We start from the raw sequence: 57,671 nt of genomic DNA on the forward strand, positions 1-57,671 counted from the left end.
GAGGGCTACGCCCGTATTGAGAAAAACCCCCGGCTACGCCGGGGGATGTTTATTACCCAAAACTTCAGCAGTTTATTTTTTCGTCCACCACGTAAAGCGGCCGCTGTTTTACTTCCATAAACACGCGGCCCAGATACTCGCCGATAACGCCCAGCGAAATAAGCTGTACGCCGCTGAAAAATAAAATCGCCACCATTAAAGACGCATACCCGCTGACCGGGTTTCCGTAAACGATTTTCTGCACCGCCACCCACAGCGCGTATACAAACGCAAAGGCGGAGACGGCAAAACCGAAGTACGTCCACAGCCTAAGGGGCAGCGTGCTGGAGGCCGTCAGCCCTTCCAGCGCAAAGTTCCACAGCCGCCAGTAATTCCACTTGGTTTCTCCGGCGCGGCGCGCTTCGCGCGCAAACGGTACGGCGGCGGTTTTAAAACCCACCCAGTTAAAAAGACCTTTCATAAACCGCTCGCGCTCCGGCAGCTGCAACACGGCCTGGGCCGCGCGGCGGCTGAGCAGGCGGCAGTCTCCCGCGTCTTCGGGCAGGGGGCGGTCGGCGATGGCGTTGTGGAATTTATAAAACCCGCGTGCGGTAAAGCGTTTTAAAAACGAGTCTTTGCGGCGGCTTTCGCGCCGGCCGTAGACGACGTCAAAGCCCTGTTTAAATTTTTCCACAAACGCTGGGATGAGGGACGGCGGGTCCTGCAAGTCCGCATCCAGCACGATGACTGCGTCCGCCTTGGCGGCTTCTAACAGGCCGGCGGTAAGAGCCGCTTCTTTGCCGAAATTGCGCGCCAGCGAGATTACTTTTACGTTCGGGTTTTTTTGCGCCAGTTCTTTTAACTGCGCAAGCGTTCCGTCCGTACTGCCGTCGTTGACGAATACGTATTCAAACTGAGCGTCCGGCAGGGTTTGCAAAACGGTTTGGGTCTCTTCCCAAAACAGGGGGAGGGAGTCTTCTTCGTTATACATAGGGACGAGCAAAGCGATTTTCATGGGCGCGCTCCTGGATTAAAATCGTACGGGCCGTCTATGTGAAATTATAGTATTTTTGCGTAAAAAAAGCCCCGCGCCGTCAAACGCGGGGCCGTAAGAACCTCTGTGCGGGCGGAATTAAATGTCGTCCCACCCTTCCACGGCGGAACTTTGGTTGTACGATGACACGTTAGCCTCAAAAAAATTGCTTTTAACGCTGCCGTCCCCGTTGGTATCCGCGATTTTTTCCAAATGCGGATACGGGTTTTGCTCAAACCCCGCAAAAATGGGATTTAAACCGATTTCTTTTAAACGCTGGTTCGTGATAAACTTGGTGTATTTTTCGGTAGATTCGCGGTTGATGCCTACGATATGGTCGCCGATGATGTGGTTGCTCCACGCCATTTCCTGTGCGGCGGCCGCGGCGAACATTTCATACACTTCGTCTTTATTAAAGAAATCCGGGCGGTCGTTCCAAATTTCTTTAATCATCCGCGCAAACAGCACGCAGTGCACCAGTTCGTCGCGGTTGATGTATTTAATTTCGTCGGCGGTGCCGATCATCAGCCCGCGCGAAGCCAGGTTGTAGAAAAAGTTGAACCCGTTGTAAAAATAAATGCCTTCCAGCAGGAAGTTGGCCACCAGCACGCGCGCGAAATTGTGTTCGGTGCGCTCGTCCAGAAATTTCTGGTAAATGCCGGCAATATATTGGTTGCGTTCCAGCAGGACGGAATCCTGCCGCCATTTTTCGTAAATATCGTTGCGTTTTTCGGCGGGCACGATGCTTTCAATGATATAGGCGTAGCTCTGCGAGTGTACGGCCTCCTGATAGGTTTGGATGGAAAGCACCAGGTTGAGTTCCGGCGCGGTAATGTATTGGCTGATGTTGGGCAGGTTGTTGGTTTGGATGCTGTCCAAAAACACGAGGAAGGAGAGAATGCCGTCGTATGTATTGCGCTCTTCCGGCGAGAGTTCGGCGTAGCAGCGTTTGTCGTCAAACAGGGACACTTTTTCCGGAATCCAAAAGTTTTCCATCATGACGCGGTAGAGTTTGTTGGCCCACTGGTATTTGACGTTGTTTAAGTTAAACAGATTGGTTACGTTGCCGCCGATGATTTGGCGGTGCTGGAGGCTGTCGTCCCCAAAAATGTTAAAGATTTTTTTGTTTTGCATAGGTTCTCCGTTAGCCGGCGCAGCTGACGCACTCGGTTTTTTCCAGCGCGCTGCCGTCCTTTTGGATGGTGCGCGTGTAGTATAAGGTTTTGATGTCTTTCTGCCAGGCGGAAAGGATGGTGTCAAAGATGTCTTTGGCCTTTACGTCCATATTCAAATTATAGATAAGCTCAATGGAAATCCCGGTGTCAATCCATTTGTTAATCCGGCTCATGACGTCAATAACGATGCGCTGGTCCACCGTGCGGTTTTCCTGGTAGTACCAGAATTTTTCCTTGATAAACGGCGGGCAGTTGGGAATGCTCCCCTTGCCGTGCGTCTCCACGAAAAACTTGCTGTATACCGGCAGCACCGAGGCCGAACAGCCCTGGATTAAGGACGAGCTGGTGTTGGGCGCAACGGCGGTAATCTGCGAATTGCGGATGCCGTATTTTTTTAGGTCGTCAAACAGGCGGTTCCACGCGTCTTTATGCGCGGAGGATTGGAACGCGTCCTGCGTGCGGCCCAGGATAATCCCCTTGCTCCACTGGGAGCCGGGGTAAGCCTCAAACGTGCCCTTTTCCTTGGCTAAATCCACGCTGGCGCGCGTGCAGTACAGCGCAAATTTTTCAAACAGCGCGTCCACCTCGTCCGCCGATTTGGTGTAGAGCACGTTGCGTTTGGCCAGAAAATCCGCCAGGCCCATCGCGCCTACGCCGATGGTGCGGTAGCGGCGGTTGTGCAGGGCGCCTTCCAGGACGGGTACGTCGGTAAAGTCTATGGCGCTGTCCAGAAACCGCACGGAAGTGCGGCAGGCGGATTCCAGGTCCGCATCGTCTTGGATGTTGGCGAGGTTGACGGAAATCAGGTTGCATACGTGAATTAGTCCTCCGCTCATCCGGCTGACGATTTGGCCGTCTTCCAGTTGGCGGGAATCAAACCGCGTGGGGCGCACGTTGCTGTGCGATTCCGTGCACAGGTTGGTGCCCACAATCACGCCGTCGTGCTGGTTGGGGTTGTAGCGGTTTAACGTGTCTTTAAACGCCAGGTAGGGCATACCCGTTTCAATCTGCGAGCGCATAATTTTTTTCATCATTTCGCGCGCCGGCGCAAAGCGGAAAAGCTCCAGTTTGCCGGCTTTGGCGTCTTCGTAGAGTTTGGCGTAGAAGGCTTCAAACGCGTCGCCCCACAGGTCGCCCAGTTCCACGTTGTATTTTACACGGATTTCGTTGGGGTCCGCCATCAGCCAGTCCTGGTTGTCGCGCACTTTTTTCATAAACAAATCCGGGATGACTACCTGCGGAAAAATATCATAGGCTTTCATGCGCTGGTCGCCGTTTTCGGTGCGTAGCTCCAGAAAATCGTCTATGTCCATATGCCATACGTCCAGCGATACCGTTACCGCGCCTTTGCGCTTGCCCTGCTGGTTGACGGCCACGGCCGTATCATTAATAATGCGTATCCACGGAATCACGCCGCCGGAAGCGTTTTTAATGCCTTTGATGCGCGCGCCTTTACAGCGCACGCGGGAGAGATTGCACCCCACGCCGCCGCCGAATTTGGAGATGGCGGAAATCTGGTCAATCACGTAGAAAATAGAGTCGCGGCTGTCGTCCATCTGCGTGATAAAGCACGAGCTTAAATTGCCGTTCGGGCGCCGGAAGTTCATTAAAAGCGGCGTTCCCAGGGAAATTTTGCGGTCCGCCAATTTTTCATACGTGTCTTTAACCTGCGCCATCCGCACGCTCCTGGGGGCGTTCTGTTCAATTAATAAAGCGATGGTCAGGAACATATCCTGCGGGAATTCGGCCGCGTCGTCCTGGTATTCGGCCAGGTAGCGCTTAATCAGCAGGTTGGCGCCGGCGTAATCGTATACAAAATCGTACGCCGGGTTAATAAAGGAGGCGGCTTCGTTGATTTCTTCTTCGGAGTATTTCTGCAGGATAAAAGGCGTATACACGCCGCACGCGGTGTTGCGTTTAAGCGTGGCGGGGTAGTCGTACGCCGGGCGGCCGGCGCGGCGGCAGTAGAGTTCGGCCATTTTAAGCCGTCCGGCGGCGTATTTCCAGTCCGGCTGTTCCACGGACGTCAGCGACGCGGCCAGCGTCTGCAGATGGTTTAACAATTCTTTTACCGTGGTGTCTTTGGTTAAAAGCGGCAGGATTTTCTCCCGCAAGGCGGCGGGATTTACGTCCAGCCCGCGGGTGGCGCGCTCCAACAGCGCTTCGGTTAAAGAGCCCGTGGCTTTTTCGGCCAGCGGGCGGATGAAAGCGGAAAAATCGGTTTTTGTCATATGGAATAGGTCCTGTGCGGCCGGAACCGCTTAATAAGATTTATTCTTAATTATAGCTAAATTCAACCCGTTTATGAAGCGTATTTTTATGCGCGGCGGGCGGCGCGCGGCGGCGGCCTTCGGCGGGGATGCAGAACATAAAAAAAGGGGCTGTTTTTTGCCGGTTCCCCGCCTGATAAATGATATAATAAATACACGGCCGTCCGGGCCGTACGGTCGCCGTCCGGGAGGTATGGTTTTGCCGCGCATTTCGTTCCGTTCGTTTATCTTTTTCTTTATGGCTGCTGCGGCCATTATCGCGGCGGGCGTGGCGTTTTATTGGCAGCAGGTCAGCGGGATTTTGGAGCAGGACGTAAAAACCCATGTGGCCGCCGCCAGCGAAGAAGCCGCCGCCGATTTTAACCGCCTGATTCAAACCGACCGCCAGGTTTTGGAATCCATTTCCATTACCGTAGAAGACACCTATCCGTGGGCGGACCCCGCCAAACTGACCGAATTTCTGCGCCGCCAAACCCGGCACAATTATTTTAAACTCCTGGGCGTAGTAACCGAAGACGGAAAGGTCTTCCTTTCCGAACCGCGCCGTTTCAGCCCCACTTTTATCGCTGACGTTACCGCCCGCACGCTGGAAGCCGGGCATTACCTTTCGGTTCTCCAGGCGGACCCGTCCGACGGGGAAGACGTGCTGGTCCAGTCCGTTTCCCTGCGCCGCCACGGCAGGCCCGTAGGAGCGCTTTTTGCGCTGCAGCCGCCGGAACGGTATCGGCCGCTGTTAGCGCTGTCCGCCATGGGAAACAAAGGCTATTCGCTGGTGGTGGAGCGCAGCGGCGTGCCCGTGCTGGGCTACCATAAGCCGGATTTCGGCAATATGTTTGATTTGCTTGAAGGCGTTTCTTTTGACGGAAAAATGACCCTGCCGGATTTGCGTTCCGCCGTCCTTAACGGAGCGCATTTCATGGTGGGCTACCGCGACGGCGGCGAACGCCGCTTTCTGCATTTTATTCCGCTGGAAATCAACGATTGGTATATGATTTCCGCCCTGCCCACCCTGTATGTGGAGCACCAGGCCCAGCATTTAACGTGGCTGTCGCTGATTTTGTTTGTGTCTATTTTCATCATTTTCTGCGCGCTTATTTTTTACATCCTGCATATGCGCGCCTACAGCAACCGCCAGCTTTTTGACACCGCCTTTGTGGACCAGCTGACCGGGGCGGACAACTTTAACCGTATGTGTGAGCAGTTTGAAGAAAAACTGGCCGGGCTGAACCGCCGGGCGGCGCTGATTATTTTTGACATCAACAAATTTAAAGTCATCAATGACCTGCACGGCTACGAACGCGGCAACCAGGTGCTCCAGCGGGTGGCGCGCGTACTGCGCGAAAACATCGCGCCCGAAGAATGCTTTTGCCGCTCCACCGCAGACAACTTTGTCCTGCTCCTTAAATATACGGACCGCAAATCCTTCCGCGCCCGTTTAAGCGCGCTGACCACGCAGCTGCGCCGGGACTGCACGGTGGAGGATTCCTGCCTGATGATTGACGTGGCCTTTGGCGTGTATGAAGTGGCGGAAGATATTCCCTTCTATATTATGCTGGACCGCGCGCACCTGGCGCTGGAAAACGCGAAGAAAATGTCTTTTGACAAATGCCAGTTTTACGACGAATCCGACCGCAAGCGCATTGTGAACGAGAAACGGATTGAAAACACCATGGAGCAGGCGCTGGACCACGGGGATTTTGCCGTATACCTTCAGCCCAAGTGCGACTTTGCCACCGGCGAAATGCGCGGCGCGGAAGCGCTGGTGCGCTGGAACCGGCTGGAGGAAGGGCTCGTCAAGCCGGATGATTTTATTCCGATTTTTGAGAAAAACGGCTTTATTCTGCGTTTGGATATGTTTATTTTAGAGGAAGTCGCGCGGCTTTTGGCGGCGTGGAACATCAAGGGGCTTGAGCAGGTGCCCGTGGCGGTTAATTTTTCGCGCCTGCACCTGAATGATTCGCGCTATATCCCGCAGATGCTTCGCCTGGTAGACAAGTATGGCGTGGCGCATAATTTGATTGAAGTGGAGCTGACCGAAAGCGTGATTTTTAATAACCTGGAGCGCGCCCAGAACGTGATGCGCGGCCTGCACCGCCAGGGGTTTTCCGTGGCGATGGACGACTTCGGCTCGGGCTACTCCTCTTTAAACGTGCTGAAAAGCCTGCAGTTTGACAGTATTAAACTGGACAAAGAATTCCTGAGCGGATTTGAAGACAATCCGCACGCGCACAAAGTGATTGAAGGCGCGGTGGCGATGATTAAATCCCTGGACGTTCAGGTGGTGGCCGAAGGTGTGGAAACGCGCGAACAGGCCGATTTCCTGCGCCATACGGGGTGCGATTTGGCGCAGGGGTATTATTTCTCCCGCCCGCTGCCGGCGGCGGAGTTTGAACGGCTGCTCAAGAAAAATACGCCCCAGACGCAGCCCCCGGACGGGACGAAGCGGGTTGACTGACGGTTGGCCTGGCTCGGGACAGCATAAATAATAAGGAGTCCGGTTTTGCTTTTGTGTAATTGGTGATAGGGAACGCCCGGCGGCGTTCCTATTTTTGTCCTTCCGCGCGGCGTGCGCGGCGGCGGGTTGAAGCCGGCGCATAAAATAAGATATTATCCAAGAAGGGGCTCTCCCCTTCTTGCAGCAGGCAATTTTTCGTATAGGAGCGTTTATGGCATCGTCCAAAAACAATAAAATACTTACCGTTATTCAAACGATTGGCCGTTCGTTTTTCCTGCCGATATCCATTCTGCCCGTAGCCGGGCTTTTACTGGGTATCGGCGCTTCTTTTTCCAATATGTCCACCGTACAGCAATACGGGCTGGAATCCATTATGGGCACGGGCACTTTGCTCAACCATATGTTCCTGTTGATGAGCGCCGTGGGCAACGCCGTGTTTGCCAACCTGCCTCTGCTTTTTGCGCTGGCGGTGGCGATGGGGATGGCGAAAGAAGAAAAAGCCGTGGCCGTGCTGTCCGCCGCGCTGTCGTTTATCATTATGCATATGACGATTCACGAACTGCTGGTTTTTTCCGGCCAGGTCCTGCCGGACGGCCAGCTGGCTTCCTCCGTCATTGCCGGCACCGTGGGCACGACGCTGGGCATACAAACGCTGGAAATGGGTATTTTCGGCGGCATTTTGGTGGGGTTGGCCGTGGCGTACCTGCACAACCGTTTTTACCGCATAGAACTGCCGGTGGTGTTTTCCTTTTTTGGCGGCGTGCGTTTTGTACCGATTATCTGCACGCTGGCGTCTATCGTGCTGGGCGTGATTTGCTTCTTCGTCTGGCCGCCTATTCAGCGGCTGATTTTGGAAAGCGGCGCGCTGGTGGTCAAGACGGGTTATTACGGTACGTTTATTTTTGGTTTTATGGAACGCGCGCTGATTCCGTTTGGTTTGCACCATGTATTTTATATGCCGTTTTGGCAGTCGGGCCTGGGCGGTGCGATGAATATAGACGGGACGATGTACTATGGCGCGCAAAACATTTTCTTCGCGCAGCTGGCCTCGCACAACACCCAGCATTTCGCCATTGAAGCCGCCCGCTTTATGACGGGCAAATACGCCATTATGATGGGCGGGCTGATGGGGGCTTCGCTGGCGATGTACAACACCGCCGCGTCCGGCAAACGCAAACTGGTGGGCGGCCTGCTGTTTTCGGCGGCGCTGACCTCGTTCTTAACCGGCATTACCGAGCCGATTGAATTTACGTTTCTGTTTGTGGCGCCTTTGTTGTATGTGGTGCACTGCGTGTTTGCGGGGCTGTCGTTCGTGCTGATGCACGCGCTGGATATTACCATCGGCACCACGTTCTCCTGCGGGCTGATTGATTATGTGCTCTACGGCGTGATGCAGGGCAACGACAAGACGAATTGGATTCGCCTGATACCCATTTTCATTTTGTACTTTGTGGTGTATTATTACCTGTTCAGATGGGTGATTTTGAAGTGGAACCTGCCGACTCCGGGCCGCGAAGGCGAAGAGCAGGAAACCAAACTGTACACCAAAGCCGATTACCAGGCCAAAAAAGAACGGGAAGCCGCTTCCTCGTCCGCGGCCGATGCAAAACCGGCTGAAGTTCCGGCACGGCCTTCCGCCGGGGACGCCGCTTTTGAGCGCGACGAGCAGATGGAGAACATTATTGCGGGCTTAGGCGGGCTGGACAATATGGAAAACCCGGAATGCTGCGCCACGCGCCTGCGCCTTAATGTGCAGGACAGCTCCAAAATTGATAAGGCGACCCTTAAAAAAGCCGGTGCGCTGGGCGTGGTGATTAACGGCAACGCCGTTCAGGTGGTGTACGGCCCGGTGGTGAGCGTGATTAAACCGAAATTGCAGGAATATATAGATAAAAAACGCGCCGCGCAGAAATAAGTTTGAAGGTCTGCTAAAAAGCCCCCGCCCGCCGCGGGGGCTTTTGTAATGTCTCAAAAAGTCTCCCACCCTTTCGTATTATCGTTAAAATATTAACCTTGGGGATAAATTGCTACAATACAATAAAGTCTGTTTTATAAGAGAGATAATTTAAAATGATTACAGGTGAACTGAAAAATAAAATTGACCATTTATGGGAAATCTTTTGGACGGGGGGTATTACGAACCCCTTGGATGTAATCGAGCAAATTACCTATTTAATGTTTATCTGTGATTTGGATATTGCTGATGACAATAAACGCCGGGAAAGCCAAATGCTTAAAATCCCGTTCCAAAGTGTTTTTGGCGATAAAAAACAAGACTACAAATGGTCTGTTTTTAAACATTTTGCCCCGGAAAAGATGTACAAAACGATGCAGGAAGGGGTTTTCCCGTTTATTAAAAATTTACATGCGGACAAAAATAGCACTTATTCTAAATATATGTCCGACGCTATTTTTAAAATTCCCACACCCCAGCAGTTGGAAAAAATCGTTAGCGCGTTAGATGATATTATGTCCAACCCTGCTTATAAAGATAAGGATATGCGGGGGGATGTGTATGAGTATTTACTTTCCAAGTTGGCTACTTCCGGCACAAATGGGCAGTTCCGCACGCCGCGGCATATTATTCGTATGATGGTAGAACTTTTGGATATCCGGCCGGGTGACACCATTTGCGACCCTGCCTGTGGTACGGCGGGTTTTTTGGTGTCGGCAGGCGAATACCTGAAAGAGAAATACTTAAAAGAGATTTTTTATAACAAAGCCCGCCTGGAACACTACAACAATGGTATGTTTCACGGGTATGATATGGACCGGACAATGTTGCGTATCGGCGCTATGAATATGATGACGCACGGTATAGCCAACCCTAATATCTCCTATAAGGATAGTTTGTCCGACCAAAATACAAAATCAAATTGTTTCTCTAAAATTTTGGCAAATCCGCCATTTAAGGGCAGTTTAGATGCTGATATTGTGTCCGCGGATTTATTAAAAGTAACCAAAACGAAAAAGACGGAACTGCTATTTTTGGCTTTGTTTTTGCGTATGCTGCAGATGGGTGGCCGTTGCGCGGCCATTGTGCCGGACGGCGTGCTGTTCGGTGCATCTAAGGCACATAAATCCATCCGCAAGGAAATTATCAGCGGGAATAGGCTGGAAGCCGTTATCAGTATGCCAAGCGGTGTGTTTAAGCCGTATGCCGGAGTGTCTACGGCCGTGCTGATTTTTACGAAAACGGGCCATGGTGGAACGGATAAAGTATGGTTTTATGATATGCAGGCAGACGGTTTTAGTTTGGACGATAAACGCACGCCTGTAGAGGAGAATGACATCCCGGATATTATTGCCCGGTTTAAAAATGTGGCGCAGGAAGAAACCCGCAAACGCACGGACAAGAGCTTTTTAGTTCCTGTACAGGAAATTATTGATAACGATTACGATTTGTCTATCAATAAGTACAAACAAATAGAATATGTGCCGGAAGAATATCCCGCCCCTACAGCCATTTTAGCGGATATTAAAGCTATGGAAAAGGATATCGCCCAAGGCATAAAAGAACTGGAAGGACTGTTGAAATGAAAGTTTGGGAACTATTTATAAATTGCTTGCAAAATACGCATATCAACTGGGAGAATGCGATTGTTACTTTATTGGCGGCATTTTTTGGCGCTTGGTTTGCATATCGGTTTAATTTGAGACAACAAAGAAAATGGGACAAAGAACGAAAAATAGAAGAAGAAAAAATAAAACAAGAGGAACAGCTTTTGCAATTAAATTATTTGCAGACATATTTGCACTCTTATTTAGAAGAATTTTACGATATTTATCAAAAATTAAATTACAAACAACAACTCTATAAATCTCTTATTAAAAAGAATTATCAAGCCACTAAAGAAGACCTTGATAATATATATATTGCCTTTATAGATTTTTCATCCCAATTTAGGGATAATTGGGAAAAATTATCTTTTATTTATAATAATTCTGAATTTATTTCTTCGTTGGCTCGCGTAGAAACTGCTATTCATAGATTTGTGTTTTCGCATGATAAGGAAATAGAGCAGTTTGGGGCGGATGTGAAAAATTTGAGACAACAATTAGAAAAAATCCCAACAAAAAAATTCATATTATTGCGTGATTTTATAGATAAGCAAAAGTATAATAATGGCGAAGAAATATATAGGCTACAGCAGGCGGTGGTTTGCCTTGATACAATGCTAAATGTTTTTGAAAAATATGTTATTTCTCATAATCTCAAACTAGATAAACTATCATATTCTTCCAAAATTAGAAAATTTGTGAACCAAGCACAACGCGAGGTAAATCAATATGAAGCATAAAATAAAACTCGCAGCTGTTTGCCAACAGGTTCGGGGTGTATCTTATACTCCAAAGGATGAAAAAGAAGTCCCTACAGAAGGATATATCCCAATTTTGAGGGCAAATAACATTCAAGAAAAACTGGAATTTAATGACTTGATTTATGTAAGGTCTAGCAAAATTAATAATAAACAATTGCTAGGAGTAGGGGATATTTTGGTTTGTGCCTCTAGTGGAAGTAAACATCTTGTCGGGAAAGCTGCCATTTTCTTTTCTTCTCCTTTTTCTAAAATTAGTTTTGGGGCTTTTTGTAAAGTAGTTAGACCCCAAAATATTTATGCACCGTATTTGTTTCATTTTTTTAATAGTGCGTATTATAGACATACGATTTCTGAAATCGCGCAAGGCGCGAATATTAATAATATTCGGAATGAGCATCTAAATAATTTGGATATATATGTACCATCTGAATTGGAACAAAAGCGGATAGCGGGGATTTTGGATAAAGTGCAAAGTTTAATTGCTTTGCAAAAACAACAGTTAGAAAAATTAGATTTACTTATTAAAAGTAAATTTATAGATATGTTTGGAGATCCAAGTTGTTTAGAGAGTGTTACAGTCCCATTAAAAACATATGCTCAAATTTCGGGGGGATATGCTTTTCCGAGTGATAAATTTTTAAGTGCTGGGATACCGATTATTCGTATTAGTAATTTGCAAAATGGTTCAGTTGTATCTAGCTCTAAATGTTGCTTTTCACCACAGTTTTTGTCTTCACATTCAGAATATGCTGTACAGTATGAGGATATTTTGTTGGCGATGTCAGGAGCGACTGTTGGAAAAACCGCTATATATAAACAAAAAAACCCGGCTTTATTAAATCAGCGTATAGCGTGCCTAAGAAATATTGACAAGGTGAGTTGCACTGCTTTTTTATATATAATCACGAAAATGAAATGGTTTTATGATAGCATACTAAACTTATCTGCAGGATGTGCTCAACCAAATATTAGTATTTCTCAAATTCAGGGATTATTAGTCCCCAAAGCATCTTTTGTTCGACAGAGACAATTCTCTTGTTTTTATTATAACATTGAGAAACAAAAAGTTTTATTGAAGAACCGTTTAGCTAGTTTAGAAACGCTTTATAAATCTCTTATGCAGGAGTATTTTGGATAAAATATAATAACTTATGACCAATTTTGATTTTTTAGCTCAAGATGAGCGGTTTTCGGCTTTTTCCGGCGCGGCGGCCGCGGCGGAAAGAGTGTTTGCCGTGGATATTGCTTCCAGCGTGGTGATGTGCCGCCGCGCGCTTGAGCTGGCTGTCAAATGGGTCTATTCTGTGGATTCCTCGTTAGAACCCCCTTATCAGGACACGCTTTCCACCCTGATTCATGCTGATTCATTTAAAAAATTAATCAAAGACGATCTTTTTAACCGCATTAACTATATCCGCAAAGTGGGCAATAACGCGGCCCATAACGACCGAAATATCACGGCCGGGCAAGCCGCGTTCGCTCTGGAAAACCTCTTTTATTTCATGGATTTTGTGGCGTTTTGCTATGGCGAAAATTACCAAAAACATATTTTTAATAAACAATTGCTAGAGCAACAGCCGCACCTCACTATGCCCGTGGCAGAAGTGAAAAACATCCCCTTGGCGGAACTTCAACAGGAAAACAAAACCGTTGCCCCGCGTTTAACTGCCCAACGTGAGGAAAAAGCGTCCGCTTATGTACCTGTTCCCCTGGATCCTACCGAAGCGCAGACCCGTAAGGCCTATATTGATGTAATGCTTACTGCGGGCGGCTGGGAACACGGCAAAAACTGGGTAGACGAGTACGAAATTGAGCATATGCCTAATCACGCGGGCAAGGGCTTCGCTGATTACGTATTGTTTGGAGACGACGGCAGACCCCTGGCTGTAATTGAGGCTAAAAAAACTAGTGTGGATGTAGCAAAAGGGCGTCAACAGGCTAAGTTATATGCTGATGATTTGGAGCGCCGTTTCGGCCGTCGGCCCATTATCTTCTTAACCAATGGTTATGATACCCGTATTTGGGTAGATCAACCGGGGGGCTACCCGGAACGGAAAGTTTCGGGCATTTACAGTAAGCGGGATTTGGAAAAAGAATTCCACAAACTAACTCATCGCGAGCCGTTAGAGCATATTTTGGTGGATAATAATATATCGGGGCGTTATTATCAAAAAGAGGCTATCAAAGCTGTATGCGAAACCTTTGGCCGGGCCAATAAACGCAAAGCCTTGCTCGTGATGGCTACGGGAAGCGGTAAAACCAGGACTGTTATTTCACTAGTCAAAACGTTGATGGATAAAGGTTGGGTAAAGAACTTTTTATTTTTAGCGGACAGAAACTCTCTAGTAACGCAAGCGAAGCGCAATTTTGTTAATCTGTTGCCGAGTGTGTCTGTTACAAATTTAGTGGAAGATAAAGATAATTTGTTGGCGCGTGGGGTATTTTCCACCTATCAAACCATGATGAATTGTATTGATACCGCCCAGGATGAAGATGGAAAACAACTGTTTACCTGCGGACATTTTGACTTGATTATTGTGGATGAAGCGCACCGGAGCATTTATAAAAAATACCAAGATATTTTTACCTATTTTGACGCTTTATTAGTAGGTCTTACCGCAACCCCTAAGAGCGATATTGATAGAAACACTTATGAAATTTTTGAGTTGGAAGATGGTGTCCCTACTTATGGCTACGAGCTGGCGCAAGCCGTAAAAAATAAATTTTTAGTAGATTATAAAACTTTTGAAACCACTTTTAAATTTATAGATCAAGGTATTGTCTATAATGAACTGTCAGATGCTGAAAAACAGGAATATGAAGAGAAATTTATAGACGAAGAAGGCAATTTGCCTGACAGTATTGCCAGCAGCGCCTTAAACGATTGGGTGTTTAATAAAAATACGATTCGCCATGTGCTTTGTGACCTGATGACGAAAGGTTTAAAAGTAGATTATGGCACTAAAATCGGCAAAAGTATTATTTTCGCCAAGAACCATTTACATGCCGAGAAAATTTTAGAAATTTTTAATGCCGAGTATCCGCATTTGCCCGCGGGCTTTTGCCGGGTAATTGATAACTATACCAACTATGCGCAAAGCCTTATTGATGAATTTTCAGATTCTAAAAAAATGCCGCAGATCGCTATTTCTGTAGATATGTTGGATACGGGTATTGATGTCCCTGAAATCCTAAACTTGGTATTTTTCAAAAAAGTATTAAGTAAAGCCAAGTTTTGGCAAATGATTGGCCGCGGTACGCGTTTATCTCCCGGGCTTATAGATGGAGAAGATAAAAAGGGATTTTATATTTTTGACTATTGTTCTAATTTTGAGTTTTTTCAAACGGAACACAAAGATAGTTCTAGTGCCGGGGTGTCGCTGCAGGAGCAACTGTTTAAAATTAAAACTGAATTGGTTTATAAGTTGCAAGAGTTGCCTTTCCAAAATGATTTCTTTATTTCTCTGCGCAAGCGGCTTGTTGGGGAACTGTTGGGCAGTATCCAGGCCTTAAACAGAGATAGCTTTGCGGTGAAACAGCATTTGCGGGCAATAGACCGTTTTCAGTCTGTACAATCTTTTGAAAATTTAACTTATGAAAATTTGTTAGATTTGCAAAAAGAGATTGCTCCATTAGTTCTGCCGGAACAGGAAGATGCCGAAGCATTGCGCTTTGATGCCTTGCTGTATGGCATGGAGTTTTCACTTTGTAAGGGGTATAGTTGCAAAAGGGGGTGCACGGACTTAATCAAACGTGTTCAAGCCTTGATCCCTTGCGGAACTATCCCTGCCGTAAATGCGCAAAAAGAACTGATTCAACAGATTTTACATACGGATTATTTGACCCGAGTGCAAGTGCCGGATTTAGAAAAAATTCGGCAACAACTTCGCGGCCTAATGAAATTTATTCCGCCATCCTCAACGACGCGTTATGATACTAATTTCACTGATTATGTAACAAACTATCAGGAAAACGATGCCCAGTTGCAAACAAACGAACTGGAAAATTATCGTAAAAAAGTCAGTTTTTTCTTGAGGGAGCATCTTAATTTCCCGGCGGTTGCTAAACTTAAATCTAACGAACCTTTAGCATCAGAAGATATAAAACAACTGGAACAGCTCTTGTGGAAAGAATTGGGGTCTAAAGAAGCATACCGGCAAGAAATAGGGGATATGCCATTAGGGGCGTTTGTCCGTTCTATTGTTGGATTAGATATGGTTGCTGCTAAACAAGCTTTTTCTAAATTTATTGATGAAAAAGAATTGGATTCCCGCCAGATTTATTTTGTTGACCAAATTATCAACTATATCGTTGAAAATGGGGTTTTGACAGATATGAGTATCCTGCAGTATTCGCCGTTTTCTGACCGCGGAAGCGTAGCTGATATTTTTCCTAATACGGCGGTTTGGAATAACGTGTGCGCTGCTATACAATCTGTGAACCAAAATGCTTTTTGGTAATATTCATTTCAACGAATGTCACTTCTTCGGTTTATGAGCGAATCCGTCCGCCCCTTATTTTGCGCCGTCTATACACGCAAGTCCACCAGCGAGGGGTTAGAACAAGATTTTAACTCCTTAGGCACCCAGCGGGAGGCTTGCTTGGCGTACATATCCAGCCAGCGCGGAGAAGGCTGGACCGCCGTCAGTGAGCATTATGACGACGGCGGTTTCACCCGGGCCAATACGGAGCGTCCGGGTTTACAGCGTTTGCTTGAAGATATCCGCGCGGGCAAGGTAAATTGCGTGGTGGTGTATAAGGTGGACCGCTTGTCGCGTTCTCTACTGGATTTTTCCCAGTTGCTGGAGTTTTTTGATAAACATTCTGTATCGTTTATATCCGTTACGCAAAACTTTAATACCAAAACCTCTATGGGCCGATTGACGCTTAACATATTGCTGTCTTTCGCGCAGTTTGAGCGGGAAATCATCAGCGAGCGTACGCGCGATAAAATGGGAGCCTCCCGCATGAAAGGCAAGTTTTTGGGCGGGCTGGTGCCGTAGGCTATCAGCTGGATAAGGAGCGTCATGTATTGGTGCCGCATCCCGAGCAGGCGGAACAAATCCGCTTCATTTTTGACAGCGTTTTGCGGGAGCGAAATGTTTCTAATGTACTTAGTTTAGTGCAAGCCAAGGGGATTGGCCTGCCTGAGCGAAAGTGTAAAAACGGCGTCGTTTGGCCGGCGAATCCGATATCCCGCGCGCATTTATACCGGATTATCCGCAACCCGGTGTATGTCGGCAAAGTTCGATATAAAAATAAATTGTACCCCGGGGAGCAGGAGGGGATTGTATCCGCGGAAGTCTTCCAAGAAGTGCAGGATCTGTTAGACGCCAAACGCATTAAGCGCGGCTATACGCGCAAACTGATAGACGGGCTTTTGCGGGGGCTGTTATATTGCAAGGAGTGCGGCAGTAAAATGGTGCCGACCTACGGCAAAAAGAACGGACGAAAGCATTTTTATTATATCTGCCATAAGTGCCAACGGGAGGGATATGCCTCCTGTCCCACCAAGACGGTTCGTCAGGCGGAATTTAATGAAGCGGTTATCCGGCGGTTAAGCGAGCGGGGTTTATTAAATAGAGCGGAATTTGAACGGTTATCTATAGACAAACAAACGTCGGCACTTATGGAGACAGCGGAAAAAATCACTTATGCGTATCAAGATGAGTATATAGAAGTATTCCTTAAGAATGGCGTAAGTTTTGGTTTTCGGGCCAAAGTGAAGCCGCATATCGGCGGCGTGCCCAAGCGGGAACGGCAGGCCTATAAGAACCGCCAAAAACTCAAAGCCGATAAGGCCACTTATTACAAAGCCCTTGCCTTACAGATACGGGAGTATATGCGCGTGAACAATTTGAGTCAAAAACAATGCGCCCAAGCATTAGGGCTAAGCAGTGCAAGGGGGAGCCAGATTTTAGCCTTGATTTGAACTTGTGTAAGTTGCATAAAAAAGTATAATATGAAAGAATTATATTCATCACTTGGCAAGATTTAGAGGGGTTAAATTGTTTATGGTAAAAAAGAAGGGTCTATTATTTTTTAATGCTTATCGCTACTTGCTTATTCCCCAAGATTATATTCAAACAGATTTTTATAAGGGTATTGAGGATAAAGAATCATTGAATAAAAAAAAGAATGAGTTGTTCGCAGAATATGTTCGCTCATTACCGACACACTCTTTTCCCTCGATTAAGTTTCAACTCATCGAAGGAAAAGGTAATTTGTTTTTAATAAAAATGGGCCTTCGAAAACATGCGTTGATTGGAACTCCAGAGTTAGTTGAAAAAGAGATAGAAGATTGGCATAGTGTGTATGTAGCGTTTGACTTTTCAAAACAGATGTTTTTAGTACAACATAAAACCAAGGTTAGCGCAGAGACATCTTCTCTTTCTAATAAATTATTAGACATATTTCGACCATATGTAAAACAACTTAGTCTTAATATACAGGTTAATCCCATCTTAAAAAAGAATTTATTTTGGGATATTGTAAAAAAATATGATAAGAAAATTAGGGAAGTTGACTTTGTTTTAACAGCTCCTAATTTTGCAGATATTACTAAGTATTTAGGAGAAGAACTTGAAGCGGCTATGCGCAGTACTGCAGCTGCTCAGGCAAAAGTTGTTTTATCGAGCGATGACCAGTCTGTTTTGACATTATCTGAAAATGATCCAAATGTGGCTAGTATGGCTAGATATACCCAAGAAGGTGGGGGATATTTTAGTGTTCGTTTACTTGGGTTAAAAAGAAAAACATCAAAAGAAGGGGCAAAAGAAATATCTATTGATTCGGCTTGTATAGAAGGACAAGGTAGTGTTATTCCTTTTTTAGAGGAATTATTCAATGATGCAGAAAATTAAAACAGCAGTATTTTATTTGTGTATAGGGGCTATATTAATTTTTGGAAGCCATGCTTTAGAGAGCACCTTTCTGCCTGAGTTTCTTATGAAAGATCTATTAACTATATTGATTGCTCTCTTGGCTATTAATATTGCTACATTAGGGATTGTTTTTTCTAAATTGGAAGAAATTGCTATTAGTGTTGAGGAAAAAACAGGCGCGCGCCCCACCTTTGAAAAAACTCAACAAGAGGCCTTTTCTTCTGTCAAAGAACAAATGTGGATGATCGGTATAACCGTTGTGGTTTCTATGGGGTGTTCTTCTTCTTTTTGTGAACAATATGTAGTTCTAAAATATATTACTCAAACAATTTTAGCAACAGTTTTAGTTTGGGATTTGTTTGTTCTTTACGATACATCTAGTGCTGTATTTAAAGTTCTAAATTTGTCTTATAGCTTTTTAGGTAAGAATAAAAAATAATCCTGATTAGAAAATACCTCGCATTATCGGGGAAATATTTCATTCTAGCCGGAATGTTTAATTAATGTAAACTATGTAAATTGTGCGCGGTTTATTTTTTTATATATTTTAAGAGAGTCTTTATAATTTTTAAAAGTTAAATTTTTAGAATTAAATTTAGGGCCAAAAAGATAGAAAAGCGGCAAAAATGCTCTTTTTTCTATCTTTTAGGGGATAGACTAAAAAGTATATTTTTCGTATTAGGGACCGACAGAAGAAAAACGCCCGACGAGGCGGGGGGATAAACCAGCCAAACAGGCATTAAAAAATCCCGCCGAGGGTTCGACGGGAAAAATATATGGGGTACTGTCGTCAATACTTTTTATAACTTTTTAATACAGTAAAGCTGGCAAGGCTTTAATAAACACCATTACTAACTTTCTTTTTTAATAATATCCAGAAAAACTTTATTTCGGGCGTTTGCGTCTTTGACAATAGCATCGGTTGAAAGAGCGTAACAGTGAATATTCAATTCTCCATTAAAAGAATAAAATAAGTTATTTTCCCCATGAGAAAATAGGGGCTTAAAATTGTTTCGTTTTAGTGCTTTTACAAGGTTTTCATCAATAGAAGTTATAATGTATCCCCATATATTCCTAATATTGGAAAAATTATCTCTAACAGCACCTAGATTGTCCCATATTTCTGAAATAGCTTTTCGTTTTTCATTGTTAGATGCTCCACAAGCTTTAAATTCAATGATAGTACAATCTACTTCATTTTCGGTTTCAGGCTTAGAAAATGTTACAAATAAATCAGGTCTTTTAAGTTTATCTTCTTGCTCAATATCTTTGGACCAAAATTCTCCTATTTTTTTCATAGTAATATCGCTTGCCATATAGTGGTATGTCATAAACTTATCATCTAAAAGCCATATATTACTATCTAAGTGGGAGGCATTGGTTATTTCTTGATGCTTTTTAGCAAAGAGGTGATGTAAAATATCTTCTTGTGCTGAGTTTTCATTATGCGTTTGTTTAAGAGCATTAATTATATTCTGCCTAAAATGGATATATTGAGCTAAGTCTAATGCGGCAATATGTTCAACTTTCTCTACCGCCTCTTTAAAAGCAGGAGAATTTACTTTCGCATTTTTAAGGGCTTTCGTGAATTGAGTTTGGGCTTTAATTTTATCATTTTCAAATTCTTTTTTTGCTTTTTTTAGTAAAGAATCGGGAGAGGTTGCTCCTATGATATTATTGTTTTTTCTTAAATATCCGGCTAAATGAGGGTTATTCTCTACTAGGTTTTCAATAATATTTTTATTTTTATCCGCGAGTTCGGGATATTTTTTTTGAGAAACCGTAGAAATTATCTTACGTAATTGAGAGTTGATATCATTCCAAGATAGCACAGCACATAAAGAAGTTTCCTTGGGACAAATATATTTAAAGGCGTTACGTTCATTGTTGCACAAATTATCAAAATAAGTGGATTGCAATAGAAAGATAGAGGAATCAGTCCCGGGAGCAATAAAAGAAACCTTTTCTTCTTGAATATTACCAAAACTCATTACAGTTCTATTGTTGGCACAATAAAAATGCATATTTTGAGATTTAGTGTCATTTAAGAACAAGTAAGAAAGTTTGAAATCTGTTTTTATAGTATTGCCAGAAATTTCTTTTTCTATAGAGAAAGATGTTGTTTCGGGGATGGGAATATTATCCGAACTAATAGTTTCTCCCATTGTTTCATCATCAATCAAGATATTAATTGCGAATTTCCGCCCGCTCTGTTTCATCAATACTAAATTAGGTAATAGATGTATTTTTATTTTTCTAGCGAAATCTTCTAATGAGATAATTCGGTCCGTGTCTCTGCTATAATTTTCTCTTATTCCTACAAAATTAATAGTTGTTTCATTTTGGTACAACGGTGCGGGGGTAAATACACGACTTTCTTCTAACTGTTGCGGAGTTGTATTGTCAAAAGATTCATCAAATACAAAGGAAATTGTATTATATCCTTGGCTATCTTGTATTTTGCTTTGTATTTCAATTTTTTGAAAAGTTTTCAACCAGGTAAAACGTCCTACGCCTTTGCATCCAATTTTTGCTTTATAATCGGATAAATATTCGCAAAAGGACAATATATTTTCAGAATTAAAGCCGTTACCATTATCGGTAATAGCAATAGAATCTATGGCTTTATAATTCTTTGTGTCTTCGGGAGCATTAAATAGCCAAGGAACCGTTTTTATATGAATCTTGATATCTGTTGCTTTTGCTTCCAGGGAATTATTTATAGCTTCAAAAATAGGTTGTAAGAAAGAAATTCCATGCAATTCGGATAGGATATTCTTAATTTTCGTTAACATAAACCCTCTGATAGAATCTTTTTTATAAATATAGCAAATTTGTTTATTAAATGTTTCTAATAATATTAAGGGGAAAGTGGTGAATATCAAGGGCATTTTGGAGAGGAATTAAAAGTATATTTGATAATTTAGAATCTGTTTTACCCTATACAACGATAGAAGTCTATAAATTAAGATATAAGAGGATATTTTTACCTATTTTGGGGCTAAAATGGTATATTATTTGTATAAAATATATACTTTTCGGTATATTATTTCATTTATATTCAAGTTGTCTAAAAAAGGAGTATTTTTTGCAGTTCCCTAAGCCCTAACAGGGCTTAATTACAATTTGAGTCTGTTTTTGGAACCGTATGTGGAATGCGGTGCGCTTTTGGGATACCAAAGGCACAATTAGCCTCCAAAAACAGCCGAGTTTTAAACACAGAGTGAGCGGCCTAATTACCCGCTTGCCCTGTGTTGAATGTTTCCTGCCCTTCGGGGCGGGAAACTGCGGCTGTTTATATTTGGGTTAGGCTAATTGGCTCGGATATAACAGCCGCCATTTTTATATCCTACCTGCGCTTCTCGGTTCCGTTGTACAGATTATTTCATACAAGGAGTAGAACAATGGACCTCGGAGTACGGGTTGATACCCGCATTAAAGAAAACCTCAAGAAATACCAAAATCAATTGTTGCGTTTGCAGGAATTAAACGCCAAAGAACCGCCGACTGAAAAAGTGGCTATGGATATGCTTTGCGATGTGTTTGGGTACGATTTGGAACACGTTTTCGGTCAATATGGCAATAATAACGGCCGTTCCTGCGACGCGGTAATTAAAGACGATAAAAAAGTCTTTTATGTGTTTGAATGTAAGCGCATTGGAACGGAAAAGAAAGAATTTAACAAGCACGTACGGCAAGTGATTGAATATTGCTCTACGCTGAATGTTCCTTGGGGTATTCTTTCTAATGGGATTTACTGGCAACTCTACTATGTGGACGTAAAAGCCTCGCCCGTAACCGCAACTCTTGTATGGGACTTTGATGTATTGGAACTCAGCCACCGCCAAGCCGCCCACCGCGAAAAATTGCTTCCATTGTGCAGGGAAGCCATTTCAAAACACTTAAAAGAATCCATTTTAGAAGAAAAACGGGCGTTAAGTGTGGAAAATATCGCCCGCGTCTTGCTTAGCGACGAGGTATTAAAGGCCATTGGCGGCGTTTTTAAGCGTAAAGTTGGCGTGAGGGTAGATATGGATACCCTGGAAGCTAAAATTCGCGAATTATGCCCGAATTTGCCCGAAAACATACGCGGTTTTCGCGCTCCTAAGAAAAAGGATAAGCCCGCTCAGCCGGAAATTAAGGTGGTTGTGAATAACGAGGGGGCTCCTAAACCTGCTTCTAATTGTGAGGAAAACAAAAATATATGAAAATAGATATTTTCGTTATTGTTTTGCAAAAGATAAAAATATCGGTAACGAAAATTCTCTCTTTCTCTATTTGGCCGACTTCAAAAGTCGGCCTTTTTCTTTTGTTAGAATAGAAGATATTTCTAGCAAGGGGGAAAATGTAAATGTTTCCTATAAAATTTATAGTCAAAGAAGCTCCTAATTATTCCAAAGAGTGCTGGTGGCCCGTTCATTGGGTTGACCAACAAGCAACTTTAACAAACTACGAGAAAAAGCCGCGCATTTATTTAACTTTTAAAGCGTCAGAGTTTAGGGCTTTGGCCGCTTTGCAATATATCCCGAAAGTGGAAGAATTTATCCTTTCTTTGCGTAAAGAGTTAAACATTCCGCAAGAGGGGTATGGTTATCAAAAGTATTTTGCGAGTGCAAAACAACATTTAACGGAAAATCCGCGCGGCGGAAAATGGAATCAGGATTTCCCTCCAAGAATGAGAAAAATTTTATTTCAAAAGGCGGCAAAACTCCCTTTCTTTTTTGGGGCGTTTACCCATACGGGATATACTAATTTAGGTTTGTTAGTTTTGTATGGCGTTTTAGAACCAGTCCGTGCCAGTGATTTGATATTTGACAGAGTTTTGCGTAGTAAAGGCGAATTTCAACCAGTTTATCAAGGCCTGTTTGTAGGCATACAAACCCAAATATCTATGACAAAATTAGTGTCGGAAATCAAACGGTTATACAAAGTTCATAAAGATAGTTTTGCAAGGTTACCCGATTATGATTTTCCTACTGTAAGTTGGAATGCTTATCAAGGCATTGTTCGGCACGCACGCAAGGAGTCTTATGTAGATATTGCCGAGGATTTAAAGGCAGGGGAAGATGTTGTTCGTATTCAGGCGAAGAAAGCGTTAGCGGAAGTGGAAAAATTCTTTTTTGGAAAAGCTTGGAAAAAAGGGCAAAAACTGAAAAAACGAAATAAAATAAACCGATAAAAATATCGGTTAAAACTGCCGCTTCTGTGTCTGCCGTTGCATAAGATATTATGTCATACATGACCCACAACGGCAGATATCAAATTATTACAAAAAACTGCTCGCCAGACAGCTTTATTAAAGAAACCAAAAAGCTGTGGGGCGGAGTGCTTGGCCGCAAAATAAGCACAGAGCAGGCTTTGCAAATAATTGAATTTTGGCTGGGATTTGCAGGGGAGTTAGGCCGTTTATCCCAGTTGCCTAGTGCGTCTAAATAAAATAAAGGAGGTCTTATTATGACCGAAAATAATAAAAAAGCCGCAATTTACTTGCGGGTATCCAGTAAAGGACAAGAAGAAAACGGTTTTTCTTTGGACGCACAAGAAAAACTGGCCGTAGAATACGCCGCCAAGCAGGGGCTAAAAGTAGTGAAAATCTGGAAAGGAGCCGAGTCTGCGTGGGGAAAAATAGAAAGGCAGAATTTTTCCGAAATGCTGTCCTATATGAAAAAACATTCCGACGTCAGACACGTCATTTTTGACGTGTTAGACCGTATGACCCGCAACGACGTGGATAAAATTAAAATCGCCGAGTTGGTAAAAGAATATGACAAAGTTATTCATTTTTCCCGCGATAATAAAATATACAGCAGGGAATCCAGCTCTGACGATGAGTTCATGCTGGATGTGCAAGTGGCCGTCGCTAAAAAAATGTCTAATGATATTTCCCGTAAAACTACTATGGGAATGATAGAAAAGGCCGAACAGGGAATTTATCCTTCCTGCGCGCCTATCGGATATTTGAATAACCGGAATACGGGCAAAATTGACGTAGACCCCGTGCGCGGGCCGTTGATTAAGAAGTTGTTTGAACTAACGGCCAGCGGGGAATATTCTTTGCCTATGATTGAGGAAATCCTGTATAAGGATGGCTTGCGGGAGCGTTTGCACGGTGGCAGAGTGCGCAAGAATACGCTTTATCGCGTGCTTCATAACCCCATATATTACGGGGAATTCCGTTGGGCTAAAAAACTCTATCCGGGAAAGCATATTCCCCTTATCAGCAAAGACTTGTACGAGAGGGCCATTAAGGCCCTCTCTCAGTTTCAGCGTCCGCGCGTAACCACGCGGAATTATCCGTTTTCCAATTTGCTCCATTGTAAGGAATGCGGATGTTCTATTGTGGGGAATTTGGCTAAAAAGAAATATATGTATTACCGTTGTTCCTTTGCCAAAGGGCAACATAAGCACAAAGGCTATATACACGAAGAACAATTAGACGCGGCGTTTGCGGCTATGATAGACAGCGTAAGTATCCCGTCGGATATTGCCCAATGGATTCAAAAGGCGGTGGATTTGCGCTTAAAACACGTGGAAAAGGCTCAAACTAAGGAAATAGCGGGTTTAAAGGCGGAGCTTAGTAAGACACAGGCTAAGCTGGAACAACTGTATAATGAGGGCATGGACAGGGGCTATTCGTCGGAATTTATTAATCATAATGAAAGACGCTATAAAAGCCGTATTGCTGAACTATCCCAGCAAATACAAAATCACCAAATCAACCCAGAGGCCGTACGTCAAAAAAGCGTGGATGTCTTAAAGTTATTATGTAATATGGGTACTATTTACCGCAACGCGCCGCTGGCGGATAAAAAGCCGCTTTTGCGCCATATTGCCAGCGATTACGTATTGGAAGACAATAAAATCTGGCCGAAATACAGGGAACCTTTCAATATTTTTGCGGAAGGAAATAAAAAATGCTTAGAAATTAAGGGAAAAATCCCAAAAAGTTCTAAGCATTTAATATGGGGTGGATGAGGGGATTTGAACCCCCGACCTCCGGTTCCACAGACCGGCGCTCTAACCAGCTGAGCTACATCCACCGTAAATTGATATTATATTATACCAATTTCCCCGGCTGTCTGCAAAATGCCCGTCGGAAATTGCGGTCCGGATTCTTGCGGCGGGCGTTCTCTGCCCGGCGTCCGCTTCCTCCTCCCTCCGCTTTTAGCGGCCTATTTTCCGAGCCAATTCCGTTTACTTGGCTGTTTCGGCGCCGCCGTCCGGCTGTTTCATTTTTGCGGCCAGCTCTTCCGGGGTAACGGGGGCGGCGGCAAACGGGCCCAGCGCATACTCAAATCCCAACGCTTTAATATGCTCCATCTCCGTCTGGTTCAGCACTCCGTCCGCTGTTAAATAAATGCCCAGCTGCCGGCAAATATCCGTTAAGGCTTTGACCATCACATTTTGCTTGGGGTCGGCGGACGGCGTCCAGATGCCGGGGGCCGCTTTAACCCCCACGACGGGTAAATGCTGGAAGATGTTGGAAAGCATAACGCCTCTCCCTTCGTATTGCACCGTTAATTTAAATCCCGCCTTGGCCAGCGCTTCGCCGGAGCGTTTTAATTGCGGCAGAAAATCCGCACGGCTTGTTTCGGTCAGCTCCAAAATCAGCAGTTTCGGATCCACGCCGTATGCGGCCGTTTTATCCGCTGCGTATTGGGGAAAGTTAGCATCGTAAAGCAGTTCGTTGGAAATACTCACCGCAATCGGAACGAACGGCGTGCCGTCCTTTTTCCATTGGGCCAGCAGCCGGCAGGCGGATTCAAACAAAAAACGGTCAAATTGGTAGATGAACCCGTTCTTGCGGAAAATGGGGATAAATTGCCGCATAGTCAGCGGTTCTTGGCGTTCGGGGACCAGCCAGTCGGCCTTGGCTGCGGCCGCGCCGATTTTCCCGTCCGCCAGTGAAATCACGGGCTCCAGAAAAAAGCGGAATTCGTTTTTCTTGAGCGCCTGCTGCATATGGCGTTCCACAAACTCTTCATCCTCTAAAGTTTGCTGCCAGTTGGGATGATAAAACGTTACAATTTCGTCGTAACGGCCTTTTACCTGGATTTTGGCTATCATGGCGCGGTTGTACATGATGTGAATGGGCATTCCGCGTTCCGCCTGGTATACGCCAAACGCCAGCAGCAGCGGGTAGGCTTTGCGGTCTTCGGTTTGGAAACTGGTGATTTGCTCGCCCAGCAGTTCCAGGCGGTTTTTAAGGGCTCCTTTCGTGGTGTATTTGAGGAGCATGGCGAAAAAGTCGCCGTAAATGCGGGCGCAGACTTCGCCCGGCTGCAAATTGGAATTAATGACGCGGGCAATATGGGTGAGTAAAATATTCCCCGTCTGGTAACCGTGCTGTTCGTTGAAAATTTTAAATTTGCTTACGTCCATCGCCACCACCGCGTAAGAATCGTCAGGATGATCTTTTAGGAGCTGTTCGGCGGCGGCGAGCTGGGCCGCGGCGTTGGGGAAGCCGGTAACCGGGTCCAGGTAAGCGAGTTTATAAAGCCGCTCGCGGTTTCTTTTGTGGTTCAGATAGAAGTATCCCCATACCGCCAGGCCCGCCAAAGCGACGGTCACGCACAGCACCAGCAGCAGCCAAATCAGCGCGTTTATCTGCGCCGTCAGTTTGGCGGTGGGCACGACGGAAAATAAATACCAGTCGTTAATGCCCAGCGGCTCGTAGCTGATATGCAGTTCGCCTTTTTCAGCCGAATGATAGGTAATCGTACCGCTTTGGTGGGCTTGTAATTTTTCTTTAATCAACGGGGCGAGCTGATGGTTCGGGTCGTCTGGGGAGTTGAAAATATTGTACATCCCGCTCACGGCGTTTTTGTGCCGGGAGCCGACCATCTTGTCTCCGGTGGCGCGGACGATTAACGAGTATCCTTCTCCGCCGAAGCTTTCCACGTCCAGGGCGTCGGCGTATTCCTGGGTGCCGCGCGCGGCGAACAGCACGCCGATGATTTCCCCGCCGTGGTAAACGGGCACGGCTTCCACGATGATGTCCTGGCCGTCGGCGGAATCGGAGATGCGGCTGGAGACATTGGGCTCTCCGGCGAGGGCTTTTTCAAAATGGGGTTGGCGGGAAATGTCCAGCAGCAGGTCGTCGCTGAGGATGGCCATGCCGTCGGGGTAGACAAAACCCATGCGCTTAAAATTATTGGCGGCGCTTTCGGCCTTCATAAGCGAGGTGAGGATGGCGTCCGTCGGCTGGGGAAGCACGCCGATGGCGGTGGCTACGGCTTGCAGCAGGTCTAAATCCCCCTGCACCTGGGTGTGGATGGTGTTGGCCCCCTGCTTGGCGACTTCGCTTAAATAGGCGATTCGTTTGGCGGTCAGCGTGGATTTTAATTTGTTGACGTATAGGAAAATGCCGGTGGACAGCAAGGCCGTGCAGATTAAAATCAGTGCCGAGAACTGCCAGAAAGAAAATGATTTTTTCACAAATATCCCCCCGGTTTATTTGGAATTTTGTCAGAGGAGCCGCGCCGGGCGGCTCCTCTTGATGTTACCATTTTTCCAGATGAATTTTAGCCGGATCAAACCGGTCCACTTCTTCTTTTTTCTCGTTGGGGTATCCCAGCGCGATGATGTTAAGCGGTTTTACGTGCGGCGGCAGGCCGAGTATGGCGGACAGGCCGTCCATCCGGTCCTGGTTGGGATATACGCCCAGCCACACGCTGCCGATGCCGAGCGCGGTGGCGGCGAGCAGAATGTTTTGGGTGGCGGCGCCGCAGTCGGCCATCCAATAACCCGGCGCGTGTTCGCGCTGCGTGTTGCCGCAGACGACGATGGCGCAGTCCGCCTGCGCCAGCATTTGCGCGTACGGGTGTACGGATGTTATTTTTTTGAAGGTGGCTTTGTCTCGCACCACGACAAATTCCCATTCCTGGCAGTTGCGCGCCGTCGGCCCCATCATCGCGGCGCGTAAAAGCGAGGTGATGTCTTCTTTGGCGATGGGCTTGTCCGTAAAGCGGCGGATGCTTCTTCTGTTTAGAATCGCTTCCATTACTTTCATCGTTTATTCCCCCTTAATGCGTAATACTTTTTCCTTGAAAAACCGCGCCAGCCCCCCGCGGGAGGTTTCGCGGTAATCGTTGCTCATATCCAGGCCGGTTTGCATCATGGTGGCCAGTACGTCGTCGTACGAGACGCGGTTGTCCCCGTCCGACATCAAGGCATACGTCGCGCAGTCCAGCGCGCGCGAGGCGGCCAGCGCGTTACGCTCAATGCACGGAATCTGCACCAGTCCGTCCACCGGGTCGCACGTCAGGCCCAGGTGGTGCTCCAGCCCCATCTCGGCCGCGTACGCGATGCGGCGGTTGTCGCCCCCTTCCAGCTGGCAGGTGGCCGCGGCGGCCATGGCGCAGGCTACGCCCACTTCGCCCTGGCAGCCTACTTCCGCGCCGGAGATGGAGGCATTGGCTTTGGCCATATTGCCGAACAGGCTGGCCGTAGCCAGGGCGCGCAGGATGGTGTTGTCCTCAAATTCGCAGATTTCCTGCACCAGCCGGCACACGGCGGGAAGCACCCCGCAGGAGCCGCAGGTGGGCGCGGTTACCACTACGCCGCCCGCGGCGTTTTCTTCCGCGCAGGCCAGCGCGTACGAGAATAAATTATTCATGCGGCGCAGGTATTGGGGGGAGTTTTCGGCTTTGTAGAGATAACGCCGCGCTTTGCGCTCCAGGTTAAGGGAGCCGGGCAGTACGCCGCGTTTTTCAAGGCCGCGTTTCATGGTGCCTTGCATGGTCTGCCAGACGGTGTTTAAATAATCCCAGATGTCTGCGCCTTCGCATTCTTCCACATATTCCCAAAGCAGCATACGCTTGGCGGACGTGTATTCCAAAATGGCGCCCATGGACGTATGGGGATAGACGTTGTTTAATTTTTGGCCGATGGTTTCGTCGTCGCGGATGGCGCCGCCGCCCACGCTGTAGACCACTTTTTCGCCCATTACGTGGCCCGCTTTATCCAGCGCCTGCAAGCGCAGGGCGTTGGGGTGTTTGGGCATCAGGGTGGTGTAATCCCATTCAATTTCCACGGGTTTGGGGTAGAAAGCTTCTTTAATGGTAAAATCCGTCAGGTGGCCCTTGCCGGTGGCGGCGAGGGAGCCGTAAAGCACGGCTTTAAAAGACGCGGCGGCGGGGTACTGCCGGTTGAACGCGTCGGCCGCTTTGCGCGGGCCCATGGTGTGGCTGCTGGAAGGCCCCATCCCGATTTTGTACAGCTCTTTAAGCGATTCCATAGATTGTTTCCTCAAAACGAACGGTATATAAAAAATGGTATCATATTTATATGAACATACTGTCTGCTCTGCTGGTGGCGCTGGGGCTGTCTATGGACAATTTGGCCGTTACCATCGCTTCCGGCTGTTCCCACCGCAATGCCATTTCCCAAACGTATATTTTCAAGGTAAGCGCGTTATTCTCGCTGGCCCATTTTGTGATGTTTTCCGGCGGCTGGCTGTGCGGCGCGGGGCTGGGCCGCTATATTGGAGCCGTAGACCATTGGATTGCCTTTTTTATTTTGGTGTTTATCGGCGCGCGTATGATAAAAGAATCGCGCGGGGCCAAAGAAGGGTCCGACGTGTGCCTGCTGCATTCCTTTAAAACGCTGCTTGCGCTGGCGGTGGCCACCAGCCTGGACGCGCTGCTGGTGGGGATGGGGCTGGCGTTTACCGCCGCTCCGTTCTGGATAACGGTGTGGATGCTGACGGCGTGCGTGTTCGTTACCAGCTGGACGGGTTTTTATCTCGGCGCCTTTTTAGGCCGAAAGTTTGGTAAAGTAATGGAAGCGCTGGGCGGGGCCGTGTTAATATTAATCGGCCTTAAATTGTTGCTTGAAGGCGTGGGCATTTGGTAGAATCTGGTATCTAAAGGGAGGTCCGGCTATGGGCATAATCGCCGTAACAATTATTTTCTTGTGCATCTGCGTGGACAATATGGTGTCCGCCAATATGTCCGCGATGAAGATGACGTCTGAACGCAAAAGCGTTTTTTCCATTAAAATGGCGTTGTTTTTCGCGGGCTTTAACGCGCTTTTTTTCGGCTTGGGATATTTGGTAAGCATTATCTTCTTCCGCGATTGGGTGTATTTTGCGCACAACTGGGTGGCGTTTGCGTTCATCCTGCTCCTGGGCATTAAATTTATGCTGGAGTCTATTGAAAAATCCCCGAGCTTCAGCAATTTGGACGCCGACGACAACCGCAAAATGATTAAGGTTTCTTCCGTCATCGGCCTGAATTCTTTTCTGGTGGGCTATGCGGTGGAGACGATGGACAAATCCTTCTTCCCGCAGGTGCTGATTTTGCTGTTCGTCACTTTTGCGATGACGCTGTTGGGCTTTCACCTGGGCAGCAAGACCACCAAAACCATCGCCAGCAAAAAAGTGGAATTGATTGCCGGCCTGATTTTGATTGTGATGGCCGTGCGGCTGATTATCGTCTGACCGCTTGCAAACCGTTTTAAAAACCCCGCCCGCCAGGACGGGGTTTTTCGTTGGGTATTTTCCCGGTCCGCGGCGTTGCCGCGTCTGGCTGTACGGAAAGCCCTGCGGCGGAATGTATGGCGCAGGCGTTTGAAGCCGGCGGGGCCCGGCGTATTGTGTATTTTCTCTTTTCCGTGGACGGACAATAAAAACCCGCGCTTTAAGGCGCGGGTTTTTAGGTGCGGCAAAAACTTATTTAGACAGCGATTTCCAGGCTTCGGCTTCGCTTTTCAACGCTTTTTTGGCGTCTTTGGCGGCCTGTTTGGCTTCGGCTTCTTTGGCTTTGCTGGCTTCTTTCTGGGCTTTGGCTTTCGCTTTGGCGTCGGCTTTGGCCTGTTTCAGCGCGGCTTTTTTAGCTTCGGCGTCTTTTTTAGCCTTGGTTTTGGCTTCTTCGGCCTGGGCCTTGGCGTTTTCTTTAGCTTCTTTGGCTTTCGCTTTGGCGCTTTCTTCGGCTTCTTTCAGTTTGGCCTTGGTTTCGGCGCTTTTGTCGGCGGAAGAGGCGGTTTCGTTGTTGGCCTTGGCGGCTTTGATTTTAGCGGCGGCGGCTTCTTTTTTAGACTGGATGTCTTTTCTCAAAGCGGTAACTTTGGACAGCGTGCAGTTGTTGATGCAGGTTACGTCGCCCGCGGCGCAGCCGCAGTTGTTGTTGTCGGCGGCGGAAACGCTGGTCGGCCACGCGGCGGCCATGGTCAGCGCAAACGCAAATACGATGATTTTTTTCATTTTTCCTTCTCCTTTTAAAATAAAACTGCCTTACCTGTTTATTTTACTACAATTTGGCGTCCCTCTCAACGTCCGTTTTTTAATTAAAATCAAGCGGGCGCGGCGGGACGGTTTTTTGTAAAATATATATATGGAAACCGTTATCGCTGCCCCTTTATGGGTGAATATTTTACTCGGTATTGTGGTAATCAACCTGCTGGTGTGGCCGCTTGCGTCGCGCTGGGTGGAAAGCCACCTGGAGCTGTTTCTCCTGGGCGTGGGGGCGGCGGCGGTAACCGTCAGCGGGGGCTGGAGCGTTGATTTTATTTACGAAACCCTCAACTATCCCGTCAACGTCGCGTTTATCGTGCTGATTGTCAGCGTTATTTTCAACAATTATTCCCGTTATATTTTCCGCGTGCTGTTTGCGTTTTTCCGCAAGCTGGAGCCCAAGTACAGCTTCGGCCTGCTGATTTTTCTGCTGGGGATGACCTCTTCCCTGGTCAGCGTAACCGTATCGGCCCTGGTGCTGGCGGAAGTGTTAAAAGTAGTCAATTTGGAGCGTTCCGCCACCGTGCGCATCACGGTGTTTGCGTGTTACGCCATCGGCCTGGGCGCGGTGCTTACGCCGCTGGCGGAGCCGCTGGGGCTGATTATCAACAACGCCCTGGCCGGAGCCCCGCACCATGCGGATTTCTTCTTTTTAATGCGCCACTTTTTCTGGTGGATTGCCCCCGCCATTTTGTTAATGTCCGCGGCCGCCGGCTACTCGGCGCGCAACGCGGGCACCACGCTTCAAATGCATATCCGCGAGGATAAAGAAACGTACGCCTCCATGCTGCGCCGCACGCTGCACATTTATATGTTCGTGGCCGCGCTGAATTTAATCAGCACGGGGTTGCGCCCGCTGGCGCAGAGCACGATTACCCATTTGGGCGGCAAGGTGCTGTTTCTCGCCAACGCCGTTTCCGTGATTATTGACAACGCCACGCTGGCCGCCATTGAAATCGTACCCACCATTTCTATGAACGATTTGGTGTATATGGTGGTTGGGCTGGCGGCGTTTGGCAGTATGCTCGTGCAGGGCAATCTGCCCAACATCGTAGCCGCCGAAAAGCTGGGCATTAAAAGCCGCGAATGGGCTTCCGTGGCCGTGCCGACGGGGCTTGCGCTCATGGGCGGCTATTTCATCATTCTTTCCATCGTATTATAGGTCCGGTCCCATCCCAAGGTGGGACTTTTGACCCTTGTCCGTCTCTTTCCATTCTGTTATGCTGAATATAAGCGGTTGCTTCCGCCCGGGCGCAGACCGGGCCTCATCCTTTTAACCGTATTTGAGGAGTATCTATGAAGTGGATGGCTGTTTTGTTGGTGTTGTGCGCGGCTTTTCCGTGTATGGCGCAAAAAAATTTGGCAAAAGAAGCGCTGGGCAAAGGCGCTTTGACGGAAGCGCTTGGGAAAAACGCCGGACGGAACCTGCTGCGCTCCGCCCGCGTGGTGCAGGGAAAAATTCTGTTAAACGGCGCGCGCCGGCCGGCCCGTCGCGCGGTGCCGCCGCTGGAACAATATGTTTTAAAGTCCGTCGCGCCCACCCCTTTGTATAAACTGCCGCTTTTGTTGTACGAACCGTCGCAGAGGCAGCAGGCGGAAGCGATGCTGTTGTATATGCAGGTGATGGACGAATTTAAAGATTTCAAAGCGGATATGGACCCGTTTCTTTATTACCAGGCTAAACCAAGCGAAAGCCGCGTGCTGCCGAATTCCGAACGGGCGACGCTGATGCAGAAAATCAGCCATATGAACGCCAGGCTGGCGACGCTGAGCTATGTAGTGTCCCCTAACGATCCGGCGTTGAAAGCGGCGCATGAATATATGGTTTATGCCACGGAAACCGTTTCGCCGGTGCTGCGCGGTATGTTCGGCGGAAAACAGGTAACGCGTCCGGACCGGACTTTTAAGCAGGAAGAGTTTTTTCTCCATACGCCCAAAGGGCGGGAGGAATCCGCGCTGGCCAGCCTGCTGCCGGGTTCCGTGCGCACGCGCCAGGTGGCGCGCACCCTGCCGCCGGGGCTGACCATGGCGGTGCTGAACGACCGGGAAAGCGTGCTCAAAAAAATGCAGGAACTCAACGCCACCGTTTTTTGCCCCGAGTGGAAAATTTACACCTATACCAATACGGAAGATTTACTGGGCGAAATCCGGCGCCACAACGTGAAGTTTGACGTTATTTTAACCGATATCATCGTGCCGGGCGGCGGCGGGTATTACCTGACGGCGGCCCTGCGCGACCAGGGCTTTAACGGCGTCATTCTGGCGGCCACGGCCTACCAGGAAGACGAAAAACTGGGCCTGGGTCTGTTCAACAAAGGTTTTGACGGAATGTTTTCGCTTCCGCAGGGGTTTGAAGAAGGCAAAGACTGGCCGCGCGAGCTGATGAAAGGCTTTCAAAATTATTTTTACTACCGCGATTTAAACGGCTGGAAACGCTGAGGGCCCACCCGCAGGACCCATCCCGTTATGGGCCAAAGGGCCCTGGCGCGGCGCCGCGCGGAAGATTATACTATCAGTACAGAATTTTTTACAGGAGAGTGTTATGAATCATTTTTATGCAAAGTGGATTGTCTGCTCTTTATGTCTGACGCTGGGCGCGTCGGCATACGCGCAGGGAACCAAACAGGTGATTACGGCCGGAAGCCGCGCCTTGGGCTCTTCGGCGGCGAGAGAAGCGTCTGCTTTAAAAACCATGGACGGCTGGTACGAATCCGGCGCGGCGATTAAACGTGCGGTGTCCGCCGCGGCTATGCGCGCGGCGCCCAAACCCGTTGTACATCCCGCGGACCGCCGCGATCACGCTTTTCGCAACAGCAGTTTTTTCGGTCCCATTACGCCCACGCCGGTGAAGGATTTGCGCGTGCGTCTTATCCACCCGTCGCAGGCGCAGGTGAACGAGGCGTTTGCCGAATATCATCAGCTGATGAGCGACTTGAAGTCGCTGCGCAAAGAAGTCAACACCAAACTGCTTTATAAAACCATTCCCAACGATAAATGGACGGCCCTTTACCCGCAGGAACGCCGCCCGCTGATTGTGGAAATTTCCCGTATGAAAGGCCGTACGGAAAAATTGCTCAACGTGGTGTTTGCCAACGATCCGGCGCTTTTGCAGGCGGACGCGTGGCTGGATGAAGCGATGAAGCAAGTCAATCCGTTTTACGTGGCGGGTTTAAAAAGACGCAAACGCCTGGATCAACGGGCTTTTAGCCGCGACGAGTTCTTTTTGAAAAGCCCGCGGGAAATTCCGGAAGGGATGCCCACCCCGTACAGAACCGAAGTGCCGGCCAATATGCGCGTGGTCGTACTCAACGACCAGACCGACATCTTGGATATGTACAAACTCTGGGAAAGAGAAAACCGCCTGGGCCCGGGCTGGACGGTTGCCACCTATAAAGACACCCGCGAGATGATTCACGCCATACAGTCCGGCGAAGTATACGATTTGGTCATTACCGACTTGACGGTTCCCGGCGGCGGCGGATATTACCTGGTGGACCAGCTGCGCGAGATGCGCCTGAATATGCCCATTATCGGCTGCAGTATGTACACCATTGATAAATTAAACGCCGAAAAAATGTTTGAACAGGGGTTTGACGGTTACATCTACGGCGACGATTTGTTTGAAGAGCCGGCCGGTTCCGTGAGCTGGATGGGATACATTAAAAAGTATTATTGGTACAAGAACTTTAACGGCTGGTCCCGCTGAGCGGTTTTTTGCGGACTGTTATAAACGCGGCCGGGAGTTTTCCGGCCGCGTTTTTGTGTCAAACGGCTAAACGCGTTTGACACGGCGGACCGATGGAGTTATAATAGGGAAAGAAGTCCCTGGCTATTATTTTCAAGTTAAACGTGTTATCTGCCGTATCGGCGCGGCTTGTCTGCGCGCCGCGTGTTTTATCATCGCCCAGAGAGAGGAACAAGTATGACAGACAGATTCACCCCCGCCGCAAAGATTCTCAAGAGTTATGATTACGACAGCTCCAAGCTGATACCTATTCTCCAAAAAGTGCAGGATGAATACAAATATCTTCCCGAAGATATTATGCGTTTTATCGCCAACGAGTTGGATATTTCCCCGGCCAAAGTGTTCGGCGTAGCCACTTTTTTTGCGCATTTCGCCATTACGCCCAAAGGCAAGCATATTATTAAAGTGTGCAACGGCACCGCCTGCCACGTGAAAGGTTCTTCTTTCGTGATTAACACGGTGAAAGACAAATTAAAACTGAAAGACGGACAGGAAACCACCGACGATATGATGTTTACGCTGGAATGCGTTTCCTGCCTGGGGGCCTGCGGGCTGGCGCCCGTGATGGTGATGGACGATACGGTGCACGGCCAGATTACTCCGGCCAAAGCCGTGGAAATTATTGATTCCGTGATTGCTTCGGAGGCTAAAAATGCCCACTAAGAACATTGAAAAAATCGCCAAAGATTATAACGACGCTTACAAAAAAATCACCGGCCGCGTAGTCATCTGCGGCGGAACGGGCTGCATTGCGGGCGGTTCAATGAAAGTATACGAAGCTTTCCAGAAAGAAATGGAAAAACGCCACATCGGCTTCTGCCTGCAAATCACCAAAGACTGCCACGAAAACTATTTAAGCCTTTCCGGCTGCCGCGGTTTCTGCGCCATGGGGCCGCTGGTGAGCGTGGGGGATATTTTTTACACCAAAGTAAAACCCGAAGACGTGGCGGAAATTGTGGAAAAAACGCTTTTGAAAGGCGAAACGGTGGACCGCCTGCTCTACCATAATCCCGTAAACGACCAAAAAGCCAAAACCGTGGCCGACATTCCTTTTTACGCCAAGCAGGAACGCATCCTGCTGCACGACTGCGGCCGCATTAATCCCGAAGATATCAACGAATACATCGCCCACGGCGGCTACGCCCAGGCCAAGCGCGCGTATACCGAAATGACGGACGAAGAAGTCTGCAAAGAAATAATTGCCTCCGGCCTGCGCGGGCGCGGCGGCGGCGGATTCCCGACGGGTAAAAAATGGGATTTGACCCGCGTGGAACCCGGCCCCAAAAAATACGTCATCTGTAACGCCGACGAGGGCGACCCGGGCGCGTTTATGGACAGAAGCGTTATGGAAGGCAACCCCAACGCCGTGCTGGAAGGGATGATGATTGCCGCGCGCGCCATCGGCGCCGACGAAGGCTATATCTACGTGCGCATGGAATATCCGCTGGCCATTGAGCGCGTGCGCACCGCCATTAAACAGGCCGAAGAGTTGGGCCTTCTGGGCGAAAACATTTTCGGCTCCGGCAAGAATTTTAAAATTAACGTTATGGAAGGCGCGGGCGCGTTCGTCTGCGGCGAAGAAACCGCTTTAATCGCTTCCGTGGAAGGCAAACGCGGTATGCCCAAAATTAAACCGCCGTTCCCCAGCCAGCGCGGCTTGTTCGGTAAACCCACCGTCATCAATAACGTGGAAACGCTGGCGACCGTGGCCAAAATTATGGAAATGGGCGCGGAGGAGTTCCGCAAAATCGGTACGCTGGGCAGCCCGGGCACCAAGACGTTCGCCGTAACGGGGCACATCGCCAACACCGGCCTGGTGGAAGTGCCGATGGGCACCACGTTAAGGCAGGTGATTGACGACGTGGCCGGCGGTACGACCAACGACGACGGCACCGTCAATAAATCCGCTTTTAAAGCCGCGCAGATCGGCGGCCCTTCGGGCGGCTGTTTAACGCGCGAACACCTGGACCTGCCCCTGGATTTTGACTCCTTAAAATCCGCGGGCGCGATGGTCGGTTCGGGCGGCCTGGTGGTGATGAACAACAAGACGTGCATGGTAAACGTCGCGCGCTTTTTCCTGGAGTTTACGCAGCGCGAATCCTGCGGCAAATGCGTGCCGTGCCGCGAAGGCACGGAGCAGATGCTTACGATGTTAAACGACATTGTGGAAGGCCGCGCCACGTTAAAAACGCTGGAAAACCTGGAAGACCTGGCCAAGGCCGTGCAGAAAGCGTCGCTCTGCGCGCTGGGCAAAACGGCCCCGAACCCGGTGCTCTCTACGCTGAAACATTTTAAAGAGGAATACCTCGCCCACGTGGTGGACAAACGCTGCCCCGCCGGCGTGTGCAAAGCGCTTGCCCGGTTTGAAATCCTCGCCCAGAAATGCAAAGGCTGCGGCATGTGCAAACGCGCCTGCCCCGTGCAGGCCATCACCGGCGAAGTGGGCAAACCGCACCACATTGACCCCAAAAAATGCATCAAATGCGGCGGCTGCAAATCCACCTGCAAATTCGGCGCGGTCGTAACGGGAGCGTAATTATGGAAAAAGAACAATTTGTTACCATTGAAGGAAAAAGAATTCCGATTGAAGGCGAAAAAAACCTGTTGGAACTGGTCCGCAAGGCCAACTTCAACATTATGACGTTCTGCTACCATCCGGAGCTGGCCGCCTACGGCGCGTGCCGGCTGTGCCTGGTGGAGGTGGAAGGGATGGGCATCGTGGCGTCGTGCACCGTGGCCCCCAAGGCGGGGATGAAGGTGCGCGTCAACAGCGACGAAATCCGCCACCTGCGCCGCATCAACCTGGAGCTTCTGCTTTCCTCCGGCAATCACGACTGTACGCTTTGCAGCAAGTCCAACAATTGCAAACTCCAGAAGCTGGCCAAAGATATGGACGTAACGGAAATCCGTTTTAAATCCAAAAAGCTGGACAGCCATAAAGACGCCACTTCCCCCGCCTTGGTGCGCGACCACAGCAAATGCATTTTGTGCGGCAACTGCGTGCGCATTTGCAACGAAGTGCAGGGAATCGGCGCGATTGATTTTGCGTTCCGCGGGTTCCGCTCCAAAATCGCCACCGCGTTTAACAAAGAACTCGGCCAAAGCCACGAATGCGTGTCCTGCGGCCAGTGCGCGCGCGTATGCCCTACGGGCGCGTTGATGCCCAACTCGTCGGAAATTGAAGAGGTGTTTAAAGCCATTAACGACCCCAAGAAAAAAGTGGCCGTGCACATCGCTCCGGCGGTGCGCGTGGGTCTGGGGGAAATTTTCGGCCTGCCCCAGGGGCAGAATGTGGACGGCAAAATCGCCGCCGCGCTGCGTATGCTGGGGTTTGATTACGTCTACGACACCGCCTTCGCGGCCGACCTGACGATTGTGGAGGAAGCCGCCGAATTTTTAACGCGCTTTAAAAACGGCACCAACCTGCCGCAGTTTACCAGCTGCTGCCCCGCGTGGGTAAACTATGTGGAAAAATTCGCGCCGGAATTTATTCCCAACCTCTCCACCGCCCGCTCGCCCATGCAGATGATGGGCCCGGTGCTGAAGGCGGATTTTGAGGAAAAAGGCGGCAAGCGCGAAGACCTCGTGGTCGTGGCGGTGATGCCGTGCTCGGCCAAGAAATCCGAAGCCAAACGCGGCGAGTTCTACGTGGACGATAACCCGGATACGGATTACGTCGTTACCACCGTGGGCCTGGCGCGTATGATTAAAGAGGCGGGCATTGATTTCGTGAACCTGGAAAACGAATGGTTTGATATGCCGTTTGGCACCAAAACGGGCGCGGGCGTGATTTTTGGCGCGTCCGGCGGCGTGATGGAAGCCGCGCTTCGCTATGCGCTGGCGGAGCTGGACCCGGCCAACGCGCGCAGCGTTAAATTTTCCAGCCTGCGCGAGAGCAAAGTATTTAAAGAAAAAACCGTTGAGGTGGGGGACGTTAAAATCCGCACCGCGGTGGTAAGCGGCCTTAAAAACGCGCGCAAACTGTTGGATGACATCAAAGCCGGCAAGGACCATTATGATTTTATTGAAGTAATGTCCTGCCAGGGCGGATGCGTGGCCGGCGCCGGACAGCCTCAGTTTGACGGCTGGGCCCCGCGCAAAAAACGCGCCGAAGGGCTGTATCAGGAAGATACGGAGCTGGCGTACAAGTCGCAGGACAACAGCGGCGTGCTGGCGCTCTACGGACGTATTTTGGATAAAGTGGGCGGCCAGAAAGCGCACCGCCTGCTGCATACGCATTATAAAGACCAGAAGGACCGCACCGGGCAGAAAAAATAACCGGATGCGTCTGTTTTGCCGAAAGGGGCGGGGATTTTTCCCCGCCCCTTTCAGCTGCCGGGTTGGGCGGAAGGGAGTTAAAAAGCTACAATATTATATATGCTTAACTGGAAAGGATTTATTTGCGGGATTGTTACGTCCGCCACGTTCGGGCTCATTCCGCTTTTTACGCTTCCGCTGATGGCGGCGGGGATGAATGTGCCGTCCGTCCTGTCTTACCGCTTTTTTATTTCCATGCTGATGATGGGCGCCTTTTTGTTCGTGATGCGCCGTTCGTTTCGGGTAACGCGGCGGGAAGCCGCCGCGCTGGCGGGGCTGAGCCTGCTCTACACCGGTTCGGCGGTGTTTTTGTTCTGGTCCTATCATTACCTCGCCAGCGGCATCGCCACCACGATGATGTTTTTGTATCCCGTGTTTGTGGCGCTGATTATGATTGTCTTTTTTAAAGAGAAAAACTCGTTTTGGACGATGTCCGCCATCGTGCTGGCGGTGTCCGGCGTGGCGATGCTTTCGTGGAACGGCGAAGCGGGCGGCGTGAGTTTTACGGGTATCTTGCTGGCGGTGCTGTCCGGCCTGTCATACGGCATATATATCGTTTCCGTAAATAAATCATGCGTGCGGGATATGGCTTCCGCCAAGCTGACGTTCTACGTGTTTTTATTTACGGGGCTGTTTATGCTGGCGGGCGCATACGCGATGGGGGATTTACAGCGTATTCCCACCTGGCGGTGCGATTTGAATTTAACGCTTTTGGCGCTGATTCCCACGGTGGTTTCCAACCTGACGCTGGTGGCCGCCATCAAGTCTATCGGGTCCACCTTTTCGGCCGTATTGGGGGCGATGGAGCCCGTAACGGCGATGACCGTGGGCGTGTGGGTGTTTGGCGAGCCGTTTACCCGGATGACCGCCTGGGGCGTGGCGCTGATTATTTTGGCGGTCACGCTGGTGGTGCTGGCGCCGGCTTTGGAAAAGGGATACCGGCTGGGAAAATTATTCTATATTACGAAGGTGAAAGGGATACATCCCGACATCATGCCGTATCATTGACGGGTTTTTGCTACAATATAAAAAAATCGCAGGAAAGGAGATTATATGGTTCTTGGACAACGCGGTTCCATCCACACGATTGTCTTGGGGTTGGTAATTATAGTAGGTTTCGGAATAGCCCTGGGCTGGCCGCAGTATCAAAAGCATAAAACGGTGGCCTCCGCCCAGCGCGCGCTGGATTTGGGTAAAGCTTTGGCTTTTGCCGAAGCCACCTATAAAACACAGCACGGCGCGTATACGCCGGATTTTGCGCAGCTGGGGCTCGCCCTGCCGTGCCCGGTGGTGCGGGACGGGGATAAAATTGAAATGGAGTGCAGCGATTACGTCTACCGGCTGGAAGAAGGCGGCGTATTGCGCGTACAGCACAAAGGCCTGCCGAAATGGTTTGATTTGGACTTGGCGAAAGGTTCCGTGGACTGCTCGCACGAAGACGGTTCCATCGCCGGCAGCCATATCTGCTCGCGCGTGGATTTAACCGGTGCGGCGCAGCCGTAGTTTGATGGGACAAATTAAAATTTTGTAAGGAGACTCTCTATGAAAAAAGCATTGGCCGCATTGTTGGTACTGCCTTTGTTATTCGCCTGCTCGCCCAGCGTGAAACGCGTGGAGACCAATCTGGTCAAAGACGTAAGCGGCGGCTGGAACGATACGGACGCCCAAATGGTCGCCCAGGAAATGATTACCGACTGCCTGCAGGGCGGCTGGTATAACCGCTTTTTGACCCGCAGCGGCAAAGAGCCCACCGTCATCGTGGGTACGGTGACCAACAACACGATGGAGCATATCAACACGGGCGTATTTATTGAAGAAATGCAGCGCGCGCTGATTAACTCGGCCAAGGTGGATTTTGTGGCCTCCGCCGCCGAACGCGGCGAAATCCGCACGGAACGGCTGGAGCAGGACGAATTCGCCTCTGAAGAAACCCGCAAGGCGTTCGGGCGCGAAGTCGGCGCGGACTTTATGTTAAGCGGCGTGCTGAACTCCGTGGTGGACCAGTCCGGCAGCAAGGCGGTGGTGTTCTATCAGGTTAATTTAAAACTGATTAACATTGAAACGAACCAAATCGTCTGGAACGGGCAGAAACAAATTAAAAAATACGTCAAACGCAGTAAAGTAACCTGGTAGGATTTTTTATGAAGGCGCGCATATGTTTGTTGGGGCTGGCTTTGGTTTGCTCCGCGTGTGCGGCGCCTTCTTTGCGTTATAAAACCGAAATCAACCGTTTGTCCGCCGCCGGCAAATTCCGGGAAGCGGACGAACGGGTAACGGCGAAAAAAAATAAACTCTACAAAAAGAAGGACGCCGTGCTGTTTTACCTGGACCGCGCCGCCCTGCTGCACGACGCGCAAGACCCCGCCGCCAGCGACGAAATGCTCGCCTCCGCCCAGAAGTATATAGACGAACTCTACGCCAAAAGCGTTTCGGCCTCCGCGGGCCGCTTGTTGATTAACGATTTAACCACCCCTTACTACGCCGCCAATTACGAGCGCGCGCTTACATATTATTACCGCGCGCAGAATTTTCTGCAGCGGGGAGACGTTTCCTCCGCCGCCGTGGAAGCGCGCCGCGCGGTGTTCTTTTTAGACCATTTGCGCGCGGACAAACGCAAAGGTTATAACGACGACCCTTTTGTGCAGTATTTTGCCAGCCTGGTGTTTGAGTCCGTCGGGCAGCTGTCGGACGCGCGCATCGCGCGCCAGAACGCCTTTAACGCTTACCGGCGGCTGGGCGGAAAGCTGGGCGTGTCCGCGCCGGAGTTTTCCGTACCCAAAAACGCGGGCGAACTGGGGGAAGTGATTATTTTCCACTATAACGGCCTTCTGCCGCTTAAAAAAACGCAAACGGTTCAAGTCGCCTGGAGCGAAGCGGCGGCGATGGCTTCTTCGCCGCAGGAAACGACGGATTCCGTCTCCCCCGAAGTGCAGAACGCGCTTGCGGCCGGGCTTTTCGGCTCGGCGGTAACTTTGTCTTACCCGGTACTGGTTCCACAGCCCTTTCGCGTGGCGTCTTCTTTTGTGGAAGCGGGCGGCCAGCGGTACGTTACCCAAAAAGTGGCCGATTTTGCGGGTGCGGCCAAAATGGATTTAGACGAAAAACTGCCCGGTATTTGGTTCCGCACGGCCACTCGCGCCGTGGCCAAACAGGTGGCCGCGGCCCAGGCCCGCCAGGCCGCCCGTTCGGCGGCTAACGACGATACGGTGGGAGATTTGGCCGGAATGTTCGTCAGCGCGCTGGGCGCCGCGCTTGAAAAAGCCGATACGCGCCAGTGGTTTACGCTGCCCGCCGAAGTGCGGATGACGCGGCTTTTTCTCACCCCGAAAACGCAGGATATAAAACTGTTGTTTCGCGACGGATATGGTAATATAATAGGAGAACACGTGTTTGAAAACGTGCCGGTGGAACGCGGGGGGAGAATTTACCTGCACCACCGTACGGCAAATTGAGAGGGTATATGAAAAAAATCATTTTATGCGCCGCGGCGCTGGCGGTATGCGCGTGCGCGGGGCTTAATAAAAATACCGTAAACTATCAGATGTCCAAGTACGACTCCGCCAAGTATTACGTGGTGGCCGGCGAAGGGATGAATAAAACCGAAGCGGCGAGCAACGCGCTTGAAAATATGCGGCGCGAAATGGTGCAAAACGCGCCCGCCGCGGCCAACCAGGGCGTAGTGCCGGATTTGATGGCCAACGCGTCGGCCGACAAAGTCTGGCGCGACCAGGACGCTTCGGGCAAACATTTTTATGCGCTGGCGGTTCTGCCGCGCAGCAGCGCGCGCAAAATTTTAACGCCGCTGATGGACCAGGCGGACGCCAAACTCGCCGGGCTGGCCGAACAGTTTACTTCTCCGGCCGATGCGCTGGCGGATTTAAAAATCGCCTATAAAATGGAGCCGCTGGCCGCCCGCCGCGCCGCGCTGGACGATTTGTACCAGTTCTTAGACGCCGGGCAGGAGAGCTATCAGCCGGAACGCTTCGCGCAGTATAAGAACATTTTAAAAGAAAAAATGGCGGCCGTGCTGGTGGCGGTTGACGTGGAAGGGGTGGAATCGGAAGTGATGGTCACGTATGTGGTGGACGCGCTGAACCAAATGGGTTTGGGCGTGGTGGACCTTTCCGATCCCGACAAAACGATTTTGGTGAAAATAGCCACGGATGTGGACGGCTACGATTCCCAAAAAGTGCAGGGCCTGGTGTGGTGTTCCAGCGGCGCGTCCGTAAGCCTGGTGGATGCGGCGCGCGGGGTAACGTTCTCGCGTTTTAATGTGCACGAACGGGCCGGCACGTCCCGGGCGGCGGATTCGCTGCGCAAAAGTATGCAGAGCGTGGGGGAACAGTCCGCCGCGCAGATTACCCGCCGGCTGGAAGCGTATTTGAAAACGAAATAGGAGAGAAATACACATGAAAAAAACAATGATTTTAGCTTTACTGTTTGCGCCGGTGCTTTTGTCCGCGCAGACCGCGCCCGAAACGGCGCCCGCCGCCTCTGCCGACGCTTCGTCCGCCCAGGTGCAGGATCCGGCCGAACGCAACAAAATGCTCTACTCGCTGGGTTTTTTGCTGGGGGACAATTTAAAACGCCAGCTCGTGCTGGACAACGAGGACGACTACAAAGCCCTCTCCCAGGGTATGCGCGACAGCCTGCTTAACAAAAAATCGCAGACGGATTTGGAAAAATACAAACCGCAGATTATTCAGAAATACCAGGACGACGCCAAAACCATTTCCGCCAAGCGCGAAGCCGAACAGCAGGAATATATGGCGAACTTTAAGAAAGAAAAAGGCGTAAAAACGCTGGATAACGGCGCGATGATTAAACTCAGCCGCGCGGGCAAGGGCAAAACGCCCAAGGCCGACGGCTCGGTTAAAGTACATTATACCGGCACTTTAATTGACGGCACCAAGTTTGACAGCTCCCGCGACCGCGGCGAAGCGTTTGAAACCAAGCTGACCGACGTCATCCCCTGCTGGACCAAAGCCCTGCAGCAGATGAAGCCCGGTTCCCGCGCCAAAGTGGTCTGCCCGCCCGATACGGCGTACGGCAACCGCCCGGTGGGGCAGATTCCGCCGAACTCCGCGCTGGTGTTTGATATTGAGATGATTGAACTGGGGATGTAATGTCCAAGGTAAGCTATATTTTGATAGCCGTTATGCTGGCCGCGCTCTTGTATATGGGCGCGGTCCGCGGCTATCAGGTATACGAACGCAAAGCGGCCGAAAAAGCCGCCGAAGAGGCCGCCAACAAGGGCGTATTTACGTTTCAAAACGTACCGGTTACGCTGGCCGCCCCCCTGCCCGAACCCGTCAGCCGCCCCGTAGTGTTTGACCCGTCCCAAACCGCCATTTTCCTGGAAGACGCGCCGCTTTCGGACGAGCGGCAGAAACAGCAGGCGCAGGAGACCATCGCCTCCATTTTGGCCGATTACGAGCAGGACCCGAACATACAAAAATTCAACCGCGACCTGGCCGCCGCCACGCAAGGCGGCGTGGAGGACCTGGGCGCGCTGGGCGGCGTAGAGCTTGTAAAGATTTTAAAAGAAAATCCGCAGGTGGGCCGGGTGGTGCAGGAAAGTATGAAAAATCCCGCCTTTGCCAAGACCATTGAGCAGATTTTTACCAACCCTCAATTTGTGGAAAGCGTCAAGCAGCTGCAGGGCGCCGGACCGGTTGAGGCCGCGCCGCAGACAAAAAAAGCTGAATAAGAACGGAAAAATATTGTATTCTATAGAATATCAGGAGGTTTCCCTGTGCTCAAAATTTTTCTTAAAGCAGCTATTTTAGTCTTTATCATTTTAAGCATCTACTTTATCGTTAATCCTTCCGCCTGTTCCAACCTGATGCTCGGCCGGGTAACGAATTCAACGGATACCGTGCCCACGGTGGAAAACCGCGCGGACGACCATAGCGAGATGTTCACCCCGTCGGGAGACCGCCCGCTTGAAACCGCTCCGGCCCACCAAGGCGTATTTGATACGAATACGATGAACCCGGATGCGCAAATCCCTTCCTATACGCAGGAAGCGATTGATTATGCCGTGGCCAGCCGCTATGTGGAGCTGGAAAACGAATACACCAGAAATAATACGGTGGGCAAAGATACGGCGAAAGAGATTTCGTACATTGTGATGGACGATTTTGAACTGACACAGCAGGAGTGGGAAGCTTTCCTGCAGCGCGCTACGGAAACGAACTTGTTTAATAAGGTCCGCAGTGAACTGCCGCCCCCATCCGTTGCGCCGGCGCAGTAGTTGATTTGTTATGATGAGCAAAAAAACCGCTTCTTATAGAAGCGGTTTTTTTGTTTGTCCTGTGCGGGAAAAGGAAGATTAATGGACTGCGTCCGAGCCGTACACGGTATGGAGCAGAGTACAGTTTAAACGCACCCGGGAATTCCCGGCCTGGAAGCTTTGTCGTTTTAGAAGGGCGCGTCCCGGCGGGAGAGTGTGGCCTAAACCCGTCCATTAAACGTGTCTGGGAATCCCCCGGCCTGGAAGGCCTAGTGGGGGAGGCGGCCCGCCAAAAATTCGGCTACGGGGCGGGTATGCTTGATTTTGCTCAAGACGATTTTAATGGAAGCCGTAATCGGCACGGAGAGGAAGGCTCCCGGTACGCCCCAAACGAGCGTCCAGAAAATAAGGGAAGCCACCACCGCCGCCGGATGTAAATCCATCCCTTCGCCCAAAAAGCGGGGTTCTAAAAGGTTGCCGATGGTGAACTCCGTGGCGGAAAGCAGGCCGATAACCAGAAAGAACTGCGGCCCCAGCCCAAACTGCAGGAACAGCACGGGTACGGGCAGCAGCACGGCCACAATGGAGCCCACGCTGGGAATAAAGTTCAGCAGAAATACAAATAATGCAAACAGCGCCGCCAGTTTAACCTGAAACCCGAATAAAATAGCCGCCGCCACCAGCCCGGTAGCCAGCGAAGCAATCAGCTTAACGGACAGATACACCGATACGTTCGCCAGCATTTCTTTAATGGCGGGGTTGGTAATCGGGGGCGTTTTTTTGCTGCCGAAGAGGAAAAACGTCATAAACAAAATAATCAGCGTGGTGTTGGAAATTAAGCTGAAAAGTTTTCCGCCGAAGTTTTTAAGCCAGTTGAACAGCGGCAGTTCGCGCAAATACGTTTCAATAAACTTCTGGTCCAGCGTAATGCCGTGCTGCTGCAGGCGGGAGATCAGGTCGGTAATCGTATCAATCAGGTTCTGGCGGTATACTTCGGCCCCTTTCAGGAAGGTGCCCACGGAGTTGACCGTAAACAAAATAACGCCCGCAAAAAACGCCGCGCAGAGCAGGATGGAAATCGTCATGGCGAGCCAGGACGGAAAGGAGAACTTCTGTTTCATATACAGCGTCATCTGCGCGAGGATGGTGTAGAGGAATATGGAAATAACCAGCGGAATAAGCAGCGATTTGGTGTATACCAAAAACGCGGTTACTATGCCGGCGGCGATAATCGTCAGGCATACGGCGCTGGCTTTTAAATAGTAATGGGTTGTTTTGTCAGAAAACATACGGCCCCCTGTTTCGTTCGGTTTTTTTGGCGATTTCCCGGGCCAGAAAGAGTATTTTTCCGGTCAGGCTGGAAACATCGTTTTGGCAGGAAGTCAGCAGCCATACGTTTAGTTTGGCCGCGGTAAAACTTTTATAGTTCTTGCAAAATAAGTCATACGCGGTGGTAAATTCGTCGCACGCGCGGGAAAGCGTTTTGGCGCGGCTGTTTAACCCCTTGGCCGGCAGGGCCAGGTCTCCGGTCCATTCGGCGTCTTTGCGGGAGCGGATGTCCGTGCGGGCCCCGGTCCAGAACGGTTCGCCTTCGTCCAGCTTTTGGCGCAGGCTCAGGCAGTACTCGTTAAACTGGGCGGCGAAGTCCGCGTCCCGCACGTCTATATTTTTGTGCAGCTGCTGCACAATTTGCTCCAGGCGGCGGTTGAACTCGCGCAGGTTTTGCGCGGCGGCGTTTAAATCGGCACGGAGTGCGTCGCACCGGGCGGAAATTTGTTCCAAAAGTTCTTCGCAGTTCATAACAGGGGGAAGTTAATGGTAAAAATAGAGCCGAGCCCCCGGTCGGACACGACGCTGATGGACCCGTTGTGCAGGTCCAAAATACGTTTTACCATGGGAAGGCCCAGTCCCCAGCCGCTGATTTGGCCGGTGAAATAGTCGTCCACCTGGTAGAACGGGTCAAAAATGCGGCTTACGTCCTGCGGGCGGATGCCGGCGCCGTAGTCGCGCACGGAAATGGAGATGCTGTCTCCGTGGTTGGCGCACTGTACTTTAATGATTTTCTCCATTTTGTTGTTAAATTTAATCGCGTTGGCCAAAAGTTCGCGGATGCACAGGCGCAGCATTTCTTCGTTGGCGGTAACGCTTAAACGTTCGGGGCAGTCAATTTCCACAAACGTGCCGCGTTTGATGGAAGCCTCGTCCCGCGGCGCTTCGGGTACGGCGGTCTCTTCTTCCTGCGCGATGGCTTTGGCGGCGCAGTCTTTGATAAGCGGTTTTAAATAGACGGGCTGTTTTTCAATGCCTTCGTTCTGTGCGGCGGTTACTTTGTTAAAAGCCACCAGCTTGTCCACCAGAAGGGACATCCTTCCGCCCTGCTTGTTGATTTCTTCCAGCGCTTTGGCGGTAAAGGGCGAAAATTTTTCTTTCCCGGCCTGGGAGAGGATGGCTTCCGAATAGCCGTTGATGATGGAAAGCGGCGTTTTGAGCTTATGCGAAATAAGCGTCAGCGCGCGGGAAGAAATGGCGGTGTTTTTTTCTTCTTCTTTCATATGCCGCTCCTAAAAAGATACCGCCAGACGGGCGTATAAAATGTCGCGCTTGTTGTCGTTATGGATGGTGCGTACGTGGTTGTAGGCGATGTCCGCGCTGACGGCGCGGGCCACCGTAAACGAGTTGCCCACCATAAACGAATGTTCCGGGTCGGCGGTGTAATACTCGCCGTAGCGGTAACCGAGGTATAAGGTGGAGTGGTTGTCCGTCCACATACGCGTAATGCGCGCGCCTAAGGTGTATTTGGCCAAATCGTGCACGACGTCAAAGGTTTGGGTAAAGGCCAGTTCCTGCTGGTCCATCACGCCGCGGAAAGACTTCAGCCTGGTGATGCCGTCCGGATATTGGAACACGCTGGCGGCGGCTTCAAAACCGAACGCGCGGAAAAAGTTTTTATGCAGGCCCAGGGTGTAAGCCATCTGGGAATAGTTTTCGTCGGATTCGGAGCCGTCGTCATAAAACGCGGTGCCTTTCTGGCGGGCGTACGCCACGCCGATGTACGCGTGGGTGTAAAGGTCGTTCACCTCGTCGTCTTCCAGCGTCATAATAAACTGGGTGGCCAGGCCGTAGGCGGAAGCGTCCTGATAGGCGGGATTATCGCTTTTATTCTTAAAATAATAGAAGGGCGTGATGTTGATTTTAAGCAAGTCAAAATCCATCCGAAACGGGACGTTGACCGAGTAGATGGGGTCTTTAAAATCCTTTTCTTTGATGTATTTCGCTTCCACGCCGGCCAGCAGGTTAAGCGACAGCGCGGCCGCGGCCCCCGCTCTTACCTGGTCAAAACGGGAGGAACCGATATAAGCCGCCGACACGTCTACCGTACGGGCTTGCAGGGCGGCGGAAGAAACAGCACACAGCATAAAAAATAAAATGAGTTTTTTCATATATTCCATTTAACCAAATTTAAAGCCGTTGCGGGGCGTTTTTTAGCTATACGGGGCTTTCTTCTTTTACGGGGGGATATTTTGTAGAATAAAGAAGATGAACAAAATCCTTTTACTCTCCCTTTTCCTGTTCGGCGGCGTATATGCGTACGCGGCGCAGATTATCCGCGGGCCTTATATTGAGGACCCGACCCAAACCACCATGATCGTCAAATGGCAGACGGACGAAGCCACGCCCGCGTGGCTGGAATACGGCCCCTCGCCGCGCTGCAACCAGATTATGACGGTTACGCCCGAAGGCACCCAGCATAAGGCCATTTTATACGGCCTCGTGCCCAACCAGGATTTCTGCTACCGCATATATGTAAACAATTCCGCCAAAGACGGCGTGCAGGAGCCCGTTACGGGCACGTTCCGCACGCTGTATTCGGCCGAGCGCAAGGTGGTGAATTTTCTGGCCCTCGGAGCCACGGGGGAAGATATCCCGCTCCCCTCGCTGGACGGCCTTCCGGTGCCGGACGAAGCCGCCATGGCGCGTGCCGGGCTGGCGGCGCTGATGGAGCAGGAAGAAAGCGATTTTTTAATTCACACGGGCAACATCACCCACAGCGGGCTGAACCAGGATGCCGACCGCGAATTTTTTGAACCGTTTAAAAACGTGCTTTCCAAGAATCCGTTATTTGTGGCGCTGGGCCCCAACGAATACGGGCCCGACCGCGAACAGCGCGAAAGCAAATCGTTCCTGCGCACCAACTATTCCCGCTACCACGATATGACCTGGAGCAAGGCCACGCCGAAGTATTATTCCTTTGATACGGCCAACGCGCGGTTTATCTTTTTAGACACCAACGTGGCCGAAGGCGCGGTATGGGCGCCGGAAATCGGCGAGAAATCCGCACAGACGGAATGGCTGAAGTCCACGCTGGCTACGGCGGGGGAAAAGTGGAAAATCGTGGTGATGAACGCGCCCGCGTATTCCACCGGCGCACGCGGAAGCAATAACGAAGTGGCGCTGAACTGGGTGAAAATTTTTGAAGATTACCGCGTGAAGCTGGTGATTCAGGGCGGAGATGCCGATTACGAGCGCACCTTCCCGATGTACCGCGGGGAACCCAATGCGCGCGGCGTAACGTATGTTACGCTGGGCACCGCCGCGCCCGCGCCGGGCAAACGGCAGCATTCGGACGCGTCCACCGCACGTTTTGTGTCTACGCGGCATTATGCGTCGGGCAAGATTGTGGACCGGAAACTGACGCTTAAAGTGTACAGTGATAAAGGGAAGCAGTTGGACACCCTGGAGATTTATCTGTAGATTAACAGCTTTCGTATGAGCAGATTTACGTACACGGACCAAAGAGGAAATCTTTGGTCCGTGTTATATGAGGATATAAAATAACAATCCCCCGGTGAAAACCGGGGGCTTTGATTGCGCCGTAAAACTAATTTAACTGAATTTTGGACATCATATCGTACATAATGATACTGGCGGCGGCTGACGCGTTTAAGCTTTCCACGCCGCCTTTTTGCGGGATGGAAACGATTTCGTCGCAGTTTTCGGCCGTTTTTTCGCGGATGCCGAATCCTTCCGAGCCGATTACCAATACGGCCGGGGAAGCGTAATCCACCGTGTTAATGGGTTTGCCGGCCATATCCGCGCCGTATACCCAAAAGCCTTCTTCTTTGAGGTCGGTAAGCGCCGCGGAGAGGTTGGCCACTTCTACGATATTGATGTTTTCAATCGCGCCGCACGCCACTTTATACACCGCCGGCGTAATGCCCACCGTGCGCCGCTGCGGCAGGATGATGGTGGAAAAGCCCAGGCAGGCCGCACTGCGGATAATCGCGCCCAGGTTCTGGGGGTCGGTCATCTCGTCCACGGCGAGCCAGAGGTCTTTTTTGTTTCCGTCGGCTTCGTAGAGCGCGTTGGAAAGCTTCATCAGTTTGATGGGCTGGATTTTAGCCATCACGCCCTGGTGATTGGCGTTGCGGGTCAGCCGGTCCAGCGTTTTGACGTCAATGCGGTCAATTTTTACATTGTTTCTTTTAGCCAGGCGGATGATTTCTTCCACGGCGCGGTGTCCGGCTTTGTTGTCGGACACATACAGCTGGGTTACGTTGCGCTTTTTGCTTTTCAGCGCTTCCATCACCGGGTGAATGCCGTAAATCATATCCAGATTGTCGTTCATTTTTGCTCCTCAGCCGATTTCGGACGAGCCGAAGCTCATTCCCACTTCCAGCGCGGCTTGTACTTCTTCGCCGTGCGGATCGACCAGTTTAAGTTTGGAAATAGCGTCCGCGATTTTTACTTCCGTAATCTGGAAGCTGCGGAAGGCGGCCATATAGCCGAATTTGCCTTCCAGCACCATATCAAGCGCTTTCGCGCCGTAGAGGGTGGAGAGCCAGCGGTCAAACGCCGTGGGCGTGCCGCCGCGCTGGGTGTGGCCCAGCACGCACGCGCGGGACTCAATTTTCGTGCGGTCTTCAATCATATTGCTCAGCTTGTAGGCAATACCGCCCAGGCGGATGGGGTCGGTGCTGCCGGCCAGCGTGCGGGCGACGGTCTGTTCGCCCAGTTCGTTTTTCGCGCCTTCGGCGGCCACCACGATGCTGAAGGTTTTGCCTTTGCTTTTGCGGTCCAGAATATAGTTGACGATTACGTCGTCGTTGTACGGGATTTCGGGAATCAGCACAATGTCGCCCCCGCCGGCGATGGCGGAGCGCAGGGCAATCCAGCCCGCGTAGCGGCCCATGGTTTCAATAATCATCACGCGGTGGTGGCTTTGGGCGGTGGTGTGCAGGCGGTCAATGGCTTCGGTGGCGACGGCGAGCGCGGAGTCAAAGCCGAAGGTCTGGTCGGTGGCGGAAAGGTCGTTGTCAATGGTTTTGGGCACGGCCACGATGGGCATCCCCAGGTCCACAAACTGCTGCGACATATGCAGGGTGCCGTCCCCGCCGATGGTAATTAAAGCGTCCAGCTGGTTTTCTTTAAAATTATGCAGTACGACCGAAGACAAATCGCGCGGCGTCTCCGGCGAGCCGAACGGCGGCAGCGTATAGTTAAACGGGTTGGCGATGTTGCTGGTGCCCAAAATGGTGCCGCCCATGGTTAAAATGCCGGAAACGGTGTCGTCGGTAATCGTCAGGTATTCGTTGCGCACCAGTCCGTCAAAACCGTTTTTAAACCCCAATACTTCAATGCCGTGGCGCAGCGCGTTTTTGCTTACGGCGCGTACAACGGCGTTTAAGCCGGGGCAGTCGCCGCCGGCGGTTAAAATCCCAATCTTTTTAATGCTCATATCCCCTCCGAACTACAAATACGCGGCCAGGCCGCTTAACGCCCACAGTACGAAAAATTGTCCGTCAATCAGCGTTTCATCCTTCACGCTGCGGGTACTGCTCTTGCTATAGTAATATATTACAATAAAAACCGTGTACAGGTGGCCGATGAGCAGCATCTCCACCAGGGCGGGTTTCCACGTAAGCGTTAAGAGCGTAGCCAGCGCGGCCGTCAGCGCCAAAAGAATCAGCGTAACGGCCCATTTGGTTTTTTTCATGCCGAAGGCTTTGTAAAAACTTTCGCGTCCGATGATTAAATCTTTATTGGCGGACGTAAATCCCAGCGTAACCGAACGCATAAACACCAGTAAAATCGTATAGAAAATAGCCAGGTACGAGGCTTTGCGCAAGAGCAGCCCGTGTTCGTACGCGGGCAGGAGCGCGCAGGTAAACGCCCAGCCGAGGGCGGTTACTATGTCTTTCGTGCCGGGCAGGGAAAGCAGCTGCAGTTTGAGCAGGTGCCTGAACGGATAAGCAAATCCGGCGGCCAGGAACAGCAGGCACAGCGTCAGCGCGCCGCCGCCCAGCAAGAAAGCGGTGCCCGTTGCGAAGAGGCCCGAAAGAATGGCCGCGGCGGTTAAAAAGCGGCGGTTTTGGCCGGGTTCGGCTTCGGCCGCGCGGTTAAACGCGGTGAGCGCATAAACAAACAGCCACGAAAAAGCCAGCAGGCGGCTGTCGGCCGGTACGCCTTCCAGGCGCATACACACATAGGTCAGCGCGGAAGCGGCGAACGCCGTGTAAAAACAGTTGCGCACCAAAAAGCGCCATATTTTCCCGGCCAGACCGGACAGGCGGGACGTGGCGTTGGGCTTGCGCAGTTCGCGTACGCGCGCGGCCACGCGGTCAATCACCCAGTTGGGGGTGGAAGCGCCGGCGGTGATAAAAATTTTCTTGGCGTGCGTAACGGGCGCGGCTTCCAGTTCGTCTTCGGTTTCCACGTGCAGGACGGCTGGCGCGAGGCCTTTGCATAACAGCGCCAGGCGCGCCGTATTGGCGCTGTGGCGGCCGCCCACGACAATTACCAGGTCCGCGCTTTGGGCGAGTTCAATGGTTTCTTTCTGGCGGTCTTTGGTGGGCTGGCAGATGGTGTTGGAAATTTGGCATTCGTCCGCGTGTTTTTTGATTTCTTCGGCGGTCTCGTAAAATACGCTTTCTTTTTGCGTGGTTTGGGAAACGACGTTTACCTTGTCAAAATGCGGCAGCCGGGCGGCTTCTTCCGGGCCGGAAACCACTACGCCTTTGCCCTGCGTGTAGCCTAAAAGCCCGATCACTTCGGCGTGTCCGCCGTCGCCCACGATGACGGTATGATACCCCTGCTCTGCGTATTGGGCGATGATGTTCTGCGCGTGTTTGACGAGCGGACAGGTGGCGTCCACCACTTCCATTCCGCACGACTGCACTTCCTGCTGGAAGCGGGGCGTAATGCCGTGCGCGCGGATGACGAGCACGCCGGATTTGTCGGCGGCGTCCTGCGGGCGGTCAATAGAAGTGATTTGTTTGGCGGCCAGCATATCGGTTACCTGCTTGTTGTGAATCAGCGGCCCGATGGTGTAAACCGGTTTTTTGCCTGCGGCCTCCAGCTCAAGCACTTTGTCAATGGCGCGTTTTACGCCGGGACAAAAGCCCGCGCTTTTGGCGACGGTGACGTCCTGTTCTTTTTCCATACTTATATTATAGGAAATTAGGGCGCGCGCGTCCGTTCGGGCCGGGTTTATTTTTTCTATAATTTAACTATGAATAAAATGATGATGGGTTTGGCGGCGTTTGTGCTGCCCTGCGCGGCGTTTGCCGGCGCATACGGCGATATGTTCAAAAACGGGCATCTCCGTTTTGACTATACGCCGCAGGAAATTTCCGCGCTGGAAGCCCGCGCGGCCGATGAACTTAACCAAAATCTGGATTTTCTGGTGCGTATTCCCGCCGGCGACCGGGACTTTAACAATACCGTCCGCGCGCTGGAAGACGCGTACACTTCGTATTGGTTCGTGCCGAAAAACCTGTCGCTCCTGGCGTATTTTCACGAGAACGCCTCCGTGCGCGAAGCCGCTTCCGCGCTGGAAGCCAAAGGCAGCCAGGCCAAGGCGGCCGTATTTGCGCGCAAGGACGTGTACCGCGCGCTGAAGGAATATGCGGAGGCGGCGCCCGCCCTTTCGCACGAGGATGCGCGCCTGCTTGCCAAATGGATGGAGCGCTACGAGCGCGCCGGGATGGCGCTGGACGGGAAAGACGCGGCCCTCTACGCCCGACTCAATACCGAGCGGCTGGAAAAAATCACGCGCTATAACGTAAACCTCAACAATTACAAAGACGAGCTGGCCGTTACGCGCGAAGAGCTGGACGGCCTGGGCGAGACGTTTATCAACCGCCTGGAACGCACGCCGGACGGCAAGTATATCGTTACGCTTAAATACCCCGATTACAATCCCTTTATGGCCTCGGCCAAAAACGAAAAAGCCCGCAAAGCCTTACAGGAAAAATTTGCGCGGCGCGGCGGGAAAGAAAACGTAAAACTGTTGGAAGACACCCTGGAACTGCGCCGCAGGCAGGCCGCGCTTTTGGGGTATAAGCGCTACCCGGATTATGTGCTTCCCGTGCGGATGGCGAAAAACTACAAAACGCTGGAACAGTTTTTACAAAACCTGCAAAAAGAAATTACGCCGCTGGCGCAGGCGGAATTAAAGAATTATTTAAAGCTTAAAGAAGAAGAGACCGGGCGGAAAGCCACAGAAATGACCGCCTGGGAACTGCCGTACTGGAGCAATCAGTACAAGAAAAAATACTATCGGGTGGACAGCGACAAAATCAAAGAATACTTCCCGGCGGACAAAGTAATTTCCGGGATGTTTGATACGTTTGGCAAACTCTTTGGCGTAACGTTTGAAAAAGCGTCTTTACCCGTGTGGCACCGGGATGTGGCGGTGTACCAAATCAAAGATAAAAAAACGGGCGCACTGATTTCCAATTTTTATATGGACCTCTACCCGCGCGACGGCAAATACACCCACGCCGCCACCTGGAGTTTTGTGGACCGCTTTGAACTGCCGGACGGCTCCTTCCAAACGCCGTCGGTCGTTATCGCCGCCAACTTCACGCCCGCCGGTAACGGCGTGCCTTCCCTGCTGGAACACGGCGAGGTGGAAACGCTGTTCCACGAGTTCGGGCACGTGCTGCAGATGTCTATGGCCACGTCCAAATACGCCACGCTGACCGGGGACAACGTCGCCTGGGATTATATAGAAACCCATTCCCAGCTGCTGGAGAACTGGGCCTGGCAGCCCGAAGTGTTAAAAAGTATTTCCGCGCATTATCAAACGGGCGAACCGCTGCCGGACGGGATGATTGAGGCGTTGGTTAAGTCCAAGAACGCGGGCGTGGCTTCGGCCTTTATCCGCCAGAACTTTTTGGGTCAGTTTGACCTGGCCGCGCACGCGGCGGACACACGCGTGGATACCACCCGGCTTTACGCCCGGATGATGAAAGACATTACCGGCGTGCCGATGACTCCCGGCACCTGGCCGCAGGCGAGCTTTGGGCATATTATGTCGCTTACGGACCCGTATGACGTGGGGTATTACGTATACGCCTGGTCTTTGGTGATTGCGGAAGATATTTTCGGCGAGTTTGAGCGGCAGGGCCTGTTTAACGAAGCGCTCGGCCTGCGCCTGCGCGAGTATGTCTATATGCCCGGCACGGTGTATGACGAAAATGAAATGGTGGAAAAATTCCTGGGCCGTCCGTATAATGACCGGGCGTTTTTAAAGAGCCTGGGTATTGAGGCGAAATAGTTTGGACCGGTAAAAAACCGCGCTTTCTAAAAAGCGCGGTTTGTTGTCTAAAGAAAACCACCGGCTAGGCCGGTGGTTCAGAGTAGGTTCTACCGGACCCCGAGACAAAAAAACTCCTTTTGTATAATAAATTGCCTGTGCTAGCAGGCAATTTAACAAAAGGAGGTCCTTAACATGGATAAGGACATAAATAAATTATCACATACAAGCTGGAATTGCAAATATCACATTGTGTTTGCTCCGAAATACAGGCGACAGGTGTTCTATAAGCAAAAAAGGGTTGAAATAGGAAGAATACTGCGCAAGTTATGCGAATGGAAGGGAGTAGAGATAATAGAAGCGGAAGTATGTCCAGAGCATATACACATGTTGTTATCAATCCCCCCGAAATATAGCGTAGGGAGCGTAATGGGGTATATAAAGGGGAAAAGCAGTTTGTTGATATACGAACGGTGGAAGAATATGGAGTACAAGTATAAGAACCGGGAGTTTTGGTGTAGGGGGTATTATGTGGATAGAGTGGGAAAGAATAAGATAAAGATAGCGGAATATATAAGAAACCAGTTGAGGGAAGATAAGCTGGGAGCGCAGCTGCCGTTTGACAAGAGTCCCTGGGAGACGCGGGCGACAGGCTGTTGAGAGGCGTTCCACGCCTGGCTAGTAAGGAGGGGCAGGGCCCCAATGTGAAAAACCCCCGGCTATGCCGGGGGATATTTATTGTTGGTGTTTAGGGAAAGTTTAACGGGCCGTCCAGTTATTTAAAATAAACCACGACAGGAAGGACATCCCGAGCAGTACCGCCAGCAGTACGATAATCCACATGCCTCTCCAGCCGTTTCCTTCCCGCATCTGGACGGGATTCTGCGGCGTGCAGAGCGCTTTTAACATGGCTTCGGCGCGCTGTTCGGCGGCGTCCTGGGCGGTAGGCGTCAGCGTGGCCGTGGTGGAGGGGTTGGCCTGGTCCAGCTTGAGGATGACGTTTTCAAATTCACGCAGAATCTGAATGGCGCGGAAACGGAATGGCTGGAACTCGGCGATGGACATTTGCGCATTTTCGTGATACACAAGCGCATTGTCGTTCAGCTCCAAATAAATATTTTTGCGGGTTTTTAACAGCCCGATGATAAACGGCGTGAGCACCAGCGCGGCGGCCGGGGTGGGCGCGTGGATGCGGTAGCGGCTGTCTATGGCCGGGATGTTGGTTTTCATCAGCGCATATTGGGACGGCGCAAACGGCGAATCAATCGGCGCGATTTTTAAAGCGGGAAACTGGCGTTTTTTGAGTTCCGCCGTAAAAATCGTAATGCGCGCGGGTTTGGTTTTGGGGTTGTCGTCGGCGTAGATATTATCGTCCGCCACGCGGATGAAGGCCAGGTTGTCGGAGCACGTACACACGTTTTGGTATTGGTGGAAAAACAGCGTGAAAAATTCCAGCCGCCCGGCAGTCAGCTCGGTGGTGAC

Annotated in this window: 49 protein-coding genes and 1 tRNA gene (1 of these 50 running past the window's edge); 33 read left to right on the forward strand and 17 right to left on the reverse strand. The window is 50.3% G+C overall.

The genetic code is table 11. The features are described from left to right. Positions 1 to 64 precede the first annotated feature (64 nt). From ACQY36_RS02040 to ACQY36_RS02050, 3 genes are all read right to left on the reverse strand, one after another. Entirely contained in the window at positions 65 to 994 is a 930-nt protein-coding gene (locus ACQY36_RS02040; RefSeq protein WP_428077495.1) for a glycosyltransferase family 2 protein, read from the reverse strand. 117 nt (positions 995 to 1,111) lie between these two features. Beyond that, positions 1,112 to 2,146: a ribonucleotide-diphosphate reductase subunit beta gene (locus ACQY36_RS02045; RefSeq protein WP_428056093.1), complete on the reverse strand. Its 1,035-nt coding sequence runs from the start codon at positions 2,144 to 2,146 to the stop codon at positions 1,112 to 1,114. Between the two features lie 10 nt (positions 2,147 to 2,156). Further along, positions 2,157 to 4,418, reverse strand: a complete 2,262-nt coding sequence (locus ACQY36_RS02050) for a ribonucleoside-diphosphate reductase subunit alpha (protein ID WP_428077496.1) — start codon at positions 4,416 to 4,418, stop codon at positions 2,157 to 2,159. A gap of 232 nt (positions 4,419 to 4,650) precedes the next feature. Here ACQY36_RS02050 and ACQY36_RS02055 point away from each other — a divergent pair, with 232 nt between their 5' ends. The 10 genes from ACQY36_RS02055 (at position 4,651) to ACQY36_RS02100 (ending at position 18,557) form a co-directional block, all read left to right on the forward strand. Next, positions 4,651 to 6,912 carry a putative bifunctional diguanylate cyclase/phosphodiesterase gene (locus ACQY36_RS02055; RefSeq protein ID WP_428077497.1) on the forward strand — a complete coding sequence of 754 codons (2,262 nt, stop codon included), beginning with the start codon at positions 4,651 to 4,653 and terminating at the stop codon, positions 6,910 to 6,912. Between the two features lie 211 nt (positions 6,913 to 7,123). Next, positions 7,124 to 8,827 carry a PTS transporter subunit EIIC gene (locus ACQY36_RS02060; protein WP_428077498.1) on the forward strand — a complete coding sequence of 568 codons (1,704 nt, stop codon included), beginning with the start codon at positions 7,124 to 7,126 and terminating at the stop codon, positions 8,825 to 8,827. A 155-nt stretch (positions 8,828 to 8,982) separates the two neighbouring features. Next, entirely contained in the window at positions 8,983 to 10,452 is a 1,470-nt protein-coding gene (locus tag ACQY36_RS02065) for an N-6 DNA methylase (RefSeq protein ID WP_428077499.1), read from the forward strand. Then, on the forward strand, positions 10,449 to 11,213 hold the full coding sequence (locus tag ACQY36_RS02070; RefSeq protein ID WP_428077500.1) for a hypothetical protein: 765 nt from the start codon (positions 10,449 to 10,451) through the stop codon (positions 11,211 to 11,213). The genes ACQY36_RS02065 and ACQY36_RS02070 overlap by 4 nt, the downstream gene beginning before the upstream one ends. Beyond that, positions 11,203 to 12,372 (forward strand): restriction endonuclease subunit S, encoded by a 1,170-nt coding sequence (locus tag ACQY36_RS02075; protein WP_428077501.1) that lies wholly within the window; start codon positions 11,203 to 11,205, stop codon positions 12,370 to 12,372. The genes ACQY36_RS02070 and ACQY36_RS02075 overlap by 11 nt, the downstream gene beginning before the upstream one ends. A 13-nt stretch (positions 12,373 to 12,385) precedes the next feature. Further along, on the forward strand, positions 12,386 to 15,694 hold the full coding sequence (locus tag ACQY36_RS02080; RefSeq protein WP_428077502.1) for a DEAD/DEAH box helicase family protein: 3,309 nt from the start codon (positions 12,386 to 12,388) through the stop codon (positions 15,692 to 15,694). Between the two features lie 33 nt (positions 15,695 to 15,727). Then, complete coding sequence (locus ACQY36_RS02085; protein ID WP_428077503.1) at positions 15,728 to 16,237, forward strand: recombinase family protein; 510 nt, start codon at positions 15,728 to 15,730, stop codon at positions 16,235 to 16,237. 32 nt (positions 16,238 to 16,269) lie between these two features. Beyond that, the gene (locus ACQY36_RS02090; protein WP_428077526.1) at positions 16,270 to 17,166 is read left to right on the forward strand and encodes a recombinase zinc beta ribbon domain-containing protein; all 897 of its coding nucleotides are present in this window, start codon (positions 16,270 to 16,272) and stop codon (positions 17,164 to 17,166) included. A gap of 82 nt (positions 17,167 to 17,248) precedes the next feature. Next, a complete protein-coding gene (locus ACQY36_RS02095; RefSeq protein ID WP_428077504.1) occupies positions 17,249 to 18,097 on the forward strand; it encodes a hypothetical protein in 849 nt (282 codons plus the stop codon). Continuing rightward, positions 18,081 to 18,557: a hypothetical protein gene (locus tag ACQY36_RS02100; RefSeq protein WP_428077505.1), complete on the forward strand. Its 477-nt coding sequence runs from the start codon at positions 18,081 to 18,083 to the stop codon at positions 18,555 to 18,557. The genes ACQY36_RS02095 and ACQY36_RS02100 overlap by 17 nt, the downstream gene beginning before the upstream one ends. A 412-nt stretch (positions 18,558 to 18,969) precedes the next feature. Here the strand turns inward: ACQY36_RS02100 and ACQY36_RS02105 are convergent, their stop codons facing one another. Further along, a complete protein-coding gene (locus ACQY36_RS02105) occupies positions 18,970 to 20,913 on the reverse strand; it encodes an ATP-binding protein (RefSeq protein ID WP_428077506.1) in 1,944 nt (647 codons plus the stop codon). A 609-nt stretch (positions 20,914 to 21,522) separates the two neighbouring features. Here ACQY36_RS02105 and ACQY36_RS02110 point away from each other — a divergent pair. The 4 genes from ACQY36_RS02110 to ACQY36_RS02125 all read left to right on the forward strand — a co-directional run bounded on the left by ACQY36_RS02110 (position 21,523) and on the right by ACQY36_RS02125 (position 25,093). Next, positions 21,523 to 22,326 carry a type I restriction enzyme HsdR N-terminal domain-containing protein gene (locus tag ACQY36_RS02110; RefSeq protein ID WP_428077507.1) on the forward strand — a complete coding sequence of 268 codons (804 nt, stop codon included), beginning with the start codon at positions 21,523 to 21,525 and terminating at the stop codon, positions 22,324 to 22,326. Between the two features lie 143 nt (positions 22,327 to 22,469). Next, complete coding sequence (locus ACQY36_RS02115) at positions 22,470 to 23,297, forward strand: hypothetical protein (protein ID WP_428077508.1); 828 nt, start codon at positions 22,470 to 22,472, stop codon at positions 23,295 to 23,297. A 59-nt stretch (positions 23,298 to 23,356) separates the two neighbouring features. Then, entirely contained in the window at positions 23,357 to 23,554 is a 198-nt protein-coding gene (locus ACQY36_RS02120; protein WP_428077509.1) for a hypothetical protein, read from the forward strand. Between the two features lie 18 nt (positions 23,555 to 23,572). Next, on the forward strand, positions 23,573 to 25,093 hold the full coding sequence (locus ACQY36_RS02125) for a recombinase family protein (protein ID WP_428077510.1): 1,521 nt from the start codon (positions 23,573 to 23,575) through the stop codon (positions 25,091 to 25,093). On the opposite strand, the gene ACQY36_RS02130 is transcribed toward ACQY36_RS02125, so the two are convergent. From ACQY36_RS02130 to ACQY36_RS02145, 4 genes are all read right to left on the reverse strand, one after another. Then, positions 25,082 to 25,158: transfer RNA gene (locus tag ACQY36_RS02130), tRNA-His, on the reverse strand. The genes ACQY36_RS02125 and ACQY36_RS02130 overlap by 12 nt on opposite strands. Positions 25,159 to 25,312: 154 nt before the next feature. Continuing rightward, on the reverse strand, positions 25,313 to 27,556 hold the full coding sequence (locus ACQY36_RS02135; protein WP_428077511.1) for an EAL domain-containing protein: 2,244 nt from the start codon (positions 27,554 to 27,556) through the stop codon (positions 25,313 to 25,315). A gap of 64 nt (positions 27,557 to 27,620) precedes the next feature. Next, entirely contained in the window at positions 27,621 to 28,130 is a 510-nt protein-coding gene (locus ACQY36_RS02140) for a nitroreductase family protein (RefSeq protein WP_428056103.1), read from the reverse strand. 3 nt (positions 28,131 to 28,133) lie between these two features. After that, positions 28,134 to 29,357 (reverse strand): L-serine ammonia-lyase, encoded by a 1,224-nt coding sequence (locus ACQY36_RS02145; protein ID WP_428071034.1) that lies wholly within the window; start codon positions 29,355 to 29,357, stop codon positions 28,134 to 28,136. Positions 29,358 to 29,407: 50 nt separating this feature from the next. On the opposite strand from ACQY36_RS02145, the gene ACQY36_RS02150 reads away from it, so the two are divergent. After that, positions 29,408 to 29,974 (forward strand): manganese efflux pump MntP family protein, encoded by a 567-nt coding sequence (locus ACQY36_RS02150; protein ID WP_428056107.1) that lies wholly within the window; start codon positions 29,408 to 29,410, stop codon positions 29,972 to 29,974. A 28-nt stretch (positions 29,975 to 30,002) separates the two neighbouring features. After that, a complete protein-coding gene (locus ACQY36_RS02155; RefSeq protein ID WP_428071038.1) occupies positions 30,003 to 30,560 on the forward strand; it encodes a manganese efflux pump MntP family protein in 558 nt (185 codons plus the stop codon). 231 nt (positions 30,561 to 30,791) lie between these two features. Here ACQY36_RS02155 and ACQY36_RS02160 read toward each other — a convergent pair whose 3' ends face one another. Next, on the reverse strand, positions 30,792 to 31,322 hold the full coding sequence (locus ACQY36_RS02160; RefSeq protein WP_428077512.1) for a hypothetical protein: 531 nt from the start codon (positions 31,320 to 31,322) through the stop codon (positions 30,792 to 30,794). A 130-nt stretch (positions 31,323 to 31,452) separates the two neighbouring features. On the opposite strand from ACQY36_RS02160, the gene ACQY36_RS02165 reads away from it, so the two are divergent. The 14 genes from ACQY36_RS02165 (at position 31,453) to ACQY36_RS02230 (ending at position 45,670) form a co-directional block, all read left to right on the forward strand. After that, positions 31,453 to 32,514, forward strand: coding sequence for a DUF1646 family protein (locus ACQY36_RS02165; RefSeq protein WP_428056113.1), 1,062 nt, complete (start codon positions 31,453 to 31,455; stop codon positions 32,512 to 32,514). Between the two features lie 134 nt (positions 32,515 to 32,648). Beyond that, a complete protein-coding gene (locus ACQY36_RS02170) occupies positions 32,649 to 33,791 on the forward strand; it encodes a response regulator transcription factor (RefSeq protein ID WP_428056115.1) in 1,143 nt (380 codons plus the stop codon). A gap of 103 nt (positions 33,792 to 33,894) precedes the next feature. Then, on the forward strand, positions 33,895 to 35,058 hold the full coding sequence (locus tag ACQY36_RS02175) for a response regulator (protein WP_428077513.1): 1,164 nt from the start codon (positions 33,895 to 33,897) through the stop codon (positions 35,056 to 35,058). A 216-nt stretch (positions 35,059 to 35,274) separates the two neighbouring features. Then, complete coding sequence (locus ACQY36_RS02180) at positions 35,275 to 35,760, forward strand: NAD(P)H-dependent oxidoreductase subunit E (RefSeq protein ID WP_428056119.1); 486 nt, start codon at positions 35,275 to 35,277, stop codon at positions 35,758 to 35,760. Next, positions 35,750 to 37,633 carry an NADH-ubiquinone oxidoreductase-F iron-sulfur binding region domain-containing protein gene (locus tag ACQY36_RS02185; RefSeq protein ID WP_428077514.1) on the forward strand — a complete coding sequence of 628 codons (1,884 nt, stop codon included), beginning with the start codon at positions 35,750 to 35,752 and terminating at the stop codon, positions 37,631 to 37,633. The genes ACQY36_RS02180 and ACQY36_RS02185 overlap by 11 nt, the downstream gene beginning before the upstream one ends. A 2-nt stretch (positions 37,634 to 37,635) precedes the next feature. After that, positions 37,636 to 39,375 (forward strand): [FeFe] hydrogenase, group A, encoded by a 1,740-nt coding sequence (locus ACQY36_RS02190; protein ID WP_428056123.1) that lies wholly within the window; start codon positions 37,636 to 37,638, stop codon positions 39,373 to 39,375. A gap of 99 nt (positions 39,376 to 39,474) precedes the next feature. Continuing rightward, complete coding sequence (locus ACQY36_RS02195) at positions 39,475 to 40,422, forward strand: DMT family transporter (protein ID WP_428077515.1); 948 nt, start codon at positions 39,475 to 39,477, stop codon at positions 40,420 to 40,422. 45 nt (positions 40,423 to 40,467) lie between these two features. Then, the gene (locus ACQY36_RS02200; RefSeq protein ID WP_428071049.1) at positions 40,468 to 40,917 is read left to right on the forward strand and encodes a hypothetical protein; all 450 of its coding nucleotides are present in this window, start codon (positions 40,468 to 40,470) and stop codon (positions 40,915 to 40,917) included. A gap of 39 nt (positions 40,918 to 40,956) precedes the next feature. Next, positions 40,957 to 41,547 (forward strand): penicillin-binding protein activator LpoB, encoded by a 591-nt coding sequence (locus ACQY36_RS02205; protein ID WP_428056129.1) that lies wholly within the window; start codon positions 40,957 to 40,959, stop codon positions 41,545 to 41,547. An 8-nt stretch (positions 41,548 to 41,555) separates the two neighbouring features. Further along, on the forward strand, positions 41,556 to 42,866 hold the full coding sequence (locus tag ACQY36_RS02210; protein WP_428077516.1) for a hypothetical protein: 1,311 nt from the start codon (positions 41,556 to 41,558) through the stop codon (positions 42,864 to 42,866). Positions 42,867 to 42,874: 8 nt separating this feature from the next. Further along, entirely contained in the window at positions 42,875 to 43,810 is a 936-nt protein-coding gene (locus ACQY36_RS02215) for a hypothetical protein (protein ID WP_428077517.1), read from the forward strand. 13 nt (positions 43,811 to 43,823) lie between these two features. Then, positions 43,824 to 44,540, forward strand: a complete 717-nt coding sequence (locus tag ACQY36_RS02220) for an FKBP-type peptidyl-prolyl cis-trans isomerase (protein ID WP_428077518.1) — start codon at positions 43,824 to 43,826, stop codon at positions 44,538 to 44,540. Beyond that, entirely contained in the window at positions 44,540 to 45,124 is a 585-nt protein-coding gene (locus ACQY36_RS02225) for a hypothetical protein (protein ID WP_428077519.1), read from the forward strand. Before ACQY36_RS02220 ends, ACQY36_RS02225 begins: the two co-directional genes overlap by 1 nt. Positions 45,125 to 45,169: 45 nt before the next feature. Further along, the gene (locus ACQY36_RS02230) at positions 45,170 to 45,670 is read left to right on the forward strand and encodes a hypothetical protein (RefSeq protein ID WP_428056139.1); all 501 of its coding nucleotides are present in this window, start codon (positions 45,170 to 45,172) and stop codon (positions 45,668 to 45,670) included. A gap of 248 nt (positions 45,671 to 45,918) precedes the next feature. On the opposite strand, the gene ACQY36_RS02235 is transcribed toward ACQY36_RS02230, so the two are convergent. The 4 genes from ACQY36_RS02235 to ACQY36_RS02250 are packed head-to-tail and all read right to left on the reverse strand — an operon-like array spanning position 45,919 to position 49,089. Beyond that, positions 45,919 to 46,938, reverse strand: a complete 1,020-nt coding sequence (locus ACQY36_RS02235; protein WP_428071692.1) for an AI-2E family transporter — start codon at positions 46,936 to 46,938, stop codon at positions 45,919 to 45,921. Next, positions 46,928 to 47,449, reverse strand: a complete 522-nt coding sequence (locus ACQY36_RS02240) for a hypothetical protein (protein ID WP_428077520.1) — start codon at positions 47,447 to 47,449, stop codon at positions 46,928 to 46,930. The genes ACQY36_RS02235 and ACQY36_RS02240 overlap by 11 nt, the downstream gene beginning before the upstream one ends. Further along, a complete protein-coding gene (locus ACQY36_RS02245; protein WP_428071688.1) occupies positions 47,446 to 48,201 on the reverse strand; it encodes a sensor histidine kinase in 756 nt (251 codons plus the stop codon). Before ACQY36_RS02245 ends, ACQY36_RS02240 begins: the two co-directional genes overlap by 4 nt. A 9-nt stretch (positions 48,202 to 48,210) precedes the next feature. Continuing rightward, on the reverse strand, positions 48,211 to 49,089 hold the full coding sequence (locus tag ACQY36_RS02250) for a hypothetical protein (protein ID WP_428077521.1): 879 nt from the start codon (positions 49,087 to 49,089) through the stop codon (positions 48,211 to 48,213). Between the two features lie 97 nt (positions 49,090 to 49,186). On the opposite strand from ACQY36_RS02250, the gene ACQY36_RS02255 reads away from it, so the two are divergent. Continuing rightward, positions 49,187 to 50,401 carry a metallophosphoesterase gene (locus ACQY36_RS02255; RefSeq protein WP_428077522.1) on the forward strand — a complete coding sequence of 405 codons (1,215 nt, stop codon included), beginning with the start codon at positions 49,187 to 49,189 and terminating at the stop codon, positions 50,399 to 50,401. 127 nt (positions 50,402 to 50,528) lie between these two features. On the opposite strand, the gene rlmB is transcribed toward ACQY36_RS02255, so the two are convergent. The 3 genes from rlmB to ispH are packed head-to-tail and all read right to left on the reverse strand — an operon-like array spanning position 50,529 to position 54,089. Then, a complete protein-coding gene (rlmB, locus tag ACQY36_RS02260; protein ID WP_428056151.1) occupies positions 50,529 to 51,275 on the reverse strand; it encodes a 23S rRNA (guanosine(2251)-2'-O)-methyltransferase RlmB in 747 nt (248 codons plus the stop codon). Between the two features lie 9 nt (positions 51,276 to 51,284). Then, positions 51,285 to 52,385, reverse strand: a complete 1,101-nt coding sequence (locus tag ACQY36_RS02265; RefSeq protein ID WP_428071685.1) for a 6-phosphofructokinase — start codon at positions 52,383 to 52,385, stop codon at positions 51,285 to 51,287. A 12-nt stretch (positions 52,386 to 52,397) separates the two neighbouring features. Beyond that, positions 52,398 to 54,089: a 4-hydroxy-3-methylbut-2-enyl diphosphate reductase gene (ispH, locus tag ACQY36_RS02270; RefSeq protein WP_428077523.1), complete on the reverse strand. Its 1,692-nt coding sequence runs from the start codon at positions 54,087 to 54,089 to the stop codon at positions 52,398 to 52,400. Positions 54,090 to 54,158: 69 nt separating this feature from the next. Between ispH and ACQY36_RS02275 the strand changes: the two genes are divergently transcribed. Beyond that, complete coding sequence (locus ACQY36_RS02275; protein ID WP_428077524.1) at positions 54,159 to 56,210, forward strand: M3 family metallopeptidase; 2,052 nt, start codon at positions 54,159 to 54,161, stop codon at positions 56,208 to 56,210. Between the two features lie 174 nt (positions 56,211 to 56,384). Next, positions 56,385 to 56,849, forward strand: a complete 465-nt coding sequence (tnpA, locus tag ACQY36_RS02280) for an IS200/IS605 family transposase (protein WP_428077138.1) — start codon at positions 56,385 to 56,387, stop codon at positions 56,847 to 56,849. A 99-nt stretch (positions 56,850 to 56,948) separates the two neighbouring features. On the opposite strand, the gene ACQY36_RS02285 is transcribed toward tnpA, so the two are convergent. Beyond that, positions 56,949 to 57,671 carry the 3' portion of a hypothetical protein gene (locus ACQY36_RS02285; protein WP_428077525.1) on the reverse strand. The gene runs 132 nt beyond the window's last position, so only the last 723 of its 855 coding nucleotides appear in the window; the start codon falls outside the window, past its right edge; its stop codon occupies positions 56,949 to 56,951.

This window comes from Candidatus Avelusimicrobium alvi (assembly GCF_958451995.1).
GTDB classification, from domain to species: Bacteria; Elusimicrobiota; Elusimicrobia; order Elusimicrobiales; family Elusimicrobiaceae; genus Avelusimicrobium; species Avelusimicrobium alvi.

Bases quoted from the DNA above. Each gene is read 5' to 3' on its own strand.
- ACQY36_RS02140 (WP_428056103.1), bottom strand. From the start codon at position 28,130: ATGAAAGTAATGGAAGCGATTCTAAACAGAAGAAGCATCCGCCGCTTT.
- ACQY36_RS02220 (WP_428077518.1), top strand. From the start codon at position 43,824: ATGAAAAAAACAATGATTTTAGCTTTACTGTTTGCGCCGGTGCTTTTG.
- ACQY36_RS02080 (WP_428077502.1), top strand. From the start codon at position 12,386: ATGACCAATTTTGATTTTTTAGCTCAAGATGAGCGGTTTTCGGCTTTT.
- ispH (WP_428077523.1), bottom strand. From the start codon at position 54,089: ATGGAAAAAGAACAGGACGTCACCGTCGCCAAAAGCGCGGGCTTTTGT.
- ACQY36_RS02045 (WP_428056093.1), bottom strand. From the start codon at position 2,146: ATGCAAAACAAAAAAATCTTTAACATTTTTGGGGACGACAGCCTCCAG.
- ACQY36_RS02160 (WP_428077512.1), bottom strand. From the start codon at position 31,322: ATGAAAAAAATCATCGTATTTGCGTTTGCGCTGACCATGGCCGCCGCG.
- ACQY36_RS02185 (WP_428077514.1), top strand. From the start codon at position 35,750: ATGCCCACTAAGAACATTGAAAAAATCGCCAAAGATTATAACGACGCT.
- ACQY36_RS02210 (WP_428077516.1), top strand. From the start codon at position 41,556: ATGAAGGCGCGCATATGTTTGTTGGGGCTGGCTTTGGTTTGCTCCGCG.
- ACQY36_RS02200 (WP_428071049.1), top strand. From the start codon at position 40,468: ATGGTTCTTGGACAACGCGGTTCCATCCACACGATTGTCTTGGGGTTG.
- ACQY36_RS02150 (WP_428056107.1), top strand. From the start codon at position 29,408: ATGAACATACTGTCTGCTCTGCTGGTGGCGCTGGGGCTGTCTATGGAC.
- tnpA (WP_428077138.1), top strand. From the start codon at position 56,385: ATGGATAAGGACATAAATAAATTATCACATACAAGCTGGAATTGCAAA.
- ACQY36_RS02165 (WP_428056113.1), top strand. From the start codon at position 31,453: ATGGAAACCGTTATCGCTGCCCCTTTATGGGTGAATATTTTACTCGGT.
- ACQY36_RS02180 (WP_428056119.1), top strand. From the start codon at position 35,275: ATGACAGACAGATTCACCCCCGCCGCAAAGATTCTCAAGAGTTATGAT.
- ACQY36_RS02050 (WP_428077496.1), bottom strand. From the start codon at position 4,418: ATGACAAAAACCGATTTTTCCGCTTTCATCCGCCCGCTGGCCGAAAAA.
- ACQY36_RS02065 (WP_428077499.1), top strand. From the start codon at position 8,983: ATGATTACAGGTGAACTGAAAAATAAAATTGACCATTTATGGGAAATC.
- ACQY36_RS02170 (WP_428056115.1), top strand. From the start codon at position 32,649: ATGAAGTGGATGGCTGTTTTGTTGGTGTTGTGCGCGGCTTTTCCGTGT.
- ACQY36_RS02070 (WP_428077500.1), top strand. From the start codon at position 10,449: ATGAAAGTTTGGGAACTATTTATAAATTGCTTGCAAAATACGCATATC.
- ACQY36_RS02240 (WP_428077520.1), bottom strand. From the start codon at position 47,449: ATGAACTGCGAAGAACTTTTGGAACAAATTTCCGCCCGGTGCGACGCA.
- ACQY36_RS02255 (WP_428077522.1), top strand. From the start codon at position 49,187: ATGAACAAAATCCTTTTACTCTCCCTTTTCCTGTTCGGCGGCGTATAT.
- ACQY36_RS02125 (WP_428077510.1), top strand. From the start codon at position 23,573: ATGACCGAAAATAATAAAAAAGCCGCAATTTACTTGCGGGTATCCAGT.
- ACQY36_RS02235 (WP_428071692.1), bottom strand. From the start codon at position 46,938: ATGTTTTCTGACAAAACAACCCATTACTATTTAAAAGCCAGCGCCGTA.
- ACQY36_RS02095 (WP_428077504.1), top strand. From the start codon at position 17,249: ATGGTAAAAAAGAAGGGTCTATTATTTTTTAATGCTTATCGCTACTTG.
- ACQY36_RS02100 (WP_428077505.1), top strand. From the start codon at position 18,081: ATGATGCAGAAAATTAAAACAGCAGTATTTTATTTGTGTATAGGGGCT.
- ACQY36_RS02225 (WP_428077519.1), top strand. From the start codon at position 44,540: ATGTCCAAGGTAAGCTATATTTTGATAGCCGTTATGCTGGCCGCGCTC.
- ACQY36_RS02215 (WP_428077517.1), top strand. From the start codon at position 42,875: ATGAAAAAAATCATTTTATGCGCCGCGGCGCTGGCGGTATGCGCGTGC.
- ACQY36_RS02110 (WP_428077507.1), top strand. From the start codon at position 21,523: ATGGACCTCGGAGTACGGGTTGATACCCGCATTAAAGAAAACCTCAAG.
- ACQY36_RS02190 (WP_428056123.1), top strand. From the start codon at position 37,636: ATGGAAAAAGAACAATTTGTTACCATTGAAGGAAAAAGAATTCCGATT.
- ACQY36_RS02040 (WP_428077495.1), bottom strand. From the start codon at position 994: ATGAAAATCGCTTTGCTCGTCCCTATGTATAACGAAGAAGACTCCCTC.
- ACQY36_RS02120 (WP_428077509.1), top strand. From the start codon at position 23,357: ATGACCCACAACGGCAGATATCAAATTATTACAAAAAACTGCTCGCCA.
- ACQY36_RS02275 (WP_428077524.1), top strand. From the start codon at position 54,159: ATGAATAAAATGATGATGGGTTTGGCGGCGTTTGTGCTGCCCTGCGCG.
- ACQY36_RS02055 (WP_428077497.1), top strand. From the start codon at position 4,651: ATGGTTTTGCCGCGCATTTCGTTCCGTTCGTTTATCTTTTTCTTTATG.
- ACQY36_RS02085 (WP_428077503.1), top strand. From the start codon at position 15,728: ATGAGCGAATCCGTCCGCCCCTTATTTTGCGCCGTCTATACACGCAAG.
- ACQY36_RS02250 (WP_428077521.1), bottom strand. From the start codon at position 49,089: ATGAAAAAACTCATTTTATTTTTTATGCTGTGTGCTGTTTCTTCCGCC.
- ACQY36_RS02155 (WP_428071038.1), top strand. From the start codon at position 30,003: ATGGGCATAATCGCCGTAACAATTATTTTCTTGTGCATCTGCGTGGAC.
- ACQY36_RS02175 (WP_428077513.1), top strand. From the start codon at position 33,895: ATGAATCATTTTTATGCAAAGTGGATTGTCTGCTCTTTATGTCTGACG.
- ACQY36_RS02205 (WP_428056129.1), top strand. From the start codon at position 40,957: ATGAAAAAAGCATTGGCCGCATTGTTGGTACTGCCTTTGTTATTCGCC.
- ACQY36_RS02265 (WP_428071685.1), bottom strand. From the start codon at position 52,385: ATGAGCATTAAAAAGATTGGGATTTTAACCGCCGGCGGCGACTGCCCC.
- ACQY36_RS02245 (WP_428071688.1), bottom strand. From the start codon at position 48,201: ATGAAAGAAGAAGAAAAAAACACCGCCATTTCTTCCCGCGCGCTGACG.
- ACQY36_RS02195 (WP_428077515.1), top strand. From the start codon at position 39,475: ATGCTTAACTGGAAAGGATTTATTTGCGGGATTGTTACGTCCGCCACG.
- ACQY36_RS02075 (WP_428077501.1), top strand. From the start codon at position 11,203: ATGAAGCATAAAATAAAACTCGCAGCTGTTTGCCAACAGGTTCGGGGT.
- ACQY36_RS02060 (WP_428077498.1), top strand. From the start codon at position 7,124: ATGGCATCGTCCAAAAACAATAAAATACTTACCGTTATTCAAACGATT.
- rlmB (WP_428056151.1), bottom strand. From the start codon at position 51,275: ATGAACGACAATCTGGATATGATTTACGGCATTCACCCGGTGATGGAA.
- ACQY36_RS02105 (WP_428077506.1), bottom strand. From the start codon at position 20,913: ATGTTAACGAAAATTAAGAATATCCTATCCGAATTGCATGGAATTTCT.
- ACQY36_RS02115 (WP_428077508.1), top strand. From the start codon at position 22,470: ATGTTTCCTATAAAATTTATAGTCAAAGAAGCTCCTAATTATTCCAAA.
- ACQY36_RS02145 (WP_428071034.1), bottom strand. From the start codon at position 29,357: ATGGAATCGCTTAAAGAGCTGTACAAAATCGGGATGGGGCCTTCCAGC.